Here is a 47,363-nt window from a genome sequence, read left to right as displayed (position 1 = left end):
TGCCCGCCCCGCGCGAGGGCTCACCGCTGGCGCGTCTGCCCGGGATGGAGGCCGTCCCCGAGCGCACCGACCCCGGCCTGGCCGAGGAGCTGCTGGGCCCGCAGCGGGCCCTCGGGGCCCGGGGCCGCGGCCCCCGGGACGGGGTGCGGCGGGCGGGGGCCGCGCGCCGCCCCGCCGCCGTCGGCGCCCTCCGGGAGGCGGCGGCCTTCCCCCGGCCGCTGCGGTTCGCCGTCATCGCTGCCGGCGCCCTGGCGGCCGACGCGCGCGTGACCTGCATCGCACTCATGGTGGGGTGCGCGATCGCGGTGACCGCCGCCCTGGCGGACCCCCGGCCGGGGAGGGGGTCGAGCGGCTAGCGTGGACGGGTTCCCCCCGGGCCGCCGGTCGACACGCGTCGACGTGCGGTTTCTCCGTGATGATGGTCACCTTGCGCGGCTGCTGGGGCGCCTGGCGGGCGGCGCACTGCCGCCGCTGCCGCCCGCGGCCGCCGCCGCCCTGGTGACCGGCGTCCTGCTCGCGGCAGGCCTGGGGGCGGCCACAGGCATTACCCTGTTCGCACCGGTGGCCGCGCTCCTGCTGGCCGGGGCCGCCTCGGCGCATCCGCACGGCGGCCGCCACGACCCCCTCGCCGTCCCCCTCCTGCGCGGGGCCGAGTACCTGTACCTGCTCGCGCTGGGCACGGGCGGCGGCGTACCGGGCCCCCTGGTGTTCGTACTCTTGGTCGTGGTGGCCCTGCACCACTGCGGTACCGTCTGCCGGGCACGCCAAGGGGCCGGTCCACCGGACCGGGCCGCTCGGGCGGCGCTCGGATGGGACGGCCGCATGCTGCTCGCCGCCGCGGGAGGCGCCCTGGGCTGGCTGCCGTTCGCCTTCGGCGCGCTCACCGGCTACCTGGCCGTGCTGCTCGCCTACGGGGCGGTGGCGGGCTGGGCCCGCACACCGGTGGCCGACCTGGCGGACACCGGCGACGAACCGGGAGGCGCAGGCGCCCCCACGACATAAGGAGGAACGCGCGTACATGCTCGGTATGGTTCTTGCGGCCGGAGCCGGCCGGAGGCTGCGCCCCTACACCGACACGCTCCCCAAGGCGCTGGTGCCGGTCGACGGCGAGACCACCATCATGGACATCTCGCTGCGCAACCTGGCGGCCTCGGGCCTGACCGACGTCGTGGTCGTCGTCGGCTACCGCTCCGAGGCGGTCGAGGAGCGCAAGGAGGCGCTGGAGCGCCGCCACGGCGTGAAGCTGACGCTCGTGTACAACGACAAGGCCGAGGAGTGGAACAACGCCTACTCCCTGTGGACCGCGCGTGAGTACTTCTCCGAGGGCGTCCTCCTGGTGAACGGCGACACGGTGCACCCCGTGAGTGTGGAAGAGACGCTACTGGCCGCACGCGGGCCGGAGCTCCTCCTGGCGGTGGACAACGTCAAAACCCTGGCCGACGAGGAGATGAAGGTGACCCTGGACGGCTCGGGGCACCTGGAGCGCATCACCAAGAAGATGGACCCGGCCACCGCCGCCGGGGAGTACATCGGCGCCACCCTCGTCGACGGCGCGGTCGCCGGCCGCCTGGCCGACGCCCTCAAGGCCGTCTGGGAGCGCGACCCGGACCTGTACTACGAGGACGGCTTCCAGGAGCTGGTCGCCCGCGGCGGGAAGATCGCCGTCGCCCCGATCGGCAAGGTCGACTGGGTCGAGGTGGACGACCACGACGACCTCGCGCGCGCCCGGGAGATCGCATGCCGCTACTAGCCCGGATGCTGCCGTCCCCGCTCACCATCGACGTGCGCCGGGGCGCCATCGCCTCCCTCGGGTCGGTCCTGTCCGACCGCCGCATCGCCACCTCGGGCCGCATCGCCGTCGCGGTCGGCCCGGGGCAGGGCGGCCAGATCGCCGCCGACCTCGACATGCCCGACTGCGAGGTGGTCCAGGTCGACGGCGGCAGCGTGGACGCCGCCACCGAGCTGGGCAAGAAGCTGCGGGCGGGCGCCTACGAGGCGGTCGCCGGGATCGGTGGCGGCAAGACCATCGACGTGACCAAGTACGCCGCCTCCATGGCCGGCGTGCCGATGGTCGCCGTGGCCACCAACCTCGCGCACGACGGCATCTGCTCGCCCACCGCGTCCCTGGAGCACGAGAGCGGCAAGGGCACCTACGGGGTGTCCATGCCCATCGCGGTGGTCATCGACGTGGACTACGTGCGCGCCGCGCCGCAGCGGCTGGTCCGCTCCGGGGTGGGGGACGTCGTCTCCAACCTGTCGGCGATCGCCGACTGGGAGCTGGCCGGGCGCGAGCAGGGCGAGCCGGTGGACGGCATGGCCGTCACCTTCGCCCGGGTCGCCGCCGAGGCGGTGCTCTACCGCACCGACTCGGTCGAGTCCGACGAGTTCCTCACCGTGCTCGCCGAGGCGCTGGTGCTGTCCGGGATGGCGATGTCGGTGGCCGGGTCGAGCCGCCCGGCCAGCGGCGGGTGCCACGAGATCCTGCACGCCGTCACCCACCTGTACCCCGGGGTGAGCAACCACGGCGAGCTGGCCGGGATCGGCGCCCTGTTCGCCTACTTCCTGCGCACCCGGCACCTGGGCGAGGACGACCGGCGCATGCGGGACATCCGCGCCTGCCTGCTCCGCCACGAGCTGCCCCTGACCCCCGGGGACGTCGGCCTGGACGAGGAGATGTTCACCCGGGCCGTGGCGCACGCCCCCGCCACCCGGCCGGGGCGCTACACGGTGCTGGAGCACCTGGACCTGTCCGAGGACGAGATTCGGCGGAGCGTCGGTGAGTATGTCCAAACCGTCGGTCGCTGAGGTCCGCGCCGGGGGCCAGCCCGAGGGCGTCAAGGAGCGCGTCAACGAGGAGCACTGGGCCGGTCGCCTGTACATGCGCGACCTGTCCCCCTACCTCAGCACCGTGTTCGTGCGGCTGGGCGTGCCGCCGAACCCCATCACCTACCTGATGATGGCCTTCGGTGTGCTGGCCGGCGCCGTCGTGGCCTTCGGCGGCCTGTGGTCGGCGCTGCTGGCCTTCGCCATGGTGCAGGTCTACCTGCTGCTGGACTGCGTCGACGGCGAGGTCGCGCGCTACACCGGCCGCACCAGCACCGCCGGGATCTACCTGGACCGCATCGGCCACTACGTCTCCGAGATCGCCCTGCTCATCGGGCTGGGCGTGCGCGCGCAGGGCGCGTTCGAGCCCGGCGGCTGGGTGGTGGCCGGGATGGCCGGGGCGATCGGCGTGGCGCTGATCAAGGCCGAGACCGACAACGTGGTGGTGGCCCGGGCCAAGGCCGGGCTGCCCGAGCAGGTCTCCCAGGAGGCCATGCGCCCCCGCTCCTCCGGGCTGAGCCTGGCCCGCAAGGCGGCCTCGGCTCTGCGGTTCCACCGCGTGATCCAGGCGGTGGAGCTGTCGATCCTGCTGGTGGGCGTCGCGGTGGTGGACGCGGTCCGCGGCGACCTGGCCGCCACCCGCGTCCTGATGGCGGTGTGCGTGGCGGTGGCCGCCCTGCAGACCGTGCTGCACCTGGTCAGCGTGCTGGCCTCGCGGCGGCTGGAGTAGCCGCCGCAGCGGCGGCCCGCGGGCGGCGCCCCGACACGCCGGGCGCCGCCCTTCCCGCCGTGGCGGGAAAGGAAACCGTCCCTTATCTTTTCGTTAGCGGGTTCGCGGGAGTGTAAGGTCCCGTCCACCCGTCGTCCACGCCTACGAACGGTTGCCATGAACCGACCCGTGTCCGAGGAAGCGTCCCGGGAGGCCGTCCAGCAGGAGGCCTCCGCGCCAGCGCCCGCCGGAGGTGCCGAGCGCTTGAAGATCTCGTGCGTCGTGCTGACCATGGGCAACCGCCCGGCCGAGCTGCGCCGCGCGGTCAACAGCGTGCTGGAGCAGCGCGGCGCCGACGTCGACGTCGTGGTCGTGGGCAACGGCTCCGACCTCCCGGAGCTGCCCGAGGGCGTGGCGACCCTGCGCCTGGAGGAGAACCTGGGCATCCCCGAGGGGCGCAACCAGGGGGTGGCCGCCACCGACGGCGACATCCTGCTCTTCCTCGACGACGACGGCTGGTACCGCTCGCCGGACCTGTGCCGCCGCATCGCCGACCGGTTCGCCGCCGACCCGGGCCTGGGGGCGCTGTCGTTCCGCATCGCCGACCCGGACGGCGGGCCCGACCAGCGCCGCCACGTGCCGCGGCTGCGCGCGGGGGACCCGCGCCGCTCCAGCCGGGTGACCACCTTCCTGGGCGGCGCCTGCGCCATCCGCCGCGAGGCCTTCGCGGCCGGAGGGGGGCTGCCCGGCGGGTTCTTCTACGCCCACGAGGAGACCGACCTGGCCTGGCGCATCCTGGACGCCGGGTTCCACATCGAGTACGACGCCGAGGCGGTCATGTACCACCCGGCGACGGCGCCCACCCGGCACGCCGACTTCTACCGGCTCAACGCACGCAACCGGGTCTGGCTGGCCCGGCGCAACCTGCCGTGGCCGCTGGCCGGGGTCTACCTGGCGAACTGGGTGGGCATGACGGTGCTGCGGGAGCGCTCGGGGACGGCCCTGCGCGCCTGGTTCCAGGGCTTCAGGGAGGGGTGGCGCACCGAGGCCGGGCCGCGCACCCCCATCTCCTGGCGGACGGCCTGGCGGATGACCCGCGACGGCCGCCCGCCCGTCATCTGATCCCGGCCCGGAGCCGGTTCGGAGCCCGGTTCAGAGCCCGGCTCAGAGCTCGGTCCAGACCTCGCCGTACTCCAGGCGGGGCAGGCGGGGGAAGGCGTGCGGCCCGGCGGGCTCGCCGATGTTGACCGCCATGAAGCTGCGCAGCGCGGTGCCGGAGAAGAACTCGGCGTCCACCCCCGCGTGGTCGAACCCGTTCATCGGGCCGGCGGCCAGCCCGGCCGCGCGCACGCCGAGGAGGAAGTAGCCGGCCTGCAGGTGCGCGTTGAGCGCCGCCGCCCCGGGCCGGGCCCCGGGGTCGGCGAAGGCGCCGCGCACCATCTCGGCGCGGTCGGGGAAGAAGGTCTCGGCCTTCTCGTGGAAGTCGGTGTCGTAGGCGAGCACGGCGGTGAGCGGCGCGGACCCGGTCTTGGCGCGGTTGCCCTCGCCCAGCAGGGGGATCAGGCGGGCGCGGCTCTCGGCGGAGCGGAGCAGCAGGATGCGCAGGGGCTGGACGTTCATCGCGGTCGGCCCGTACTTGACCAGGTCGTGCACGGCGCGCAGCTTCTCCTCCGGGACGGGCCCGGGGCCGAAGGCGTTGGCCGAGCGGGCCTCGCGGAAGAGCAGGTCCTGGGCGTCCTTGGGCAGGGCCAGCGGGTCGGCGCTCGCGGTCATGGGTTCTCCTCTCGTGCCGGGTCCGCGCGCGGGTTCAATGCGTTTGCATGGGTCACGCGGACACGACGGGGGCAACCCGGCCCCGAGGGAGGCTATTCCGGCACGGCCGCCGGTGTGGCGGTGCTCACGCGGGCGCCGGTGCGCGGTGCGTTAACGCCCGCAGCCCCGGCTCGGCGCGGGCCCACTCCTCCAGCTGGCGCACGAACGCCTTGGCCTGCACGGGCCAGTGGTAGTGCTCCCGGGCGATCTCGTGGCCGGTGCGGGCGAAGCGGGAGCGCAGCCCCGGGTCGCCGCGCAGCAGCAGCGCCGCCTCGGCGGCGGCCCGCGGGTCGCCGTGCGGGACCACGATCCCGCAGGCCCCCTCCGGGCGGCCGGTCACCAGCGCCTCGGCCGCCGGGGTCGGGGTGGTGATCACCGGCAGCCCGTGCGCCATGTACTCGACCACCTTGGTGGGCAGCGAGTGCCGGTAGTTGGGCGTGTCGTGCAGCAGGCTCACCCCGGCCATCGCCCCGCTGACCATGCGCAGGGCCCGGTCGTTGGGAACGAACCCGAACCAGCGCACCGCCCCCTCCTGCTGGGCGGCGCGCAGCATCGGCCGCACCGACGGATCGGCGGCGCCGATCACGTCCACCCGCACCCCGTGCGGGCGCAGCAGCCGCCCGGCCTCCACGAGCTCGTGGGCGCCCCGGGCGGTGGACAGGTGGCCCAGGTAGACGATGCGGTCGTGGCCGGGCTGGCGGGCCGGGCGCTCGGGGACGAAGGTGGTGTTGGGCACCACCGGGTGGGGTCCGGCGAACCGGCCTCGGTAGCCCTCCTCGGCCAGCAGCAGGTGCATGCGGCCCTCGGCGCGCCGCTCGAACGAGCGCACCACGGGGGCCAGCGGGCGGCGCAGCGGCCGGGGCATCCACGGCTTGGTGAGCAGCGCGGCGGCCGCGTCCTCGTGCACGTCCCACACGGTGGCCGGGCGCCGCCGGGGCAGCGCCAGCATCAGCTCGGGGTCGTGGAAGAGCAGGACGTCGGCCCTGGGGGCGTGCTCGGCGAGCGCGGCCCGGGCGGCCCGCAGTGCCCGCACGCGGCGCCGTCCCGCCGCGCGCGGCAGGTCCACGGCCTCCAGCTCGGGCCAGGGGGTCACCCCGCGCTCGCGGAAGGGAGCGGCGTAGGTGACCGTGTGGCCGGCGTCCAGCAGCGCGCGGATCTGCCGGTGCAGGATGCGCGCGTCCTCCGGGTGGTGGACCACGGTGGCCACGAGTGCGTGCATGAGCGCCTCCGCCTGATGCTCCTGTCCCGGGCCGGAGGGGAGAACCCGCCCGGGCGGGCGGCCGACCTGGGCCCAACCTAGGCGGGGGCGGGAAACGGAGGGTGAATGGCGCGGTTACGCACAGGGGTGGGGGTGATGAAAATGCGGGGCCCGGCTCGCGAGGAGCCGGGCCCCGGGGGCCTACGGGTGGGGGCCGGGCGTCAGAGCACCTGCACGCCCTCGCGCTCGATGGGGGCGGTGGTGCGGCCCTGCTCGGGCACGTCCGGCCCCAGGCGGCGCAGCACGCCGCGGGTGTCCAGCAGCAGCCGGGCGTGCTCGGTCAGCAGCTTGGGCCGGTAGTCGGGGTGGTCGGTGAGCAGCACCGTCAGGTCGGCCTCGCGCAGCGCCTCCTCCAGGTCCAGCGCGCGCGGGACGTCCCGCCCGCCCACGCTCCACTCCTCGACGTAGGGGTCGTGGTAGGTGAGCGTCGCGCCCTTCTCGGCCAGCTTGCGCGCCACCGGCCGGGCGGGCGACTCGCGCTGGTCGGCGATCCCGGCCTTGTAGGTGACGCCGAGCAGCAGCACCCGCGAGCGGGACAGCGCCAGCCCGGCGTCGTTGAGCAGCTCCTGGGAGCGCTGCAGTACGTACCCCGGCATCCGGCTGTTGATCTCCTGGGCCAGCTCCACGAACCGGAACGGGTAGCCCAGGGTCTTGACCTTGTACGACAGGTAGTTGGGGTCGATCGGGATGCAGTGCCCGCCGACCCCGGGGCCGGGGTAGAACGCCTGGAACCCGAACGGCTTGGTGGCCGCGCAGGCGATGGAGTCCCACAGGTCCACGCCCAGCTCCTGGCAGAACACCGCCATCTCGTTGACCAGCGCGATGTTGACGTGCCGGTAGGTGTTCTCCAGCAGCTTGGCCATCTCCGCCTCGCGGGTGCCGCGGGCGCGCACCACCTCCGAGACGAACCGGCCGTAGAACCGGGCGGCCAGCTCGCCGCAGCGCTCGGTCATCCCGCCGACGACCTTGGGGGTGTTGGCCACCCCGAAGGCGGGGTTGCCCGGGTCGATGCGCTCGGGCGAGAACGCCAGGTGGAAGTCGGCCCCGGCGACCAGCCCGGACTCCTCCAGCAGCGGGCGCAGCACCTCCTCGGTGGTGCCCGGGTAGGTGGTGGACTCCAGCACCACCAGGGTGCCCGGGCGCAGGCGCTCGGCGATCATCCGCCCGGCCGCCGAGACGGCGCCCAGGTCGGGGCCGCCCTCCTCGGAGAGCGGGGTGGGCACGCAGACGACGATGGTCGAGGCGCGGCCCAGCACCTCGGGGTCGGCCGTGGCGGTGAACCCGCCGTCCAGCATCTCGGCCACGTCGCCGGGGGACAGGTCGTCCACGTGCGAGGCGCCGGAGTTCAGGCCCTCGACGACCGCGGGGCTGACGTCCAGGCCGGTGACCGCCATGCCGGCGCGGACGGCCTCCTGGGCCAGCGGGAGGCCGACGTATCCGAGTCCGATGACGACCAGGTCCGTGGTCGGGGTAGCGGCGTCCACAGGGCCCCTCACCTTCTTGGAAGCGGTGCTCGAAAGCAGCGGTGGAAAACGATGTGTCGGGGAACGGTGCTCGCTTCGGCTAGACGCCCGAGCGTAGTTCTCCGATGACGGCGCACGGCCGCATCGGCCAGCTCCGGACATCTCGGCGAAGAGTGCATATTCGGCCCCCAGGGGTGGGATATGCGTGCCGTTCCGGCGGTGTCGCCGCAGGGCCGCGGCGGACGTCCGCCCAGGTCCCACGGGCGCCACCGGTGCCCGATTTCCGACTGTACGGCGGTTTTCGCTGGTGGGATCACCGGAATTCCGAACCGCCCGGAGGAATTAACTCCGGCGTCACTTCGGGTTCCTTCCGTGCCCACCGGTCACACCCTGCTCGGCCCCGAGAAACCGGTGAAAACCGCGTAGGCGTCCGAATACCGTTCGGCCGCGGCGGCCCATGTCCGGTCCCGGCCGACCGCCGCGTGGGCCCTTGCGCCCAGCCGCGCGCGCTCCGCCGGGTCCTCGGCCAGCGCCCCCAGGGCGTCGGCCAGCGCGCCATGGTCCCCCGGCGGCACCAGCGCCCCGGCGCCCCCCGGCTCCACCAGCTCGCGCAGCGCGGGCAGGTCGGAGGCCACCACGGGCAGCCCCCCGGCCATCGCCTCCACCGGCTTGAGCGGCGTCACCAGGCGGCACACCCGCTCGTCCCGGCGCGGCACCGCGAACACGTCCAGCGCCGCGTGGTGGGCGCGCACCCGCTCGGCCGGGACCCGGCCGGTGAAGTGCGCCGCCCCCTCCAGGCCCGCCTCGGCCGCCCGGCGGCGCAGCGCGGGCAGCTCGGGCCCGTCGCCGACCACCAGGGCGTGCGCGTCCGTGCCGCGCCCGCGCAGCACCGCCACCGCGTCCAGCAGCGCGTCCAGGCCCTCGTAGCCGTAGCAGCTCGTCGTCGTCCCGGCCACGAACGCCTCCGGCGCGATGCCCAGCGCCTCGCGCACCGGCGCGCCGTCCGGCAGCGGCTCCAGGAAGGACGCGGCCACCGCGTTGGGCACCACCAGGATGCGCTCGTCGGGCACCCCGCGCGCGGCGATGTCGGCGCGCATCGCCTCGCCCAGCGTCACCACCAGGTCCGCGCCGCGCATGCAGGCCGTCTCGTGGGCCCGCTCCGCCTGGTAGAACGCGTCCCCCGTGGAGCGGGAGGGGTCCCGGGACAGCCACGACTCCTCCAGGAAGCCGCGCACCTCGTAGACCACCGGCAGCCCGCGGGCGCGCCCCAGCTCCAGTGCCAGCCGCCCGTTGCGGTGGTTGGAGGCCGCGTGCAGCACGTCCGGCTCCAGCCGGTCGGCGAGCCGCCCGGCCAGGCGCAGACCGGCCCGCAGCTCCGCGCCGTCGTCCGCGGGCGCCGCCCAGGGCATGAGCCGGTGGTAGGGCACCCCGTCCACCACCACCCGCGGCCGCGGGTCGGGCACCCCCGCCGAGACCGGGTACCCGGCCCGGGTCGCCACCTGGGCGTCCAGCCCCGCCTCCCGCTGCGCCACCGCGATCCGGTGCGTCCGCTGCGTGTACCCGGCGTTGGTGTGCGGCAGCGCGTTGGTCACCAGATGCAGCACACACGCCCCGATCTGTGCTGATCGCCCACCGTTCACCGCGCCGTCGCGCAGCGTTCTCCGCCCCCGGGCTACGGTGAGCGAGGGCGGGCGGACCGGCTCCACCACCTGCGGGTCCGGACCGGCGGCCACCGCGCGCCCCGACAGCAGGGCCGAGCGGCGCTCCAGGGTCGCCCGGCGGCGGCCCGGCGGCAGCGCCCCGGCCAGCTCGTCGGCCAGGGCGGTGTCCCGGACGGCCAGTGCCAGTGCGGCCATGCGCGCCGTGCGGCCGGGCGCCGCACCGGAGCACGCGTGCCGCGCGGTGCGCGCGGCGCCCGCCGTGTCGCCGGCGTCGGCCAGCGCGTAGGCGCGGACCAGCGGGCCGCCGCGGGCGGCGGCACCGCGCACCGCCCGGCGGAGCGGGGAGGGGAGGACGCGCAGCGCCAGCAGCGGGGCCCGTGCGGGCTCGCTGCGCAGGTGGCGCCAGGCCAGGGTGGCGGCGTAGGACGCCGCTCTGATGATGGGCAACACGATCGGTAGGCAACCACGCGGCGGTGTCCCCGCGGTGACGCCCGGGCGTCCCGCGCGCGTCGCCGGAGGAAAACACGCCGGTCCCGAGCGGACCGGGGCGAGGAACGAGGGAAGAGGTCGATGGCATTCCTGCACATCGTGGGAGCGCGCCCGAACTTCGTGAAGGCGGCGCCGGTGGTGGCCGCCCTTGACCGGCGCGGCGCCGCCCAGCAGGTGCTGCACACCGGCCAGCACTACGACGAGCGCATGTCCGCGGTGTTCTTCCGCGACCTGGGGCTGCCCCGCCCCGACGCCGACCTGGGGGTGGGCTCGGGCTCGCACGCCCAGCAGACCGCCGCGCTGATGACCGGCCTGGAACGGGAGTTCACCGAGCGTTCACCGGAGACGGTCATCGTCTACGGCGACGTGAACTCCACCGTGGCCGCCGCCCTCACCGCCGCCAAGCTCGGCATCGCCGTGGCGCACGTGGAGGCCGGCCTGCGCTCCTTCGACCGGACCATGCCCGAGGAGGTCAACCGCGTGGTGACCGACCGGCTGTCCGACGTGTGCCTGGCCACCAGCGCCGACGCGGTCGCCCACCTCGCCGACGAGGGCATCGCGGCCGACCGGATCCACCTGGTCGGCAACCCGATGATCGACACCCTGACCGCCAACCTCGACCGGTTCGACGCCGAGGCGCTGCGGGCCCGCCACGGCCTGCCCGCCTCCTACGTCGCCGCCACCCTGCACCGGCCCGCCAACGTGGACGACCCCGAGGCGGTCGCCGCCCTGGTGGCGGCCGTGCACGGGGTCGCCGACCGGATCGACGTGGTCATGCCGGTGCACCCGCGCGGCAGGGCCGCCTTCGACGCCGCCGGGCTCGGCGGCCACCCCCGCGTGCACCTGCTGGAGCCGCTGGGCTACATCGACTTCGTCGCGCTGGTGCGCGGCGCCGCCGCCGTGGTCACCGACTCGGGCGGGGTCCAGGAGGAGACGACTATCCTCGGGGTGCCGTGCCTGACGCTGCGCCCCAACACCGAGAGGCCGGTCACCATCACCCACGGCACCAACCGCCTGGTGTCCCGGGAGGAGCTCGCCGAGCTGCCCGCCCTGGTCGCCAAGGCCGCCTCCGGCGAGCCGGTCAACGGAGCCCCCGCCGGGGCCGTCCCGCCGCTGTGGGACGGCGCCGCCGGGGAGCGCATCGCCGACGTGCTGTCCCCCGCACAAGGTAGGAAGAACCCGTGAAACGGCGAGAACAGTCCCAGACCGAGCAGCTGCGCCGGGCCCTCGGCGAGAGGGAGGCCCAGCTCCAGGAGGCGCAGGCGCGCCTGGCCGCCCTGGAGGCCTCCACCTCGCTGCAGGTGGGCCGGGCGCTGACGTCGGCGGCCAAGCGCCCCGGGCGGGGCCTGGTGCGCCTGCCGCGCGACCTGTTCCGGCTGTGGCGCCGCAGCGGGCGCACCACCCAGGCCACGGGGCGGCGCAAGCCCGACCCGGTGCGCTCGTACGAGACCGAGCGCGAGGAGGCGCGGCTGCTCAGCGGCGCGCCCGGGGTGCCCGACGGCCGCCTGTCGGTGGCCGGGGTGCTCTCGCCCGAGGCCGCCGAGGCGCTGCGGCCCCACGTGCGGGTGGTGCCGCTGCTGCCGCACGACGCCCAGGCGGTCTTCGAGTCGGTCGACGTGGACGCGGTCCTGGTGACCGCCTCGGCGGCGGCGCCCGGCGCCTCCGGGCCCTGGGCGCACACCGGCGACCCGGCCGCCGCCGACCGCACCCGCGCCCTGGCCTGGGTGCTGGAGGCCGCCGCCGCGCGCGGCGTGCCCACCGTGCTGCTGGACGACGCGCCCGCGCCGCCCGCGCTGGCCCGCCTCGGCTTCGACCTGGTGCACGAGGGCGGCACCGGGGTGCCGCTGCACCGCTTCAACCCGATCGCCGCCGACCCCGAGCGCTCCGCCGAGCCGGTGCGCCTGGCCGCGTCCCGGCCCTCCGGGGCGGCCGCCCGGCGGCTGCTGGGCGCCCTGGGCGACGACGGCCCGAGCACGGCCGAGGTGTCCTGGGAGGACCTGCCCGACCTGCTGCGGTCCCGCTCCTCGGTGGTGGTGGAGGACGCCTCCGCCGCCGACCGGGCGCTGGCCTGCGGCGCCCGCGCCCTGCTCGTGGGGCGCGGCGGGGACGGGCAGGACCGGGCGGCCGCGGTGCCGCCCGGGGCCGCCGACCCCGCGGCCGTGCTGGAGGAGCTGGAGCGCGTCCGGCGGGCCGGGCCGCTCTCCCCCGAGGAGGTGCGGGCGGTGCTGCGCTCGGTGTTCCTCACCGACGCCGTCCCGGTGCGCCTGGCCGAGGTCTTCGGGCGGGTGGACTTCGCCCCCGGGTCGGCCGGCGCCTCGGCGGTGCTGGCCGGGCGCCGCGCCGCCGTGCTGGCCGCGCCCGCCGACGACACCGAGGCACTGGCCCTCGCCGACGACCTGCTCGGCCAGGACCTGGCCCCGGCCGAGGTGGTGGTGCCCGCCGAGTCGGCCCACCTGGCCGGGGTGGAGCGGCTGCGCTCCTTCGGCGTGCCCGTGCGCACCGCCTCCGGGGTGCCCTCCGGCGGCCCCGGCCACCTGCGCTGGGCGGCGCTGGCCCGGGCGGCCTCGGCCCCGTGGTCGGTGCTGTGGCGCGAGCCGCGCGGCCCGGGCCTCCTGGCCGACCTGCTGTGCGCCGCCGAGTGCTCGGGCGCCGACGCGGTGGGCGCGGCGACCGTCCCCGGCGGCGGCGACGGCGCCTGGGAGGCGGCCACCGCCGACCAGGACTACGTGTTCGTCGGCGGGATCCGGCCCGACCTGGCCCGCACCGAGCTGGCCGGGCGCGGCATCGACCCGGGCCTGTGGAACCGGCACGGCGCCCGCCTGCTGGCGCTCGGCACCGGTGCAATCGGAGCATCCGCGGCGGCGGGCCCGCCGCCGCGGGCGTGAAAGGGAAGACGTGGACAATCGGCAAGGCCCCCCGGAAGCGGGGCGCGGGCTGCGGGCCCTGGTGTACGGCGACGTCGACATGAACATCATGGACGGCTCCGCGGTGTGGGCGCAGTCCATGGTGCAGGCGCTGGCCGCCGCGGGGTGCGCGCCCACGCTGCTCCTCAAGGCCGAGGTCTCCACCGACCGGCTGACGGCGCCGCTGGAGCGCGACCCGGCGGTGGCCCTGCGCCGCCCCTACGAGGAGGGGCTGCTGGAGGGTCTGGGCCCGCGCGGGCTCACCCCCGAGCAGGCGGTGGAGCTGCTGGAGCGGCTGGACGCCGAGCACGCCTACGACCTGGTGGTGGTGCGCGGGCGGCGGCTCGCGGTGCTCGCCGCGCAGAGCGAGCGCCTGAGCGGGCGGCTGTGGACCTACCTGACCGACGTTCCGCAGAGCGTGCCCGAGCTGACCGCCGGCGCGGTCTCCGAGCTCACCGACATCGCGGTGGCCTCCCGCTTCGTGCTGTGCCAGACCGAGGAGCTGCGGAGCTTCCTGGAGAGCGCGGTGCCCGCCGCCTGCGGCAAGAGCGTGCTCTTCCCGCCGGTGGTGGTGCTGGAGGAGGGGGCGCCCCAGGCGGCCCCGCCCGCCGCCGTCGACGGTCCGCTGCGCCTGGTCTACACCGGCAAGTTCGCGCCCCGGTGGAACACCCTGGAGATGACCGGGCTGCCCGGGGCCCTGAAGGACCGCGGCGTCGCCGCCGAGCTGCACATGGTCGGCGACAAGGTGCACCGGGACTCCCCGGAGTGGGCCAAGAGGATGGGCAAGGCCCTGGAGGGCGGCGAGGGCCTGGTCGCGCACGGCGGCGTGCCGCGCGCCGAGGCCCTGCGCCTGGCCGCCGGGTGCCACGTCGGGCTGTCCTGGCGCGACGAGGAGATGGACGCCAGCCTGGAGCTGTCCACCAAGGTGCTGGAGATGGGGGCGCTCGGGCTGCCGGTGGTGCTCAACCGCACCCCCATGCACGAGGCGCTGCTCGGCGAGGACTACCCCCTGTTCACCGAGCCGGGGGCCGACACCGACGAGGTGGCCGACCTGCTGGCGCTCGCCGCCGACCCGGCGCCGCGCGCCGAGGCCGCCGAGCGGTGCCGGGCCGCGGCCGCCCGCTTCACCCTGGAGCGCGCCGCCGAGCGGCTCGGCGCCTACCTGGACGCGGCCTGCCCGAGCGGGCCCGAGGGCACCGACCCGCGCCGCCCGCTCAAGGTGGTCATCGCCGGGCACGACCTGAAGTTCTTCACCCGGCTGGCCGAGCACCTGACCTCGCTGCCCGGGCTGGACGTGCGCCTGGACGAGTGGGAGTCGCTGCGCGCCCACGACCAGTACCGCAGCAAGGAGCTGGCCTCCTGGGCGGACGTGGTGATCTGCGAGTGGTGCGGCCCCAACGCGCTGTTCTACGCCGAGCACAAGCGGCCGGGGCAGCGGCTGCTGGTGCGGCTGCACCGGTTCGAGCTGTACGCCGAGTGGCCGCGCAAGCTCGACATCGAGAAGGTGGACGCGGTCATCTGCGTCAGCCCCTACTACGCCCAGCTCACCCGGGAGCTGGCCGGGTGGCCGACCGACAAGGTCGTGGTGCTGCCCAACTGGGTGGACACCGAGCAGCTGGACCGGCCCAAGCTGCCGGGGGCCGAGTACACCCTGGGCATGATCGGCATCGCGCCGTCCCGCAAGCGGATCGACCGGGGCCTGGAGGTGCTGCGCGAGCTGCGCCGCCGGGACCGCCGGTTCACCCTGGCGGTCAAGTCCAAGCAGCCCTGGGACTACTGGTGGATCTGGAACCGGCCCGAGGAGCGCGAGTACTACGAGCGCGCCTACCGGGAGCTGCGCCGCGACCCGCTGCTGGCCGGCGGGGTGGTGTTCGACCCGTTCGGCCCGGACGTGGCCGCCTGGCTGCGGCGGATCGGCTTCACGCTGTCCACCAGCGACGACGAGAGCTTCCACCTGGCGCCGGCCGAGTGCGCCGCGTCGGGGGGCGTCCCGGCGGTGCTGACCTGGCCGGGGGCCGACACCATCTACTCGCACCGGTGGCTGCACGAGGACCCGGCGGCGATGGCCGAGGCGATCCACGCGACGGTGGCCGAGGGGCGCTTCGACGCGGCGCGGCGCGCGGCCCAGGCCGAGATCCGGGACAACTACGCGCTGGGCAAGGTGTGCCGGATGTGGACCGACCTGATCGTCGAGGGCACGGTCCCCGAGCCGGTCGACCTGCCCAAGGCGGTTCCGGCCTAGGACCGGGGCGCGCACACGGACGGCGACGGGCCCGCACCCCCGAGGGGGTGCGGGCCCGTTCCGTTCCGCCGCCGGCCCGGCCGACGGGGTCAGCCGCAGGCGACCTTGGCGTCGGAGGCGCTCTTGGAGTCGATGCCGGAGCCGCCCCCGCCACCGCTGCCGCCGCCCCCGCCGGAGGAGGCCTTGAAGCCGTCCCAGTCCTGGGAGACGACCACCTGCAGGGTGTCGGCCAGGGCCGCGTTCTCCTCGGTGGTGCCGTTGGTGAAGGTCTTGGCGACCGCCTTGGCGGCGGCCTCCTGGCCCGGCCCGTAGTAGACCGTCGTCTCCGGCGGGACCTGCCCGGTCGGGTTGCCGGTGCCCGCGGGCTGGAAGCCGCGGGTGGTCAGGCCGGTCGAGACCTCGTCGGCCAGGCCGGGGATGGAGGTGCCGTTGAGCACCTCGACCGACACCTGGGACGGGTCGACCTTCTCCTCCTCGCCGCCTCCGCCGCCGCCGGATCCGCCGCCCTCGTCCTTGGACCCGCCGCCGATCTCGTCGCTGGCGACCTGCTGCCACAGCTCCGAGGCCTTCGGCTCGGACCAGGCCACCCGGTTCGGGTCGGCCGGGTGCGGGCCGTTGGGCACCGTGATGAACTCGATGTCGTCCAGGTCCACCTCGCGCATGGCCACGGCGATGTCGCCCATGGTGGACACCGTCAGGCCGTCGTCGGTGGTCAGCGAGTCGGCGACCGAGCCGAGGAAGGAGTTGAGCGTGGTGGGGCTGGACAGCACGTCCCCGCTCATCACCGTCTTGAGCATGGCGCCCATGAAGTCCTGCTGGCGGCTGATGCGCGACAGGTCGCTGCCGTCGCCCTGGCCCTTGCGGGAGCGCACATAGCCCAGGGCCTCCTCGCCGTCCAGCTTCTGCTCACCGGCCTGGAGGTCCAGGTGGCCGGCGTTCTTGTCCTGGATCGGCTCGGGGATGCACATGGTGACCCCGCCCAGGGCGTCGACCATCTCCTTGAACCCGGTGAAGTCGACGCTGACGAAGTGGTCGATGTGCACGTCGGTGAGCGACTCGACGGTCTTCCACAGGCACTCGACCCCGCCGTTGTTCATCGCCTCGCCGATCATGGCGGTGTGCGCCTGCTGGCCGGGCTTGTCGCCCTTGGGCTCGCAGGCGGGCTGGTCGACGATGGAGTCCCGGGGGATGTTGACGACGGTGGCGGCCTTCTTCTCGGGGGAGATGTGCGCGATCGCCAGGGTGTCCGGGCGCTCGCCCTCGGCGTCGCCGTAGGCGGCGTTGTCACCGCTGCGCACGTCGGAGCCGATGATCATGATGTTCATGACCCCGTCGACCCGGGAGGGGCGGTCGCCCCACTCGTCGAAGTCGATCTCCTCCTGGTTGATCTTGTTGTAGATGTTGAAGTAGACCCCGTACCCGGTCAGCAGGCTGACGATGACCAGGCCGGTGGAGACCATTGCGATGATCCGCGCGGGCGACACCGCCCGCCGGGCTGCGGCGTGACCCCGCGTGGAGCCGCGTGTGGAGGGGCGTTTTCTCGGCATCGGGAACCAATGGGTGGACGTCAGGACAGTGGCCGGATGCCGCCCGAAGGCGCGGGGGTGCCGGGCGGTGCGCCGACGAGGGCCGTGGCGCGCTCCATATCAAGCCGTGATTGCAGGTTAGCCGAATCGATACCCGGGGTGAGGACCAGCGGGACCGCGCGGGAGAGGGGGGCGAGGAACCGGGACAGGTCCGGTCCCAGGGCCCCCAGGGGCTCCTGCGCCGAGGTGATGATGGCCACACGGTCCCCGTCGGCCAGCTCCCAGGCCCGGGCCAGGTCCCGGGCGGCCCCGGCCAGCTCGGCCGCGGTGAACGTCCGTCCCCCCGACTCCAGGGCGGGGTGCCCCGGGTCGGAGGCGGCGGGCGCGGGCGTGTGGTGGTCCCCGTATCCGCGCACCTCATCGGCGTAGTCGAGGGCCGCCGGCGGGCAGTCGGGCAGCGGCGCGCCCAGGGGGTGGAGGGAGGCGGCGACCGCCTCGCGCGCACCGGAGTCCAGGGCGGCACCGATCCGGTCGGCGTCGGCCACGGCGATGTCGGCCGCGGGCACGGCGCCGGGTCCGTCCGGCAGCACCGGGACGGCCCCGGCCGACCAGCACGCCACCAGCCAGGCCAGCGACTGCCAGTGCACCGGGAGGGCGAGGGCCACGCGCTCGCCCGGGACCGCTCCGATCCCGTCGACCAGCATGTTCGCCGTCTTGGCGACCCAGTTGCCGAACGTGGCGCCGGACAGCTCCACCCGGCCGCCGACGGGTCCGTCGTAGGCCGTCACGAAGGGGCGGGACGGATCGGCGTCGTGGGCGGCGCGCCACATGAGCGCAGGGGTGTCCGCGGGCACAGGAGGGTCCTCCGCTGGTTCGGCGGCCCCGCCGGGACGGGTGGGGGAGGGGCGGGGCTGCGGACATGCTACTCCCGCGTCGGCCCCTGTTCACGCCGGGACGTGCGGGGCAGCGGGCGGGGCGGCCCTGCGCGGCGGTCGGATAGCGTCGCAGAGTGCACCGAAGACCCCCGGGAGGACCGTAGCCGTGCCCGAGCCCCGACCCCTCACCGAGTCCGACCCGCGCCGGGTCGGGCCCTACCGGATCACCGGCCGCCTCGGCGAGGGCGGCCAGGGCGTCGTCTACCTGGGCGAGGCGCCCGACGGCACCCGCGCGGCCGTCAAGACCCTGGGCGCCCGGGCGCTGGAGGACCCCGCGATGCGGGAGCGCTTCACCCGCGAGGCCGAGGCGGCCCGCCGGGTGGCGTCGTTCTGCACGGCGGCGGTGCTCGGGGCCGACTTCGCCGCGGACCCGCCCTACATCGCCAGCGAGTACGTGGAGGGGCCGTCGCTGTCCGAGGCGGTGCGCACGGAAGGGCCGCTGACCGGCGGCGACCTGGAGCGGCTGGCGGTCAACACGGCGACCGCGCTGGTGGCGGTGCACGAGGCGGGGATCGTCCACCGGGACCTCAAGCCCGACAACGTGCTGCTGGCGCAGGGCGGCGCGCGGGTCATCGACTTCGGGGTGGCGCAGGTGCCGCTGGCCGACGGGGCCCGCACGGCCACCGCCATCGGCACCCCGGCGTTCATGGCGCCCGAGCAGATCTCCGGCACCGGGGTGGGGCCGTCCGCCGACGTGTTCGCCTGGGGCGCGGTCACCGCCTTCGCCGCCACCGGGAGGCTGCCCTTCGCCGGGAACACCGTGCCCGAGGTGCTGCACCGGGTGCTGCACGGGGTCCCCGACGTGGAGGGGGTGCCCGAGCGGCTGCGCCCGATGGTGGTGGCGGCCCTGGCCAAGGAGCCGGAGCGGCGGCCGCAGACCGAGGACCTGCTGATGATGCTGCTGGGGCGCAAGACCGCCCCGGAGGCCGCCGACCCGCGGACCACCCTGGTGGCGGGCGCGGCCGGTGCCACGGTGCCCGTGGGCGCCCCGGGCGCGGGCCCCACCCGTGTCGACGGCGCCCCGGTCCCGCCCCCGCACGGCGGGCCGGAGCGGCGCACCGGCCGGTGGGCCGCCGTGGCCGTCGGCGCGGTGGCCCTGGCCGCGCTGGCCCTGGCGGCGGGGCTGTTCCTCCCCGGGTGGCTTCAGGGCGCCCAGGGCGGCCCCGAGGACGCCGAAGGCGCCGCCGGACCGACGGAGGGCACGGGGGAGGAGTCCGCGGGCGACGAGCCGTCCGCCTCGCCGACCCCGACCCCGACGGGGCCGTCGTCGGCGCCGATCCCCGCCCCGGCGTTCACCGCGGACTTCGAGGGCGACTGGCAGGGCAACGTCGGCGTGGACCTGTGGGAGATGCAGGTCGACGAGGGCGAGCGCTCGGCGGTCCTGGAGAACGCCGATGACGACGACTGCTACCTGGAGCTCACCCTGGTCCGCGGCTGGGAGGACCCGGCCGAGGGCTACGAGGCCGAGGTGGTCGACTCCGGCCAGGGCGAGGAGTGCACCTCCCCGGCACCGCGGGGGGCGCTGATCACCCTGGAATCGGACGTGCTGACGGTCGACTTCGACGGCCCCGACTCACAGGGCGAAGAACTCCCCATGCGCCGCGAAGAATAGGAGCCCCCGCACCGGCCGAGCGGCCCGTATGCCCTTTGCGGAGGGCGGCAGGTGAAGGGGTCGGGTATCCCGCGTCGTGAAATCGACGCTTTTATGCAGATCAGGCGTCGATTCCACCACCCAAGTCCGCCCCCGCGCCCCCTCGGCGATGATCTCGACGGAAGTGCTGTCAAAACCGCCAGGATGACAGCACCTCTGTCGAGATCATCGCCGGGCAGGGGCGCACCGGGCCGACGGGCGCCACGAACACGGGGGTACCAGCCGAGCCGCCGCCCACCCGGACCGCGAGGAACCTGGCGGACGGCAGGCAGGGCCGGGGAACCGCCCTGCTTCCGCCGTCGCCGCCAACCACGTCGACCACGCACACGCCGGACGGCCGACGACGCTGCCGCACGGGCTGCGGGGCCTGTGTCGTCGCCGCCTTCGCCCGACACCCCGGTGGCCCGCCGCCCGGGCGGAGCCCGTGCGCGGGGTACCTGCCCAGCCGCCTGCCCGGGGCATGAGCGACCAGACGGACGGTTGGTAGGCCCGGAAACCGCCCCGCTCGTTCCGTCGCTGCCCATCGCGGCCACCACGCACACGCGCCGTGGCCGACAGCGCTGCCGCATGGGCCGCCAGCCTCTGTCGCCACTGGGCTGCTTCTGCCGAGAGACGCCTCTCACCCGTGCCACCCGATGGGCCTCGCGCGGAAGGCCGCTTGCCCTGCCTTGCGGCCCTCTCATCCCCCTTCTCCCCGCGGCCCCCTCCGGGGCGGTCAGCGGGGCGGAATCGGCCTGAGGGGCCTTCGATGGCACAGTAACGTCCATGTCCCGCAATCCCGGACGCCTATTGGCACGTGCCACCGTGCTGCCCGCCTTCGCACTCGCGGGGTGGTTGCTCGTGGCCTTCCCGCTACTGCTGATCGGGTGGTTCACCCCCCTCGCGGGGCTGGCCGCCGGGGTTCCCGCCGTCGCTCTCGCCGCCTATGCGGCCGTCAGGTGGACCCCGCAACCGAGAGGAGACCCGCCGCCCTGGTGGCCCGTGGCCGCGACGCTGCTCGTCGCCGCGGCCTTCACCGCCGTCCAGCTCGCCTACCACTCCGAGGCGCTGGTGATCCGGCGCGACCCCGCCTCCTACGCCCAGTTCACGATCTGGATCGCGCAGCACGGCTCGCTGCCGATCCCGCAGGGCCGCGAGCTCATCGCGGGCGACGCCCCCGGCCTGACCTACGGCAGCCTCGCCTACTACCAGGTGGGCGACGAGATCTGGCCCCAGTTCCTCGCCGGGGCGCCGCTGCTGTACGCCGTCGGGTACTGGATCGCCGGGCCCACCGGCATGGTGCTCGTCCCGCCGGTCGCCGGCGGGCTGGCCGTGCTGGCCTTCGGCGGGCTGGCGGCCCGGCTGGTCGGTCCCCGCTGGGCGCCCCTGGCCGCGCTGCTGCTCGCCGCGTCCCTGCCCGAACAGTGGGCGAGCCGTTCCACCTACAGCGAACCCGTCGCCCAGCTCCTCATGCTCGGCGGGCTCGCGGTCGCCGTCGACGCCCTGGCGGAGCGGGTACCGCTGCGCGGCCCGTGGGGCCGCCCGCACCTGCTGGCGGGCGCCGCCGGGCTGATGTTCGGCCTGGGCCTGGTGGTGCGCATCGACATGCTGCGCGACGCGCTGCCGGTCGTGGCCATCGCCGGCCTGCTCGTCCTCGCCCGGCGCGGGCAGGGGGTGCCGCTGGCGCTCGGGCTGGCCGTGGGCGCCGGGTACGGGCTGGTGGCCGGGTTCGGGCTGTCCCGCCCCTACCTCGACCACCTGTCGGCCTCGCTGGACCCGCTCCTGGTGATCTGCGGGGCGGTGGTGGCCGCGACCGCGGTCGGCGTCGCCGTCCTGTGGCGCCACGGCGTCCCGCGCACCGACCGCCCGCCGTGGCTGCCGACCGCCGCCGCGCTCCTGGTCGCCCTGGTCGTGGTCGGCCTGGCCCTGCGCCCGCTGCTGTGGCCCGCCTACGGGCACGGCGACGAGGCCACCGCGAACTTCGTCGGACAGGTGCAGGACCTGGAGGGCCTACCGCACGACCCGGACCGCAACTACGAGGACATGAGCCTGTACTGGGTGGGCTGGTACCTGGGGCTGGGCGGGGTGCTGTTCGGCGCGCTCGGGGCCTGCCTGCTGACCCGGCGCGTGCTGCTGCGCCGCGCCCCGGACTGGGTGCTGCCCCTGGCGGTCATGGCCTGGTCGGTGGCGGCCACCCTCGCCCGCCCGGCGATCACCCCCGACCACCCCTGGGCCTCCCGGCGCCTGGTGGTGCTGGTGCTCCCGGCGTTCGTGCTGCTGGCCGTCTGGTTCCTGGCCTGGGCGGTGCGCCGCCTGGAGCACCTGGCCCCGCCGGACGGCACCGTCCCCGGCCGGGTGCTGGTGCCCGCCGTCGCGGTGGTCGGCGCGCTCGCCGTGCTCGCCCCGACGGCGGCCACGTCGGTGCGCGGGCTGGACTACCGCTCCGACGTCGGGACGATCCGGGCCGCCGAGCGGCTGTGCGCGGCGATCCCCCCGGACGCCAGCGTCGTCCTGGTCGACGGCGTCGGCCACTACTACGGCCAGCTCATCCGCGGCATGTGCGGCGTGCCGGTGGCCGCGGCGGTGGACGGCCCGGCCGTGGTCCGGGCGGTCGAGGGCGTCCTCGAACGGGGGCGCACCCCCGTCCTGGCGGCGGAGAAGGAGGAGCCGCTGCGGTCCCACGCGCCGCCGGGGTCGCGGCTCGAACACCCCTTCCACGTGCGCAGCGACCAGGACCCGAGCACCCTGATGGAGCCGCCGTCCTCGCCCTGGGCCTTCCACGGCGACATCTGGGTGGCCGTGCTGCCCGACGACCTGCCCGCGCAGGAGGGCGCCCAGTGAACGAGAACGGAGAGGACCCCGTGGAGCACGAGTCCCCGACCCCCGACGTCACCATCGTCCTTCCCTGCTACAACGAGGAGACCCACGTGGTGGCGGAGGTGGAGCGGATCTGCGGGGCCATGGACGCCTCCGGCCTCGGCTACGAGCTGCTCGCCTTCGACGACGCCTCCTCCGACGGCACCCTGGCGCGGCTCCGGGAGGCCGAGGCGCGCCTGCCGCACCTGGAGGTGATCGCCTTCGGGCACAACGGCGGGGCAGGGACGGTGCGGCGCATCGGCAGCCAACGCGCGCGCGGCGACATCGTGGTGTGGACCGACGCCGACATGACCTACCCCAACGAGCGCATCCCCGAGCTGGTCGCCCTGCTGAACGAGGAGCCGGCGGTCGACCAGGTGGTGGGGGCGCGGCGGCAGGAGGCCGGGTCGCACCGGCTGCTGCGCATCCCCGCCAAGTGGGCGATCCGCAAGATCGCCGAGCACCTGACCAACACCCGCATCCCCGACCTCAACTCGGGCCTGCGGGCGTTCCGGCGCAAGGTGGCGCTGCCCTACCTGCGGCTGCTCCCGCCCGGGTTCTCCTGCGTCACCACCATCACGCTGGCGTTCCTGTCCAACCAGCACCGGATCGAGTACCTGCCGATCGACTACGCCAAGCGGTCGGGGGACTCCAAGTTCCACTTCGTGCGCGACGCCTACCGGTACATCCTGCAGGTGCTGCGCATGGTGATGTACTTCAACCCGCTCAAGGTGCTGATGCCCCCGGCGCTGTGGCTGCTGGGCATCGGCGCCGCCAAGTTCGTCTTCGACCAGGTGCGCAACCCGCTCTACATCCCCAACAACACGGTGATGCTGTTGACGACGGGGCTGATCGTGGGGGCGATGGCGCTGCTGGCCGACCTCATCGTGCGCTCGCGCGACGGCGTGTAGGGGAGGGCGCGTGCAGGTGACGCTGGTCGGCCCGGCCCACCCGTACAAGGGCGGCGGGGCCCACCACACCACGGAACTGGCCCGCAGGCTCGCCGCGCAGGGGCACCGCGTGGTCCTGGAGTCGTGGCGGGCGCAGTACCCGGCGCTGCTGTACCCGGGGCGGCAGACGGTGGAGCAGGCCGAGGGGGAGCCGTTCCCCGCCACGCTGCGGCGGATGGCCTGGTACCGGCCCGACACCTGGTGGGCGGCGGGCCGCAGGGCCGCCGCCCGCGGGGGGCTGCTCGCGGTGGCGGTTCTGTCGCCGGTGCAGGTCCCGGCGTACCTGGTGCTGCTGGCCGCGGCGGGGCGGCGGGTGCGCACGGCGGTCGTCGCGCACAACGTGCTCCCGCACGAGCCGCGCCCGGGGGACCGGCCGCTGATGCGGGCGCTGCTGCGCCGGGCGGGGACGGTGCTGGTGCACTCCAGGGAGCAGGCGGCGCTGGTGCGGCGCCTGGCACCGGGGGCGGACGTGCGGGTCGCCGACCTGCCGCCGCACTTCCCCGACGCGCACGCCCAGGGCGGTCTGGGCCCCGGCCCCGCATCGGCCCGCCCGGAGGGCTCGCCCCACTACCTCTTCTTCGGCCTGGTGCGCCCGTACAAAGGGGTGGACGTGCTGATCCGCGCCTTCGCGAAGGGGGCGCCGCCGTCCGCGCGGCTGACGGTGGCGGGCGAGTTCTGGACCGACGCGGACGCCTACCGCGCGTTGGCGGTCGAGCTGGGGGTGGCCGACCGGGTGGACCTGCGCGAGGGGTACGTCCCGGCAGGGGAGGTCCCGAGGCTGCTGGACGCGGCCGACGTGCTGGTGCTGCCGTACCGCTCGGCGACGTCGACCCAGAACGTCCGGCTGGCCCACGAGCGGGGCCTGCCGGTGGTGGCGACCCGCGCGGGCGCGATGGCCGAACAGGTCCGCGACGGCGTCGACGGCCTGCTGTGCGAGCCGGGCGACGCGGACGACCTGGCGAGGGCGCTGGCGACCTTCGCGGCCCCGGGGAGGGCGGAGGAGCTCCGAAGAGGCGTCCGCCCGGCTGACGCGGACACCCTATGGCGGGCCTACACGGAGGAGCTGGTCGGTTCCCGGGAGAAGGTGAACGGAGACGGCTAATGTCGCCGTATGGAAGATGCACATGGCCGGCGGAGGGAGTTCGTCCCCAAGGAGGAGCTGAGGCGTTCTTCCGCCCGAGTGCCGAGCATCGATCTCGACCGCCTCAGGAGTGAGATGGACGAGTACATCAACCAGGATCCGTTCAAGGACCCCTACGGTCGCCATGAGTGAAGGGGGGGACGGGCGGGTTCCTCCGCCGTTGACGGCGTTCCTCGAGGTCAGCCCTGTGTAGGGGGAAACCTGCTGTCCCGGGCAGCGTCGATGACCTGGAGGATGTCATCGACGGTCACATCGGCGTCGGCCGTCTCTCGGGTGCGGGTGACAGCCTCGGCGAGGGACTGGTCCGCCGAGGCCATCGGTTCATCGGGGCTGGACTCGTCCATAAGGACGTGATCTCCGGACGGCACGGCCCCTAACCCTGTGCAGGTGTCCCGCGTCCCGCCCATCCCGCAAGGCCCGCCGCCAGCAGGTCCGCCGCTGTCATCACCAAGCGGGACAGGGCCGCCACCACCAGGGCCGCTCCCGGTGTCAGCACCGGGGACAGCGCCACCACCAGCACCAGTTCCCGCACGCCGACCCCCGCCGGGGCGATGACGAACAGCACCCCCAGCGTCCACGCCAGCGCGTAGGCCCCCGCCGCGATCGGCAGGGCGCGCCACCCCGCGCCGTCGGCCCCCGCCACCAGCGTGCCGATGTGCAGGGACAGCGGGATCCACGCCGCCAGTGTCCACCCCAGCGCCGCGGCGGTGGCGCGGCCGTCGACGCGCACCTCGACCGGGCGCTTCGACAGCCGCATCGCCGTTCCCAGCACCGCCTCCACCAGCCGGGGGTGCAGCGCGGCCAGCAGCAGCGGCGCCAGCAGCAGCACCCACCACCAGCGCCGGGTCGCCTCCTCGGAGGCGAACGGCAGGGTGGCCGCCGCCACCGCCAGGTTCGCCGCCAGCGTCACCGCCACCGCCTGGACCGTCGCCGCCGCCCCGCGGTGGCGCGGCACGTCGTGGTCGCGGGCCAGCTCCACCTGGGCGGCGAACGCCCACACCGACCCCGGCAGGTACTTGCCGAGCTGCCCGACGAACATGGCCCGCGCCGCCGTGGCCGCCGGCAGCGGCGACCCGAGCCCGGCCAGCAGCGCCCGCCAGGCCATCATCTGCCCGCCGAGCGCGGCCAGGGCGCAGACCAGCGAGGCGGGCAGCGCCCACGGGGGCAGCGCGGCGAGGGCCCCGCGCGCCTCGTCCCACCGGTCGGCCAGTGCCACGGCGGCGAACACGAGCACGGCGGCGAGGACGGCCAGGCGCACCCTGCGGTCGGAGCGCAGACGGGCGAGAAGGGTGGGCACGGGGCCAGCGTAGTGGGCCGGACCCATTCCGACCGGGGCGCGCCCCGCCCCGGGTCGCGTCCCCTCCCAGGGCACTTATATTTCGCATGGCGAAAACAAGAAATCGCATTATGGACATTGATGGGGGTGATGCGGTACACACGACCCCATGCGCATCCGAATCTCCTGGAACGGCGGCGAGACGACCGCCGCCCTGAGGCCGACCCCCACCGCCGAGCTCCTGTGGGCGGCGCTGCCCTTCGAGGGGACGGCGGCGACCTGGGGTGACGAGGTGTACTTCCCGATCCCGGTCGACGCCGGCCCCGAGCCGGACGCCGCCGAGGTGGTCGAGCCGGGGGCCGTCTGCTACTGGCTGGCCGGTTCGGCGCTGGCCCTGCCGTTCGGGCCGACCCCGATCTCCATGGACGACGAGTGCCGCCTGGCCAGCGCCGCCAACGTCATGGGCGCCCTGGACGGCGACCCGCGCGTCCTGGAGACGGTGAAGGCGGGCGAGCGCGTCCGGGTGGAGAGCGCGGAGGACTGAGGCGGAGGACGGAGGGGCGGTACCGAGGCGGCGCCCCGGGCGTCAGCCCCCGATCTCCGCCAGGAACCCCTCGACGGCCCCGGCGACGACCGCCGGGTGCGTGACGTGCGGATGGTGCGCCGTCTGCTCGATCGGCCCGGTCCGCAGCAGGGGGGCGGTCCGGGCCAGCTCGGCGGAGGCGGCCGCGCGCACCACGTCGGCGAACCGGCTCGGCGCCCCGGGATGTGCGGGCAGGCTTCCCGTGGAGACCAGCGACAGCAGCGGCACCAGCAGGCGGGGGTACACCCGCTCGGGAACGAACTCGTCGAACGCGTCCATCGCCGCCCGCATCCCGCGCGGGCCCGGGCGGAGCGCGACCAGGCCGTCCGCGGCCGCCGCCGCGCGGATCACCGACGCCTCCAGCATGGGCCCCTCATCGCCCATCGCGCGCAGCCCCTCCAGACAGCGGGCGAACTCCTCGGCGCCCTGCGGGGTGCGGGACGCCGCGAGCTGCTCGGTGGCGTAGGCGCGCGCCAGGTCGACCTGGATCCCGGCGGCGTCGGCCGCCATCCCCAGCGCCCGCGCGGCGCGCTCGGCGTCCGGCCAGGCGACGCCGTCCAGGTTGACGGCCCCGGCCAGGTCCGAGCGGCGGGAGGCCGCGCAGGCGGCCACAGCCCCGCCGAGGTCGTTCCCCACCACCAGGGGCCGCTCCACCCCGAGGTGGCCGAGCAGGCGGATCAGGTCGTCCACGAACCCGTCGAGGCACCAGGAGGCGTCGCCGGAGCGGCCGTGCCCGCGCAGGTCGGCGGAGAACACCGGGCGGTGCGCGGCCAGGATCCGCGCGACCCCGTCCCATTCCTCCAGCGTGCCGCCGAGCCCGTGCAGCAGCACCACCGGCACGGGGGCGCCCGGGCCGCGGCCGCGGTGCCCGGACCCGGCGCCGTACCGGCGGACGGCCAGTACCGGCTCTCCCGGGGCCTCCAGCTCGTCCGGGAGCGCCGCCGCCTCCGCGGGTGTCGTCTCGACCATGGATCGTCCCTCCTGTGCGCGGCCACGCTAGCGCCGCGCCCCGGCGCGGCGCTGACGGATCGCTGACGCCGGACTGAGCCTGCGGTAGGGTCGGCGCCCGTGACCGTCCCCGTGCTCCCCGACCTCGTGGCCTTCGCCGGGCACCGTGTACACGTGTGCCGCCGGCGCGAGGCGGGAACCCTGCTCGACTGGCTCGGACGCGACCTGCGCGGGCAGGTGGTGCTGGACGTCGCCGGCGGCGACGGCTACTGGGCCGGGCAGGCCCGCAGGCGCGGCGCCCGCGCCGTCTCGGTCGACCTGGCGCGCGGCAAGATGCTGCGCGGCTCCCGGCTCCGGCACGCGCCCGGGCTGGTCGAGGGCGACGCCCTGCGGCTGCCGTTCCGCGACGCCTCGGTCGACGCGGTCCTGTCCGTCTGCGCCATCGAGCACTTCGACGACGGCCCCGCGGCCCTGGACGAGATGGCGCGCGTCCTGCGGCCGGGCGGCCGCCTGGTGATGTCGGCCGACTGCCTGTCCCGCCGCGACGCCTGGCCCCGGCTGTTCGACGCGCACCGGCGCCGGTTCCACGTCCGGCGCACCTACACGCACGGGGAGCTCACCGGCCTGCTCGCCGAGCGGGGCCTGAGCGTGCGCGGGCACTCCTACCAGTTCCGCGGCCGGGCGGCCGAGCGCCTCTACCTGTCGCTGTCGGCCTACGGCGGCCGGTACGGCTTCAACGCGGCCGCCCCCCTGATCCCCCTGGTGGCCCTGGCCGACGGCGCCGCCCCGAACACCCGGGGCAGCATCGTGCTCATGCGCGCGGTCAAGGAGGCCTGAGCGGCCCTCTGAGGCCCCCGTCGCCTTTCCCCGTGCCCGGGTTCACACGTGCCCGTGGATTGTCCGCATCCGGCCCTCGGACCCCCTTTGGAGAACCGTGAGCCGCTCGTGCGGCGATCACCCTCGAGAGCGCACAGTGCTATTCGTCGTGAATGCACTGGTTTGCCTTGATTGGAAGATTAAAAGTTCTTTAACCGTCGGCGGGTAGCGTTCCCCCGCGGACGGTGTGGGGCCACCGTTCCGCGGAGGCCGCATCAGGGGACATCGGGGGTGGATGTGCAGGCCGATCTCACGAGAATCGACGCCGCGGACGTACTGGAGCTGCGGGTCGGCGACGCCGGAGGGGGCGCGCTGGCGCTGCGGCGGCACGGGCAGAGCGGCGGGGGGCTGCTCACGGTCGAGCGGGTCGTGCGGGCGGGCGGCAGCCTGAGGGCGCCGCTGGAGGGGCTGCCGCTCGACGACGGGGAATGGGACGTGCTCTGGGTCGACGGCGACGGGCGCACCGCCCCGGTCGACACCACCGACCCCGGCGTGCACCTGTCCGACCGCGCCGCCTACCTGCGCCGGCCGCGCCGCCGCGAGCTGCGCGCGGTCCGCGACGCCGAGGGGCGCCTGCTGCTGCGCTCCACCACCGTCGAGCCCTACGCCGAGGTGGACTGGGTGGAGCCGCCGTCCCCCGGGACGGACACCGTGGGCGTGCGCGGCGTGCTCGCCTACGCGCCCGACCCCGACCGCGCGGGCGCCCCCGCGGTCGTCGCCCGCCAGCGCGGACTGGACGGCGTCGTCGAGGCCCCCGCCCGCCTGGACGGCCGCGCCTTCTCCGGCTCCGTCCCGCTGGAACCCCTGGCGGCGCGCTTCCGGCCCGAGTGCCCGCACAACGAATGGGACCTGTGGCTGCGCCTGCCCGGCGGCGCCGAACTGCGCCTCGCCGCGCTGGCCGACGACATCGCCGACAAGAAGCGCAAGATCGTCTTTCCCGGAACGGTTCTGGAGGGCGGCGGCACGCCGGTTCGGGTCCGCCCCTATTACACGGTCGCCAACGAGCTGTCGCTGCTGGCCGTCGCCGACGGGGGCGCGCGGTGAAGATCGCCATCGTCATCGCCAACGCCTACGGCCTGGGCGGAACCGTCCGCACGGTCTACAACCTCGCCGAGGGGCTGGCGCACCACCACGAGGTGGAGATCGTCAGCCTGGTCCGGCACAAGGCCGAGCCGTTCTTCCCCGTTCCCGAAGGGGTGCGGCTGCGCCCGCTGCACACGATCGGCGCCGCCGCCGGGAAGGCCGGGGACGCCGCCGGGGACGCCGCCGGGGACGGGGAGCGCGGAGGCCTCGCCCAGGCGTGGTGGGACCGGCGCGCCCGGGCCGTCGTCCCCGAGCCCGAGCGGGAGCGCAACAAGAGCTACACCGCCCCCGCCGTGCACGGGCTGCGCCGGTACCTGGCCGGGACCGGCGCCGACGTGGTGGTGGGCACCCGGCCCGGGGTGAACCTGCTGCTGTCGGCGTGGACGCCGGGCCGCGTGCTGGCCATCGGCCAGGAGCACATCAACCTGGACGAGCACACCCCCGAGGTCCGGGCGGCCATCGCCCGCCGCTACCCGCGCCTGGGCGGGATGACCGTGCTGACCTCCGCCGACCGGACCGCCTACCGGGACCTGCTGGGCGCCGAGGACGGCTGGCTGGAGGTCATGCCCAACCCGCTCCCGCCGCGCCGCCTGCCCCGCTCCACCCTGGACAACCCGATCATCGCCGCGGCCGGCCGGCTCTCGCCGGTCAAGCAGTACCCCAAGCTCCTGGACGCCTTCTCCCGGGTGGCACGCGCGCACCCGGAGTGGCGGCTGCGGATCTACGGCGGCGGCAAGGGCGAGGAGAAGCTGCGCAAGAAGATCGCCGAGAAGGGCCTGAGCAACCAGGTGCACCTGATGGGCCGCACCAAGGACATCACCGGCGAGCTGGCCAAGGCCTCGCTGCTGGCGGTCAGCTCCCGCGTGGAGGGGTTCGGGATGACCATCATCGAGGGCTTCTCGGTGGGGGTGCCCGCGGTGAGCTTCGACTGCCCGTACGGGCCGCGGGAGATCATCGACCACGAGGGCGACGGGCTGCTGGTGCCCGCCCAGGACACCGAGGCGCTCGGCGAGGCGCTGCTGCGCCTGGTGGAGGACCGGGAGGCCCGCGAGCGGATGGGGCGCCAGGCCCTGGTGTCGGCCGAGCGGTACGCGCTGGACGGCATCGTGGAGCGGTGGGAGGCCTTCCTGGAGCGGCGGCTCGCGGAGTCCGGCCGGCGGCCCCGGTCGCACGCGGTGTCGGGGCGGTAGCCCGGTCCCGGGGCGGCCCGGGGGTCCGGCGTATCGTGCCCCCCATGACGACGGGTACACCCACCAGCACGCCGCCGACCCCTTCAGCGATGCGCCGGGCCCTCGCCCGCGCGCGCGACGGCAAGGCCCTCGACCCCTCTGAGGCCGAGGTGCTGCTGCAGGCCCGCGGCGAGGACCTGGACCGGCTCCTGCTCTACGCCGGACGGGTCCGCGACGCGGGCCTGGAGGCCGCCGGGCGCCCCGGCACCGTCACCTACAGCCGCAACGTCTTCATCCCCCTCACGCGGCTGTGCCGGGACCGCTGCCACTACTGCACCTTCGCCACGGTTCCCGGCCGTCTCGACGCCCCCTTCCTGGAACCGGACGAGGTCCTCGGCATCGCCCGCAGCGGCGCCGCCGCCGGGTGCAAGGAGGCGCTGTTCACCCTCGGGGACCGGCCAGAGGACCGCTGGGAGGCCGCCCGCGCCTGGCTGGACGAGCGCGGCTACGACGACACCCTGTCCTACGTCCGCGCCATGGCGATCGCGGTGCTGGAGGAGACCGGCCTGCTGCCGCACCTCAACCCCGGGGTGCTGTCCTGGGCCGACTTCCAGCGCCTCAAGCCCGTCGCCGTGTCCATGGGCATGATGCTGGAGACCACCTCCGAGCGGCTGTTCGCCGAACCGGGCGGGCCGCACTACGGCAGCCCCGACAAGGACCCGGCCGTGCGGCTGCGCGTGCTGGAGGACGCCGGGCGCTGCTCGGTCCCCTTCACCAGCGGCATCCTCATCGGCATCGGCGAGACGCCGGCCGAGCGCGCCGACTCGGTGTTCGCGCTGCGGCGGGCCCATCGCGCCCACGGGGCGGTGCAGGAGGTGATCGTGCAGAACTTCCGGGCCAAGCCCGGCACCGCGATGATGCACCGCCCCGACGCCGACCTTCAGGACCTGGCCGCCACCGTGGCCGTCACCCGCCTGGTGCTGGGCGCCAAGGCCCGCGTTCAGGCGCCGCCCAACCTCATCGGGGACGAGTACGGGCTGATGCTGCGCGCCGGGATCGACGACTGGGGCGGCGTCTCCCCGGTCACCCCCGACCACGTCAGCCCCGAGCGCCCCTGGCCCGAGGTGGAGGAGCTGGAGCGCCGCACCGCCGAGCACGGGTTCGCCCTCGCCGAGCGGCTCACCGCCTACCCGGAGTACGTGCGGGCCGGGGAGCCGTGGCTGGACCCGCGGGTGTCCGAGCACGTGGAGGCGCTGGCCGACCCCGGCACCGGGCTGGCCCGGCCCGGCGCCCGCCCGCGCGGCCTGCCCTGGCAGGCCCCCGACCCGGCGCTGGCCGCGTCGGGCCGCACCGACCTGCACACCGGCATCGACGCCGACGGGCGCACGGGCGACCGGCGCGGCGACTTCGACGCGGTCTACGGCGACTGGGAGGCGCTGCGCGGGCGGGCCGAGGGCGCCGCCCCGGCCGCCGCCGCGGGCGACGCCGAGGTGCGCGCGGCGCTGCGGTCGGCCGAGCGCGACCCGGCCGGGATCACCGACGACGAGGCGCTGGCGCTGCTCCGCGCCGACGGCCCCGAGCTGGAGGAGCTCGCGGGCATCGCCGACGGCCTGCGCCGTGAGGCGGTGGGCGAGGACGTGACCTTCGTGGTCACCCGGAACATCAACTTCACCAACGTCTGCTACACCGGGTGCCGCTTCTGCGCCTTCGCCCAGCGCCGCACCGACGCCGACGCCTTCACCCTGTCGCTGGAGCAGGTCGCCGACCGGGCCGCCGAGGCCTGGGAGGCCGGGGCCACCGAGGTGTGCATGCAGGGCGGCATCCACCCGGACCTGCCCGGCACCGCCTACTTCGACCTGGCGCGGGCGGTCAAGGAGCGGGTTCCCGGCATGCACCTGCACGCCTTCAGCCCGATGGAGGTCGCCAACGGGGCGGCCCGCGCGGACCTGCCGGTGCGCGCCTGGCTGGAGCGGGCGCGCGAGGCGGGGGTCGACTCGCTGCCCGGCACCGCCGCCGAGATCCTCGACGACGACGTGCGCTGGGTGCTCACCAAGGGCAAGCTCCCGGCCGCCCAGTGGATCGAGGTGGTGACCACCGCGCACGACCTGGGGCTGCCCACCACCTCCACGATGATGTACGGCCACGTGGACCGGCCCGACCACTGGGTCGCCCACCTGCGGCTGCTGCGGCGGCTGCAGGAGCGGGCGCTGGAGCGCAACGGGCGCCCGGGGTTCACCGAGTTCGTGGCGCTGCCGTTCGTGCACACCAACGCGCCCGTGTACCTGGCCGGGCTGGCCCGCACCGGGCCGACCGCGCGGGAGAACCGGGCGGTGCACGCGCTGGCGCGCATCCTGCTGCACGGGGCCGTCGACAACATCCAGTGCTCGTGGGTGAAGCTGGCCGAGGACACCTGCCGGGACCTGCTCCGGGGCGGGGTGAACGACGTCGGCGGCACTCTGATGGAGGAGACGATCTCCAGGATGGCCGGGTCCGACCAGGGCTCCTACAAGACCATCGGCGACATCCGGGCGCTGGTGGAGCCCACCGGCCGGCCGCTGCGGATGCGCACCACGCTGTACGGGGAGGTGCCCGGGGAGCGCCGCCGGGCCGCCGAGGCCAGCGACGGTGTGGCGGCGAGCGTGCGCCGGCCGCGGCTGCCCGTGGTCTGAGGCGCGCCGCGGCCGGCGGGAGAGGCGGTCGCCCCTGCCCCCGCACACCCGGGGCAGGGGCGACCGGCCGTCAGAACGCAGTGAGGAGGGCTAGCACGTTCCGACGGCCTTCCAGGGCCCCCACTGGGAGTCCTGGGGCGTGTCGCCCCGGGTCCAGTGACGGGCCTCGTAGACGGTGCCCTCGTAGGAGACGCGGTCGCCGCCGGTGTACACGGTGCCCGAGTCCCAGGCGGCCTCGCCGCACGGCTCGGCGGACCCGGTGGGGCTGGGGGAGGGGTCGGGTGACGGTGTGGGGCCGGTCCCGGTGCCGCCGCCCAGCCGGGCGGAGATGTCCTTGGCGAACCGGTAGTCGTTCGTCGCGTCCCAGTTGATGGACCAGGTCATCACCCCGCCGATGGGGCCGTAGGGCTGGGACGGCGTGAAGGAGCCGCACGAGGTGCCCTCCTCCAGGCAGTCCAGGGCGGCGATGACGTTGGAGGTCGGCTGGTGTCCGCCACCGGCGGCCTGCGGGGTCGCGGGCAGGCCGAGCCCGACCTGGTCGGGGCGCAGCCCCAGCTCCAGCTGGATGCAGGCCTGCGCGGTGAGGAAGTCGACCGTGCCCTGGCTGTAGACCTGCTGGTCGCAGCCCATCATCGCGCCGGAGTTGTAGTACTGCATGTTGACGATGGTCAGGATGTCCGGGATGGACTCGGCCAGCTGGTAGTAGGCGTAGCTGGGCGCCTGGAAGTCGATGGTCTGCGGGGCCATGGTGACGATCAGGTCGCCTCCGGCCCGGGAGTGCAGGTCGCGCAGGGCGTCCTCCATGTACCGGGCGTCCATGCCGTGCTCCAGGTCGATGTCGACCCCGTCGAAGCCGTACTCCTGCATGAGCGCGTGGGCGCTCTGGGCGAACCCGGCGGCCTGTTCGGGGTTGGTGACGTCGACGTGGCCCTTCTCGCCGCCGACCGAGATGACGACCTTGCGGCCCTGGGCCTGCATGGCGGCGATGTCGTCCTTGAACTGCTGCTCGGTGTAGCCGCCGAGCTCGTTCGAGGCCAGGTTGAAGGTGATGCCGCCGGGGGTCCCGGCGAGGTTGTCGGCGAAGGCGACGGCGACCATGTTGTACTCGGCGGGCACATCCGACAGCGGCATGGTCGTCGAGCCGTTGTCGAAGTTGTGCCAGTACCCGGTCAGCCAGGGGCCGGACGCGGCCTCGGCGGAGGCGGAGTCGGCGGCCAGTGCGGCGTCCGTGGGAGCGGGGCCGGAGGGCGGCAGGAGCGCGAGCGCGGCGGCGATGCCGCCGGCCGCTGCCGCGATGGCGGCGAGCGCGCCGCGCGTGCGGAGGGGGCGCATGGGGGGAAACTCCCTTGTCCGATTTCCGTGAGCGGGTGACGGCCGTGACAAGCAGGCTGCGCAGCGGTGCAAGAAACGTAAGCGGCGGCCGGGGTGGCCGTCAATGGAACAGAAAAGAAAGTTTTCGATTCGAGGGCTACAGCCCCGGGGGCTCGCGTAGGTCGAGCCGGCGGCGGACCGCCTGCAGCGTCTCGTGGCCGATCGTCCCCTCCCGGTAGAGCCGGTTCAGCGCCTCCCGCTGGGCGCGGGCCAGCTCGTGCCGGAGGAACAGGTCGCCGCGCACCCGCCGGCTCACCCGGGAGCGGGCCGTCTCGTCCTCGCCCAGCACCGCGCGGGCCTCGCGCACCTGGAGCTTGAGCATCTGCCGGTGCCGCTCGGCGGCGCGCTCGTCCACCTTCTCGTCCGAGGCCAGCTCGTCGAGCCGGGAGAGCGCCGCCCGCCCCATCGCCTCCTCGGCCACCGCGTACTCGCGGCGGGTGTCCTCCCCGCCCGCGAGCCCGGTCCAGCGCAGCACCAGCGGCAGCGTCGCCCCCTGGCCCACCAGCGTCCCGAGCACCACCACCGCCGCGAAGTACAGCAGCACGTTGCGGTCGACGAAGTACCCGCCGTCCAGCGTCGGAGGCAGCGACAGCGCGATCGCCAGCGAGATCGCCCCGCGCATCCCGCACCAGCCGATGACCAGCCGCTCGCGCGGCGACAGCGACCCCGGGTCCTCCGAGCCGCCGGGCCCCAGCAGCCGCACCAGCGGCGGCACCAGCATCTCCCAGGCCAGCCGCACCAGCACCGCCGTGCCCAGCACCGCCGCGCCGCCCAGCGCCAGCCGCACCCACGACAGCCCGGCCACCGCCTCGAAGACCGCGTGCAGCTGCAGGCCCAGCAGCACGAACAGCACCGACTCCAGGACCATCACCAGGCCGCGCCACACCGTCTGGCCGGTGACCCGCACCTTCGGCGGCAGCATCCCCTCCACCCGGGTGCCCAGGTAGAACCCGGCCACCACGGCCGCCAGCACCCCGGAGAACCCGGCGATGTCGGCGGGGACGTAGGCCACGAACGGCACCATGAGCGAGAGCACGAGCTGGCTGTTGGAGTCGCGCAGCCGCCGCCGGAACCACGCGGTCCCGAGGGCGACCGCCGTGCCCCACACCACCCCGCCCACGACCACCTTGCCCAGTTCGAGCGCGCCCGCGCCGACCGACAGCGGCGTGGACATGGCGGTCACCGCCAGGGAGAACAGGGTCAGCGCCACCCCGTCGTTGATCAGGCTCTCGCCCTCCAGCAGGGTGACCACCCGCTTGGGGGCGCCGACCCGCTTGAGCACGGCCGCCGAGGCCACCGCGTCGGTCGGGGCGACGGCCGCGCCCAGCGCGATCGCGGCCGGCCAGCCGGTGTCGGGCAGCACCAGCCACACCATCCCGGCGATGGCGAACGCCGTCACCAGGGTCATCACCACGGCGAGCGCGACGATGGGGCGCGCCTCGGCGCGGATGTCGCGGGGCGAGGAGAAGAAGGCGGCGCTGTAGATCAGCGGCGGCAGGAAGACGAGCAGGATGACGTCGGGCGGGAACCGGATCTGGGACAGGCCGGGCACGAACCCCGCGGCGGCCCCGAGCGCGACCAGCACGATCGCCTCGGGGATGCCCAGCCGCCCGGCCACCAGGCGCCCGGCGAACACGGTCACCCCGATGAGCAGCGCGGCAAGGATCAGCAGCTCGTCCGACACCCGCGCATCCCCCTCCGTGCACACCCCGCGGCCCAAGGGTGGCACTGGCCCGGGCCGCCGCCCCGGAGCCACGGCGGGACACGGCGATTCCGGGCACGGATCACACCGGCCGCTCCGATGTTGATCTCGGGAGAACCGCCCCTAAAACCGCGCCTTTAGCGTCGTTTCTCCCGAGATCAACAAGAGCGGGGGGAGGGGGTCAGCGCACGGCGATGAACGACTCGGGGTCCCTCGGCGGGCGGTCCTTGGGCGGGGCGGCGGCGTGGCCCACGGCCACCGCCCCCATCGGCTGCCAGTCCTCCGGCAGGTCCAGCACGCCGCGCACCGTGTCCGGGCAGAACATCGTGGACGACACCCAGGCCGACCCCAGCCCCTCCATGGCCAGGCCCACCAGCAGGTTCTGCACCCCGGCGCCCATCGCGACCAGGAACATCGACCGCTCGGCCGAGGCGCGCCGCTCATCCGGGTACGGGTGCGCGCCGTCCGCCACCAGGCAGGGCACCACCAGGTAGGGCGCGCGGCGCAGCACGTCGCCGCGCCGGGTCCGGCGCTCGACCGCCTCCTCCGAGAACCCGTCCGCACGCAGGTCGGCCACCCAGGCGGCGAGCATCTCGTCCAGCAGCCGCTCCCGCCTGGCCGCGTCCTCCACCAGGACGAAACGCCACGGCGTGGTGTGGTGCGGCGCGGGCGCGGTCACCGCGGCGGCCACCGCGCGGCGCACCGCCTCCGGGTCCACCGGGCGGCCGTCGAATTCGCGCACCGTGCGCCGCGCCGGGACCACGTCCCGCGAGCCGTACCGGAACAGGTCCTCGTCGGCGGGCCGCACCAGCGCCGCCGCGCCCGGCCCGTCCTCCTCGGTGACCAGCGCGTCCAGGCCGCGCACCAGCGCCACCGGGACCCCGGCCGCCTTGCCCTTGACCAGCTCCCCGGCGGCGGCGATCTCGTCGGCCACCGCGTTCACGGTGACCTCCAGCACGTTGCCGTTGCCGTCGCGGCCGCCGCGCAGGTCCAGCAGCGGCAGCACCCCGGCGGCGCCGATCGCCACGTCGGTCTGCCCGTTGCGCCAGGGCCGGCCGAAGGTGTCGCTGACCACCACGCCCACCCGGGCGCCGGTGCGCTCGCGCAGCCCCGCCCGCAGCCGCCGCGCCGAGGCGTCGGGGTCCTCCGGCAGCAGCAGCACGTGGCCGGGGGCGACGTTGGAGGAGTCCACCCCCGCCGCCGCCATCACCAGCCCGGTGCGGGTCTGCACGATGCGGGTGCCGCCGCGGCGCGCCACCACCCGCTCGGTCTCCTCGTCGATGGCCGACTCGCGGTCCTGGCGCCGGATCCGCCCCTCGGCCTTGCTGAGGATCTTGGAGGTGACCACCAGGACGTCGCCGTCGCGCAGCTCGGCGGCCCCGGCGATGAGCGCGGCCGGGTCGTCGCCCGGCGCCACTTCGGGGAGCCCCTTGAGGGGCACCACGGAGACGGCGTCGGCCGCGGTCATGCGCGCCGCTCCTTGATCCGCAGCCCCATGTCGACGGCCGCGCGCGCGATCGCGGCGGCGGCGTCGACGTCGGTCATGTACAGGGGGCGGGACTCCACCTCGATGCCGTCCGCCTCGACCCCGGCGTCCGCCTCGTCGACGAGCCAGCCGTCCAGCAGGTCGGGCCCGTAGTGCTCGGCGACGGCGCGCGCGGAGGTCTCCACCCCGATCGCGGTCAGGCAGGCGTCGGCCATGCCCCGCACCGGCGCGCCGCCGATGATGGGGGAGACGCCGACCACGACGGCCTCCTCCAGGGCCTCGCGGATCCCGGGGACGCCGAGGATCGACCCGACGCTCACCACCGGGTTGGACGGCGGCAGCACGACGAGGTCGGCCTCGCGCACCGCCTCCAGTACGCCCGGCGCGGGCGCGGCCTTCTCCGCGCCCACCGAGACGATCTGCCGGGCGGGGAGCTGGGCGCGGTGCCGGATCCACCACTCCTGGAAGTGGATGGCGCGTGGGCCCTCGTCGCCGTCGACGACCACGTGCGTCTCCACCTGGTCGTCGGTCATCGGCAGCAGGCGCACGCCCGGCCGCCACCGGTCGCACAGCGCCTCGGTGACCGCCGAGAGCGGGAACCCGGCGGCGAGCATCTGCGACCGCACGATGTGCGTGGCGGTGTCGCGGTCGCCCAGCCCGAACCAGGTGGGCTTCATGCCGTAGGCGGCGAGCTCCTCCTTGACGGTGAAGGACTCGTCGGCGCGGCCCCAGCCGCGCTCGTCGTCGATCCCGCCGCCGAGGGTGTACATCACCGTGTCCAGATCCGGACACACCCGCAGACCGAACAGGGTGATGTCGTCACCGGTGTTCCCGATGACGGTGATTGCCGCTTCGCTCTCTTGGCCCGATACGATCCCCAGCGTCGCCTTGAGGCCGCGTAGGAACCGTGCGCCTCCGATACCGCCGGCCGGCACGACTATCCGCATGGGGCCAAGTCTGGCAGGCTGTGGGCCGCATGTGCGCGGCGGACCCCTGTGACGCCTGCGACGGCGGGGGCGCACCGGACGCCGCTGCCCCGTCCCCGCACTCTTCCGGGGCCGCGGCCCGGAGACATCCCCGCTGGGCTCCACGGAGCGGGGATTCGGCCGGTGGGCTTGACAGACTGTCCATATGCAAAGCTTCCACCGTCGCGACAGCGAAGCAGCGGAGGGGAACCTCTCTTGAACAACGACGCAATCAACGGCCTGCGGGTGCCCGCGGCCTGGGCGCTGCTGGGCGCTGTGGCCGCGCGGATGCTCGCGGGTTTCATCGGGGTCTTCGGGGCGGAGGAGGTCATCGACGGCTTCGCCGGGTCGGGGCCGGCCTTCTTCGACCCGGTCACGGTCGGGCTGGTGGCACTGGCGGCGTTCCTGGTCACCACCGCGCCGCAGAAGGCGTCCGCGAATGTCCCGATCGTGATCACCGGCATGGTCATGCTGGGGCTCGGGGCGCTCATGGCCGTGCTGACCCTGATCATGTCCTTCGTGTCCGCCTCGGACAACGCGAGGATGGCGGACGGGTTCACCGCGCTGTTCTCGATCGCCGGGAGCGCAGCGGTCCTCGCGTTCGCCTTCGTCTACCTCTTCAAGCTCTTCGGCGACCCGACGCGGGTGCCGCGGGCGCAGCCGGCGCCGCAGATGGGCCAGATGGGCCAGATGGGGCCGATGGGGCAGCAGCAGGGCTTCGCGCCGCCGACCGGCGGGCAGCCCGCCTTCGGCGCCGACCCGTCGCAGACCTTCGGCGCGGACCCGGCCCAGACCTTCGCGGCCCAGCCGCAGCCGGGGGCCGACCCCTACGCCCCGCAGCAGCAGGTCCAGCAGGACCCCTACCAGCAGGCCTACGCCGACCCGTCGCAGGCCTACGGCACGGGCGCCCAGCCGGCCTACGGTGACGCCTACCAGCAGCAGGGCTACGAGCAGCAGGTCCAGCAGGACCCGTACCAGCAGGCCTACGCCCAGGACCCGTCCCAGGCGTACGGCACCGGCGGCCAGCCCGCTTACGGGCAGGAGCAGCAGGCCTACGCGCAGGACCCGTCGCAGGCCTATGGCACCGGCGGCCAGCCGGCCTACGGGCAGGAGCAGGCTCAGGCGTACGGCACGGGTGGCCAGCCCGCTTATGGCGACGCGTACCAGCAGCAGGGGTACGACCAGCAGGCCTACGCGCAGGACCCGTCGCAGGCCTATGGCACCGGCGGCCAGCCGGCCTACGGTGACGCCTACCAGCAGCAGGACGCCTACCAGCAGGCCTACGCCCAGGATCCGTCCCAGGCCTACGGCACGGGCGGCCAGCCGGCTTACGGTGACGCCTACCAGCAGCAGGGGTACGACCAGTACGCCCAGCAGCAGCCCTACGGCGACGCCTACGCCCAGCAGGCCCACCAGCCCCAGCAGGACGCCTACCAGCAGGCCTACGACCCGTCCGCGTACGCGCCGCAGCCCGAGGCGGGCGCGTCCGGCGACGCCCAGGGCGGCGCCGCGCAGAGCGGGGAGCAGGCCTCCGACCAGGGCGACCAGGACCAGCAGGCCTGGTACCGGGACGACGAGCGCCGCTGACGCCTCCGCCCCCGCCGCCCCGTCCGGCCCCCGGGCACCGGAAATGCGCGGCAATCCCTCGGATACCGGCCCAGCGACCGCCGAGAGCGGTGCGCAACGTGGTATTCAAGGGATTGCCACGCAACGCGCTTGACGTATCACAAGCATCACGCGTGTAATTTCAGGGTGTGTTTCACCCCTCCCGGGGGTCGTAGGGGAGGGGACATCTAGGGGGGCAATAGGAGGTGCGCATGAGCGAGGTGATCCCGCTGGCGCACGGCGCAGACGAAGATCTGGGCTGGCAGGAGCGCGCACTGTGCGCGCAGACCGATCCGGAGGCGTTCTTCCCCGAGAAGGGCGGCTCCACGCGGGAGGCCAAGAAGGTCTGCCAGTCCTGCGAGGTCCGGGCCGAGTGCCTGGAATACGCGCTGGAGCACGACGAGCGTTTCGGCATCTGGGGGGGACTCTCCGAGCGCGAGCGCCGCCGGCTGAAGAAAGCCGCCGGACAGGATTTCGATTTCCTGGCCGACATGCTCTAGGACCGGCCGTCTGCGCCGAGGGCGTGCGCTCCGGGATCTTCACCCCGGAGCGCACGTTTTTTTATCCCGCTTTTACGTCCCTCCCGCCGGGGCGCCCCGGTCCGCCCCGGTCCGCACCGCTCCTCCCGCCGTGTCCGCGGCGCCCTCCGCCTCCGCATCCGGCCGCATCCACCCGCCCCCGCCCCGCTCCGTCCGTTCCGCCCCCGGCCGCGCCCGGTGTGCCGTAAGGTGATCTGCCGAATGAGTCGGACCGTTTCCCGCTTAACACCCCGACCCTCGACCCCCGAGAGACCCGCAGCGTGCTAGCCCAGGACCCCGATCCCGCCCTCCCCATCGTCACGGCCGTGATCGTCGCCCACGACGGAGAACGCTGGCTCGCGGAGGCGCTGCAGGCCGTCCGCGACCAGTCCCGCCCCGTCCAGCGCGTCGTCGGCGTCGACGCGGGCAGCCGCGACCGCAGCGGCGAGGTGCTCGCCGAGTACCTGGCCCCCGACGCGATCGCCGCCGCGCCCCGCGACTCCGGGTTCGGCGGCGCCGTCCGCGCCGGCCTGGACCTGCCCCGGCTCGCCACCCCGTTCCCGGGCGCCGGGCCCGGCGCCACCGAGTGGATCTGGCTGGTCCACGACGACTGCGCGCCCGCCCCCGACGCCCTGGAGCGGCTGCTGGCGGCCGCCGCCGACGACCCGCGCGCGGCGGTGCTCGGCCCCAAGCTGCGCGACTGGTACGACCGGCGGCTGCTGACCGAGGCCGGGGTGACCATCGACGGCGCCGGGCGCCGCGAGACCGGGCTGGAGCCGCGCGAGTTCGACCACGGCCAGCACGACGGCGACCGCCAGGTGCTCGCCGTGTCCAGCGCCGGGATGCTGGTGCGCCGGGACGTGTGGGACGCCCTGGGCGGCTTCGACCCCTCGCTCCCCGTCTTCCGCGACGACATCGACTTCTGCTGGCGGGCCGGGGCCGCCGGGCACCGGGTGCTGCTGGTCACCGGCGCGGTCGCCTACCACGCCGAGGCCGCCGCCCGCCGCCGCCGGCGCATCGGCGCCGCCGGGGACCACCCCCGCCGCCTGGACCGGCGCAACGCCCTGTTCGTGCTGCTGGCCAACCTGCCCTTCGGGGGGATGGCCGGCGCGCTGCTGCGCAACTCGCTGGGGTCGCTGCTGCGGGTACTGATGTACCTCATCGCCAAGCGGCCCGCCGACGCCCTCGACGAGGCGGTGGCGATCACCTCGGTGTACCTGATGCCGGGGCGGCTGATCCGCGCCCGCTTCCGCAGGCGTCGCAACCGGCGCCGCACCTACAGCGCCATCCGGCCCTACCTGGCGCACGGCGTGGCCATGCGGCAGTTCACCGAGACCGTGGTCGGGCTGCTGACCGGGGAGGGCGGGCGGACGTCCTCCGGGCGCCACCAGGCGGCGTCCCCGGCCTCGGGGCCGCAGGAGGACGAGGAGCTGCTCGCCGACGAGCACGGCGCCGTGCGCCGCCTGCTCACCCACCCGGGCGTGCTGCTGGTGCTGGCGCTGACCGCGGTGGCGCTGGTCGCCGAGCGGTCCCTTCTCAGCGGCGGCACCCTGGCCGGGGGAGCGCTGCCGCCCGCGGCGGGCGGTGCGTCGGACCTGTGGGCGCTGTACCTGTCGGGGGCGCACGACACCGGCATCGGGTCGTCGGCGCCGGTGCCGACGTACGTGGGCATCCTGGCGCTGCTGTCGACCGCCGCGCTGGGCAAGCCCTGGCTGGCCGTCACCGTGCTGCTGCTGGGCTGTGTGCCCCTGGCCGGGGGGACGGCCTACCTGCTCGCGCGCGAGGTGCTGACGTACCGGCCCGCGCGGCTGTGGATGGCCGGGTCCTACGCGCTGCTGCCGGTGGCCACCGGGGCCGTCGCCCAGGGGCGGATCGGCACGGCGGTCGTGCACGCGCTCCTGCCGGTGCTGGGGCTGCTCGCGTCGCGCATGCTGACCCTGCCGCCCAAGCGCTCCCGCCGCGCGGCGTGGGCGATCGCGCTGCTGCTGGCGGCGGGCACGGCGTTCGTGCCGCTGCTGTGGCTGCTGGCGCTGGTCGGCGGCGTCGTGGTGGCGGTCGCCTTCGGGCACCTGGGGCGGCGCCTGTACACCAGCCTCGGCATCGCGCTGGGCATGCCGCTGCTCCTGCTGCTGCCGTGGTCGGTGGAGCTCCTGCTGCACCCGTCGCAGTGGCTGCTGGAGGCAGGGCTGCACGACCCGGCCCTGTCGTCCCCGCCCGCGGCGGCGCACCAGCTGCTGATGCTGTCCCCGGGTGGGCCCGGGGCGCCGCCGTGGTGGGTGACCGCGGGGTTCGTCGCGGCGTCGCTCAGCGCGCTGCTCCTGCTCCGCCGCCGGATGCTGGTGGCGGTCGGCTGGTGCATGGCGCTCTTCGGGATCCTGGTGGCGATCCTGACCAGCCGGGTGGCGGTGGAGCCGTTCTACGGAGGGCCGCCCGCGCACGCCTGGCCGGGGGTGGCGCTGGCGTTCGCGGCGACGGCAATGCTGCTCAGCGCCGCGCTGGCCGCCCAGTCGTTCGGGGGGATGTGGCGCGCGGGCGGGCTGCGCCGGGCCTTCGCGGCCGGGGCGGCGGCGCTCGCCCTGACCACGCCGGCGGGGGCGGCCGCGGCGTGGATGTGGCAGGGCGTCGACGGGCCGCTGAGCGGTGACGCGCCGGCGCCGGTGCCCGGGTTCCTCACGGCGACCACGGGCGGGGCCGAGGGGGTGCGCACCCTGGTGGTGTCCCCGGCCGGGGACGGTCCGCTGCGGTACGCGGTGCTGCGGCCGGGCGAGCCGCGCCTGGGGACCGAACAGGTGCAGCCGGAGGCCGGGGCGCGGGAGGCCCTGGAGACGGCGGTGGCGGAGCTGGCCGCGGGGCGCGCGGGGAACGAGGTCGAGGCGCTCGCCGACTACGGGATCGGGCACGTGCTCGTCCCCGGCCCGCCGGACGGCGGCGGTGAGGCGCTCACCATCGTGGACACGCTGGACGGGACGCCCGGGCTGACCCGGCAGATGCACAACGGGGACTTCGCGCTGTGGCGGCTGGACGAGCCGACCGGGAGGCTGCGGCTGGCCGAGCCGGGGGCGGCTGCCGGGGACGACTCCGGTGAGTCCGGAGCGGGCGCTGCCGCGGGCGCCGCGGCCGACGCTGCTGCGGCCGACGGCGACGAGGAGGCGGTGCCGGAGGTCCTGGCCCCGGACGCAGACGGGCGGGTGTCCGTGCCGCCCGGGGCGGAGGGCCGGGCGCTGCTGCTGGCCGAGCCCGCAGGGGCGGGGTGGACGGCGACGCTGGGCGGTCGGGAGCTGGAGGCCGAGGCCACGACGGCGGGGACCACGGCGTTCGCGGTGCCCGCGTCCGGCGGCGAGCTGGTGGTCGAGCGCGACGCCACCGTGCGCGACGCGTGGCTGGTGGCGCAGGGGGTTCTGCTGGCGGTGGCGCTGGTGCTGGCCTCGCCCGGTGCGCGGACGGCCGAGGACGACTCCGAGGCCGAGGTGCGGGCCCAGGGGCGCCCGCGCCGCCCCAGGCGGGGCGGAAAGCGGGCCCGGGGGCACCGGCGCGCGGGCGCGGAGACGGGCCGGTCGGACCGGACGGGCGACGACGATGGCGGCGGCGATCGCGGCGGTGGCAGCGGCGGTGGCAGCGGCGGCGATGGCGGGGGCGGGGGCGCCGAGGCGCCTCCGGAGTCCGAGGAGACGGCCACGGCGTCGGTCGGCGCCACTAGCGGAGACGCCAAGGCGTCCACCCCCGAGGCCGCGACCGCGAACGGCCGGGGAAGGCGCCGGGGCCGCAGAAGGGCCGGAGGCCCGGCCACGGGTCCGCTCCCGTCGGTCGGGGGGTCGTCGAACGGCGACGGCGCCGACCGTCCGCGCGGCCACCGGAGGTCGTCCGGTTCGGGTCCCTCCACGACAGGGCCCTTCCCCGCGGTCGGGGAGCCTTCCGACGGCGGCGCTCCGGACCGTCCGCGCAGCCATCGCAGGCCGCCTGGTTCGGGGCCTTCCACGACGGGTCCCTTCCCGGCGGTCGGCCGCAGGGCCGGGACGTCGCGGGCCGAAGGCGGGCAGGACGACGCCGGGCAGGAGGACGCCGGGCAGGACGGCGCGCAGGGAGGCGCGCAGGGAGGCGCCACCGACGGCGCGGCGCCGGACGGCCGTGACCAGGGCAGGGGCCGGGGCAGGGCCCGGCGCCACGCCGGACGTGCGCGCGGCCGGGGTCGGCTGTGGGGACGCCGGAGCGGTGCCCAGGACGCCGGGGCGGACGATCCGGACGGCCCGGCCGAACGGGCTGAACAGGCCGAAGGAGCTGAACAGGCCGAAGGAGCTGAACAGGGCGCCGACCGTGCTGGGGAGGAGCGGGCGTGAAGCTCATCGTGCAGAACCGGTTCGCGCTGCTGGGCCTGGTGGCCTTGGCGCTGGCGGCGCTGCTCGGCGTGGCCGCCGTGACCCGGCCGGACGGCGCGCCTTCGGCGTCCGGCAGCGGTGAACGGGTGCGGGTGGAGTCGGCGCTGCGGGTGTGCCCGTCGCCGCCGGACGGCACCGAGACCGAGGCGGGCGCCTACGTCCCCTTCGACGGGGACGAGGAGGGCGACCTGGTCCTGGAGCCCAACGAGGAGGACCCGCACGTCCCGCTCGCCGAGGGCGGCCTCCCGGGCCAGCTGCTCGCCGAGGACGTCTCCGACAGTGAGGGGGCGTCGGTCCTGCACGCGTCGGGGGCGTTCGCGGCCGGGTTGGACGCGGCCGTGACGGCCCGCGCCGAGGACGGCGACGCCGAGGACGACGGCGCGCCGGGGCTGGCCGCGGTCGGCTGTGCGGAGCCGGGGTGGAGCACCTGGTTCGCCGCCCCGTCGGGGGACGGCGTGGACGAGCTGCGGTTGCGCCTGGCCAACCCGGACGACTCGGCGGCGGTGGCGACCGTCGAGGTGTACGCGTCGGACGGGCCGGTCTCCGACTCGTCGGTGCGGGGCGTGCGGGTGGAGCCGCACGCCGAGGAGGTCGTGGAGCTGGGGGAGTTCACCGAGGCGTCGTCGGGCGACGCCGCGGCGGTGCACGTCCGCACGTCGTCGGGGCGCGTGGCGCCGTCGCTGCTGGTCGAGCGCTCGGGGCCGGGGACGGAGTGGGCGCCGGTGACGGGGCGCCCGGCACGGAGCCAGACGGTGCCGGGGGTGCCCGGCGGGGGCGGGAGCCGCACGCTGCTGCTGGCGGCGCCCGGCGACGACCCGGCCGAGGTGCGGGTGCGGCTGGTGACCCCGGACGGCGAGGTGGAGGTCGAGGCGCTGGAGGCGGTGGACGTGCCGCCGGCGTCGACGACCGCCGTCGACCTGGAGAACCCGTTGAACGAGTCGCCGGGGACGGTGGTCGTGGAGTCCGACCGGCCGGTGGTGGCGGGCGTGGCCTCCGAGCGCGAGGGCGGGGATGACACCGCCGTGACGGGGGCGGTGCCGGCACTGTCGGCGGCCTCGGGCGGTGCGGGGTCGGTCCCGGTGGTGCGGGACGGCGCGTCGGTGGACCTGGCGGTGACGGCGCTGGAGGAGGACGCCGTGGTGATCGCGACCCCGGTGTCCCCGGACGGGACGACGGGCGACCCGGTCCAGATCGAGGCCGGGGCCGGGACGGTCGCCGAAGAGGAGATCACGGGGCCGGACGGGGCGTACGCCCTGGCACTGGAACTGGGGGACCGGTCGGGGCCGGCGCACATCGCGGCGGTCCTGACGGACGGCGATGGGAAGGACCGCCGGACGGCGGTGCTCCCGGTCCGCCCGTCCCCGTCCGAGGTGCGCCTCCCGGCGGTGACCGGGGGCCTAACCGCCATCTCCGGCGGAGGAGGGGAAGGGGAACGCCGGTAGCGGAGCGGGATCCTCCGCGCCGAACGCCGGTAGCGCGGCCCGCCGCGCTGACCGCGGTGCCCGCTCAGGGGCACCTGGGTCGGTTGCTCAGGCGGCTCGGGTGCGGGTTCCATCCCCGCCGTCCGCGGGTGCGTGGTCTCTGCCGCTCGGCGGGTCCACCCGACCCCAGGGCACGCGGTGGTACAGGTCGGCGTGCCCCTCGCGGCAGAAGCACCCCAGGGGCGACAAAGGCCGGCGGCCCATCCGGTAGCACGGTCGGGCGCGGCGTGTGTGCGTGGTCACCGTGATGGGCGGCGACGGAGTGAGCGGGGCGGTTCCCCGGCCTACCAACCGTCCGTCTGGTCGCTCATGCCCCAGGTAGGCGGGCCAACAGGTACCCCGCTCACGGCCTCCGGCCGGGCGGCGGACCGCCGGAGTGTGAGGTCGCAAGGCAGCGACGACGAAGGTCAGCGGCCCTCGGTGCAGCGCCGTCGGGCGCGGCGCGTGTGCGTGGCCACCGGAGAGGGCGGCGACGGAGCGAGCGGGGTGGTTCCCCGCCCATGCCTGCCGTCCGCCAGGTTCCTCGCGGTCCGGGCAGGCGGGCGGCTGGGCAGGTACCCCGCTCTCGGGCTCCGGCCGGGCGACGGGCCGCCGGAGTGCAAGGCCGCAAGGGCAGCGACGAGGACAGGCCCGCAGCCCGTGCGGCAGCGTCGTCGGCCGTCCGGCGTGTGTGGTCGACGTGTTCGGCGGCGACGGAACGAGCGGGGCGGTTCCCTGGCCCTGCCTGCCGTCCGGCGGGTCCCTCGCGGTGCGGGTGGGCGGCGCGGCCGGGTGGGGCGGTGGTGGCCTGTGTTCGTGGCGGCCGTCGGCCCGGTGCGCCCCTGCCCGGCGATGATCTCGACGAAGGTGCTGTCATCCTG

35 protein-coding genes and 1 pseudogene are annotated in these 47,363 nt (G+C 75.5%); 23 read left to right on the top strand and 13 right to left on the bottom strand.

Annotation, left to right across the window (positions count from 1 at the left end; genetic code table 11):
* The 6 genes and pseudogenes from O4J56_RS17600 to O4J56_RS17575 all read left to right on the top strand — a co-directional run.
* Positions 1 to 356, top strand: a pseudogene (locus O4J56_RS17600) (hypothetical protein); the annotation flags it as partial.
* A gap of 43 nt (positions 357 to 399) precedes the next feature.
* A complete protein-coding gene (locus O4J56_RS17595; protein WP_270687038.1) occupies positions 400 to 1,002 on the top strand; it encodes a DUF5941 domain-containing protein in 603 nt (200 codons plus the stop codon).
* Between the two features lie 16 nt (positions 1,003 to 1,018).
* Positions 1,019 to 1,750: a phosphocholine cytidylyltransferase family protein gene (locus tag O4J56_RS17590; RefSeq protein ID WP_270687036.1), complete on the top strand. Its 732-nt coding sequence runs from the start codon at positions 1,019 to 1,021 to the stop codon at positions 1,748 to 1,750.
* A gap of 5 nt (positions 1,751 to 1,755) precedes the next feature.
* Complete coding sequence (locus O4J56_RS17585; protein WP_270687043.1) at positions 1,756 to 2,805, top strand: iron-containing alcohol dehydrogenase family protein; 1,050 nt, start codon at positions 1,756 to 1,758, stop codon at positions 2,803 to 2,805.
* Positions 2,783 to 3,553, top strand: a complete 771-nt coding sequence (locus O4J56_RS17580) for a CDP-alcohol phosphatidyltransferase family protein (RefSeq protein ID WP_270687034.1) — start codon at positions 2,783 to 2,785, stop codon at positions 3,551 to 3,553. The genes O4J56_RS17585 and O4J56_RS17580 overlap by 23 nt, the downstream gene beginning before the upstream one ends.
* Before the next feature lie 156 nt (positions 3,554 to 3,709).
* Positions 3,710 to 4,654: a glycosyltransferase family 2 protein gene (locus tag O4J56_RS17575; RefSeq protein WP_270687033.1), complete on the top strand. Its 945-nt coding sequence runs from the start codon at positions 3,710 to 3,712 to the stop codon at positions 4,652 to 4,654.
* A gap of 42 nt (positions 4,655 to 4,696) precedes the next feature.
* On the opposite strand, the gene O4J56_RS17570 is transcribed toward O4J56_RS17575, so the two are convergent.
* The 4 genes from O4J56_RS17570 to O4J56_RS17555 form a co-directional block, all read right to left on the bottom strand.
* Positions 4,697 to 5,305, bottom strand: a complete 609-nt coding sequence (locus O4J56_RS17570) for a malonic semialdehyde reductase (protein WP_270687032.1) — start codon at positions 5,303 to 5,305, stop codon at positions 4,697 to 4,699.
* Between the two features lie 124 nt (positions 5,306 to 5,429).
* Positions 5,430 to 6,563, bottom strand: coding sequence for a glycosyltransferase family 4 protein (locus O4J56_RS17565; RefSeq protein ID WP_270687030.1), 1,134 nt, complete (start codon positions 6,561 to 6,563; stop codon positions 5,430 to 5,432).
* Between the two features lie 200 nt (positions 6,564 to 6,763).
* Positions 6,764 to 8,086 (bottom strand): nucleotide sugar dehydrogenase, encoded by a 1,323-nt coding sequence (locus tag O4J56_RS17560; RefSeq protein ID WP_270687028.1) that lies wholly within the window; start codon positions 8,084 to 8,086, stop codon positions 6,764 to 6,766.
* Between the two features lie 362 nt (positions 8,087 to 8,448).
* The gene (locus tag O4J56_RS17555) at positions 8,449 to 10,173 is read right to left on the bottom strand and encodes a glycosyltransferase family 4 protein (protein WP_270687042.1); all 1,725 of its coding nucleotides are present in this window, start codon (positions 10,171 to 10,173) and stop codon (positions 8,449 to 8,451) included.
* 123 nt (positions 10,174 to 10,296) lie between these two features.
* Here O4J56_RS17555 and wecB point away from each other — a divergent pair, with 123 nt between their 5' ends.
* From wecB to O4J56_RS17540, 3 genes are all read left to right on the top strand, one after another.
* A complete protein-coding gene (wecB, locus tag O4J56_RS17550; protein ID WP_270687027.1) occupies positions 10,297 to 11,400 on the top strand; it encodes a non-hydrolyzing UDP-N-acetylglucosamine 2-epimerase in 1,104 nt (367 codons plus the stop codon).
* Positions 11,397 to 13,100 (top strand): hypothetical protein, encoded by a 1,704-nt coding sequence (locus tag O4J56_RS17545; protein ID WP_270687025.1) that lies wholly within the window; start codon positions 11,397 to 11,399, stop codon positions 13,098 to 13,100. Before wecB ends, O4J56_RS17545 begins: the two co-directional genes overlap by 4 nt.
* 61 nt (positions 13,101 to 13,161) lie before the next feature.
* Positions 13,162 to 15,360, top strand: a complete 2,199-nt coding sequence (locus O4J56_RS17540; RefSeq protein WP_270687040.1) for a glycosyltransferase — start codon at positions 13,162 to 13,164, stop codon at positions 15,358 to 15,360.
* Positions 15,361 to 15,449: 89 nt separating this feature from the next.
* Here O4J56_RS17540 and O4J56_RS17535 read toward each other — a convergent pair whose 3' ends face one another.
* Both O4J56_RS17535 and O4J56_RS17530 read right to left on the bottom strand, forming a co-directional pair.
* Positions 15,450 to 16,820, bottom strand: a complete 1,371-nt coding sequence (locus O4J56_RS17535; RefSeq protein WP_270687024.1) for an LCP family protein — start codon at positions 16,818 to 16,820, stop codon at positions 15,450 to 15,452.
* Positions 16,821 to 16,927: 107 nt separating this feature from the next.
* Positions 16,928 to 17,740 carry a TIGR03089 family protein gene (locus tag O4J56_RS17530; protein ID WP_270687022.1) on the bottom strand — a complete coding sequence of 271 codons (813 nt, stop codon included), beginning with the start codon at positions 17,738 to 17,740 and terminating at the stop codon, positions 16,928 to 16,930.
* A 187-nt stretch (positions 17,741 to 17,927) separates the two neighbouring features.
* Here O4J56_RS17530 and O4J56_RS17525 point away from each other — a divergent pair, with 187 nt between their 5' ends.
* The 5 genes from O4J56_RS17525 (at position 17,928) to O4J56_RS17505 (ending at position 24,530) form a co-directional block, all read left to right on the top strand.
* Positions 17,928 to 19,433 carry a serine/threonine-protein kinase gene (locus tag O4J56_RS17525; RefSeq protein WP_270687020.1) on the top strand — a complete coding sequence of 502 codons (1,506 nt, stop codon included), beginning with the start codon at positions 17,928 to 17,930 and terminating at the stop codon, positions 19,431 to 19,433.
* 804 nt (positions 19,434 to 20,237) lie between these two features.
* Positions 20,238 to 22,292, top strand: coding sequence for a hypothetical protein (locus tag O4J56_RS17520; protein ID WP_270687018.1), 2,055 nt, complete (start codon positions 20,238 to 20,240; stop codon positions 22,290 to 22,292).
* Positions 22,289 to 23,218, top strand: a complete 930-nt coding sequence (locus tag O4J56_RS17515) for a glycosyltransferase family 2 protein (protein ID WP_270687016.1) — start codon at positions 22,289 to 22,291, stop codon at positions 23,216 to 23,218. The genes O4J56_RS17520 and O4J56_RS17515 overlap by 4 nt, the downstream gene beginning before the upstream one ends.
* A gap of 10 nt (positions 23,219 to 23,228) precedes the next feature.
* On the top strand, positions 23,229 to 24,359 hold the full coding sequence (locus O4J56_RS17510) for a glycosyltransferase family 4 protein (protein ID WP_270687015.1): 1,131 nt from the start codon (positions 23,229 to 23,231) through the stop codon (positions 24,357 to 24,359).
* 9 nt (positions 24,360 to 24,368) lie between these two features.
* Positions 24,369 to 24,530 carry a hypothetical protein gene (locus tag O4J56_RS17505; RefSeq protein WP_270687014.1) on the top strand — a complete coding sequence of 54 codons (162 nt, stop codon included), beginning with the start codon at positions 24,369 to 24,371 and terminating at the stop codon, positions 24,528 to 24,530.
* 47 nt (positions 24,531 to 24,577) lie between these two features.
* Here the strand turns inward: O4J56_RS17505 and O4J56_RS17500 are convergent, their stop codons facing one another.
* Together O4J56_RS17500 and O4J56_RS17495 are read right to left on the bottom strand one after the other, a co-directional pair.
* Positions 24,578 to 24,742: a hypothetical protein gene (locus O4J56_RS17500; protein WP_270687012.1), complete on the bottom strand. Its 165-nt coding sequence runs from the start codon at positions 24,740 to 24,742 to the stop codon at positions 24,578 to 24,580.
* A gap of 29 nt (positions 24,743 to 24,771) precedes the next feature.
* Entirely contained in the window at positions 24,772 to 25,695 is a 924-nt protein-coding gene (locus O4J56_RS17495) for a lysylphosphatidylglycerol synthase domain-containing protein (protein ID WP_270687010.1), read from the bottom strand.
* A gap of 148 nt (positions 25,696 to 25,843) precedes the next feature.
* Between O4J56_RS17495 and O4J56_RS17490 the strand changes: the two genes are divergently transcribed.
* Positions 25,844 to 26,218, top strand: a complete 375-nt coding sequence (locus O4J56_RS17490; protein ID WP_270687008.1) for a cyclophilin-like family protein — start codon at positions 25,844 to 25,846, stop codon at positions 26,216 to 26,218.
* 42 nt (positions 26,219 to 26,260) lie between these two features.
* Here the strand turns inward: O4J56_RS17490 and O4J56_RS17485 are convergent, their stop codons facing one another.
* Positions 26,261 to 27,226 (bottom strand): alpha/beta fold hydrolase, encoded by a 966-nt coding sequence (locus O4J56_RS17485; RefSeq protein WP_270687006.1) that lies wholly within the window; start codon positions 27,224 to 27,226, stop codon positions 26,261 to 26,263.
* Positions 27,227 to 27,325: 99 nt separating this feature from the next.
* Between O4J56_RS17485 and O4J56_RS17480 the strand changes: the two genes are divergently transcribed.
* From O4J56_RS17480 to O4J56_RS17465, 4 genes are all read left to right on the top strand, one after another.
* Positions 27,326 to 28,042: a class I SAM-dependent methyltransferase gene (locus O4J56_RS17480; RefSeq protein WP_270687004.1), complete on the top strand. Its 717-nt coding sequence runs from the start codon at positions 27,326 to 27,328 to the stop codon at positions 28,040 to 28,042.
* A 270-nt stretch (positions 28,043 to 28,312) separates the two neighbouring features.
* Positions 28,313 to 29,125, top strand: a complete 813-nt coding sequence (locus O4J56_RS17475) for a hypothetical protein (protein ID WP_270687002.1) — start codon at positions 28,313 to 28,315, stop codon at positions 29,123 to 29,125.
* Entirely contained in the window at positions 29,122 to 30,354 is a 1,233-nt protein-coding gene (locus O4J56_RS17470) for a glycosyltransferase family 4 protein (protein WP_270687001.1), read from the top strand. The genes O4J56_RS17475 and O4J56_RS17470 overlap by 4 nt, the downstream gene beginning before the upstream one ends.
* Before the next feature lie 44 nt (positions 30,355 to 30,398).
* The gene (locus tag O4J56_RS17465; protein ID WP_270687000.1) at positions 30,399 to 33,002 is read left to right on the top strand and encodes a bifunctional FO biosynthesis protein CofGH; all 2,604 of its coding nucleotides are present in this window, start codon (positions 30,399 to 30,401) and stop codon (positions 33,000 to 33,002) included.
* Positions 33,003 to 33,092: 90 nt separating this feature from the next.
* Here the strand turns inward: O4J56_RS17465 and O4J56_RS17460 are convergent, their stop codons facing one another.
* From O4J56_RS17460 to cofD, 4 genes are all read right to left on the bottom strand, one after another.
* Positions 33,093 to 34,334 (bottom strand): glycosyl hydrolase family 18 protein, encoded by a 1,242-nt coding sequence (locus tag O4J56_RS17460; protein WP_270686999.1) that lies wholly within the window; start codon positions 34,332 to 34,334, stop codon positions 33,093 to 33,095.
* A 136-nt stretch (positions 34,335 to 34,470) separates the two neighbouring features.
* Positions 34,471 to 36,057 (bottom strand): Na+/H+ antiporter, encoded by a 1,587-nt coding sequence (locus O4J56_RS17455; protein WP_270686998.1) that lies wholly within the window; start codon positions 36,055 to 36,057, stop codon positions 34,471 to 34,473.
* A gap of 199 nt (positions 36,058 to 36,256) precedes the next feature.
* A complete protein-coding gene (locus O4J56_RS17450) occupies positions 36,257 to 37,543 on the bottom strand; it encodes a coenzyme F420-0:L-glutamate ligase (protein ID WP_270686996.1) in 1,287 nt (428 codons plus the stop codon).
* The gene (gene cofD, locus O4J56_RS17445; protein WP_270686995.1) at positions 37,540 to 38,508 is read right to left on the bottom strand and encodes a 2-phospho-L-lactate transferase; all 969 of its coding nucleotides are present in this window, start codon (positions 38,506 to 38,508) and stop codon (positions 37,540 to 37,542) included. The genes O4J56_RS17450 and cofD overlap by 4 nt, the downstream gene beginning before the upstream one ends.
* 234 nt (positions 38,509 to 38,742) lie before the next feature.
* On the opposite strand from cofD, the gene O4J56_RS17440 reads away from it, so the two are divergent.
* The 4 genes from O4J56_RS17440 (at position 38,743) to O4J56_RS17425 (ending at position 46,464) form a co-directional block, all read left to right on the top strand.
* The gene (locus O4J56_RS17440) at positions 38,743 to 40,113 is read left to right on the top strand and encodes a hypothetical protein (protein ID WP_270686993.1); all 1,371 of its coding nucleotides are present in this window, start codon (positions 38,743 to 38,745) and stop codon (positions 40,111 to 40,113) included.
* 230 nt (positions 40,114 to 40,343) lie between these two features.
* On the top strand, positions 40,344 to 40,631 hold the full coding sequence (locus O4J56_RS17435; protein WP_017538535.1) for a WhiB family transcriptional regulator: 288 nt from the start codon (positions 40,344 to 40,346) through the stop codon (positions 40,629 to 40,631).
* Between the two features lie 299 nt (positions 40,632 to 40,930).
* Positions 40,931 to 44,983, top strand: a complete 4,053-nt coding sequence (locus O4J56_RS17430) for a glycosyltransferase (protein WP_270686992.1) — start codon at positions 40,931 to 40,933, stop codon at positions 44,981 to 44,983.
* Positions 44,980 to 46,464 (top strand): DUF5719 family protein, encoded by a 1,485-nt coding sequence (locus O4J56_RS17425; protein ID WP_270686991.1) that lies wholly within the window; start codon positions 44,980 to 44,982, stop codon positions 46,462 to 46,464. Before O4J56_RS17430 ends, O4J56_RS17425 begins: the two co-directional genes overlap by 4 nt.
* Positions 46,465 to 47,363: the final 899 nt, after the last annotated feature.

This window comes from Nocardiopsis endophytica, assembly GCF_027706725.1.
Taxonomy (GTDB): domain Bacteria; phylum Actinomycetota; class Actinomycetes; order Streptosporangiales; family Streptosporangiaceae; genus Nocardiopsis_A; species Nocardiopsis_A endophytica.
This window is presented reverse-complemented; position numbering and strand designations above follow the sequence as displayed.

Excerpts from the sequence above, each read along its gene's own strand:
- O4J56_RS17590 (WP_270687036.1), top strand. The coding sequence starts at position 1,019 with ATGCTCGGTATGGTTCTTGCGGCCGGAGCCGGCCGGAGGCTGCGCCCC.
- O4J56_RS17585 (WP_270687043.1), top strand. The coding sequence starts at position 1,756 with ATGCTGCCGTCCCCGCTCACCATCGACGTGCGCCGGGGCGCCATCGCC.
- O4J56_RS17580 (WP_270687034.1), top strand. The coding sequence starts at position 2,783 with ATGTCCAAACCGTCGGTCGCTGAGGTCCGCGCCGGGGGCCAGCCCGAG.
- O4J56_RS17575 (WP_270687033.1), top strand. The coding sequence starts at position 3,710 with ATGAACCGACCCGTGTCCGAGGAAGCGTCCCGGGAGGCCGTCCAGCAG.
- O4J56_RS17570 (WP_270687032.1), bottom strand. The coding sequence starts at position 5,305 with ATGACCGCGAGCGCCGACCCGCTGGCCCTGCCCAAGGACGCCCAGGAC.
- O4J56_RS17565 (WP_270687030.1), bottom strand. The coding sequence starts at position 6,563 with ATGCACGCACTCGTGGCCACCGTGGTCCACCACCCGGAGGACGCGCGC.
- wecB (WP_270687027.1), top strand. The coding sequence starts at position 10,297 with ATGGCATTCCTGCACATCGTGGGAGCGCGCCCGAACTTCGTGAAGGCG.
- O4J56_RS17535 (WP_270687024.1), bottom strand. The coding sequence starts at position 16,820 with ATGGTCTCCACCGGCCTGGTCATCGTCAGCCTGCTGACCGGGTACGGG.
- O4J56_RS17520 (WP_270687018.1), top strand. The coding sequence starts at position 20,238 with ATGTCCCGCAATCCCGGACGCCTATTGGCACGTGCCACCGTGCTGCCC.
- O4J56_RS17505 (WP_270687014.1), top strand. The coding sequence starts at position 24,369 with ATGGAAGATGCACATGGCCGGCGGAGGGAGTTCGTCCCCAAGGAGGAG.
- O4J56_RS17500 (WP_270687012.1), bottom strand. The coding sequence starts at position 24,742 with ATGGACGAGTCCAGCCCCGATGAACCGATGGCCTCGGCGGACCAGTCC.
- O4J56_RS17490 (WP_270687008.1), top strand. The coding sequence starts at position 25,844 with ATGCGCATCCGAATCTCCTGGAACGGCGGCGAGACGACCGCCGCCCTG.
- O4J56_RS17485 (WP_270687006.1), bottom strand. The coding sequence starts at position 27,226 with ATGGTCGAGACGACACCCGCGGAGGCGGCGGCGCTCCCGGACGAGCTG.
- O4J56_RS17465 (WP_270687000.1), top strand. The coding sequence starts at position 30,399 with ATGACGACGGGTACACCCACCAGCACGCCGCCGACCCCTTCAGCGATG.
- O4J56_RS17460 (WP_270686999.1), bottom strand. The coding sequence starts at position 34,334 with ATGCGCCCCCTCCGCACGCGCGGCGCGCTCGCCGCCATCGCGGCAGCG.
- O4J56_RS17450 (WP_270686996.1), bottom strand. The coding sequence starts at position 37,543 with ATGACCGCGGCCGACGCCGTCTCCGTGGTGCCCCTCAAGGGGCTCCCC.
- cofD (WP_270686995.1), bottom strand. The coding sequence starts at position 38,508 with ATGCGGATAGTCGTGCCGGCCGGCGGTATCGGAGGCGCACGGTTCCTA.
- O4J56_RS17435 (WP_017538535.1), top strand. The coding sequence starts at position 40,344 with ATGAGCGAGGTGATCCCGCTGGCGCACGGCGCAGACGAAGATCTGGGC.